Below are 56,290 nucleotides of genomic sequence, written 5' to 3'. Positions count from 1 at the left end.
CTGGCCCGTCTGCTTCACTGCCATCGCGATTCCCTCAGACCGTCCACCTCAGAGAATCACAATCAGCGAATTACGCAACAGGCCCCTTGTGGGAGAAGGTGGATCGGCGCGCAGCGCCGAGACGGTTGAGGGGTGTTGGAAGGAACTCCAACGCCTCATTCCGTCTAGCACCTCTCATCTGACCGAGCTTCGCTCGGCCACCTTCTCCCGCAAGGGGAGAAGGAAGAGGGGCGCTACTTCATCACCTTGCCATCCGCTCCAAACCGATAGGTCTTTACCGGATCCGGCGTCGCATAGAGCGTGGTGCCGGGTTCGGCATTGTAGACGCCAAAAATGCGCACGGTGATCAAGCCGGCCTTCTCGCAGTCGAGATAGAGGTTGGTGTCGGCGCCAAGATGTTCGGCATGCACGACCGTGCCTTTCCAGGCGCCGGATTTGGGATCGACGGTCAAATGTTCGGGCCGGACGCCGATGGTCTTTGCCGTTTCGCCAAGCCTGGCGCCGTCGACGAAATTCATCTTCGGTGAGCCGATGAAGCCGGCGACGAATTCGTTAGCCGGCGAATTGTAGAGCTCCATCGGGCCGCCGATCTGCTCGATCTTTCCCGCGTTGAGGACCACAATCTTGTCGGCCAGCGTCATCGCCTCGACCTGGTCGTGGGTGACATAGATCATCGTCGCCTTCAGCCGGCGGTGCAGCTGCGCGATCTCCAGCCTGGTGTTGACGCGCAGTGCGGCATCGAGGTTGGACAGCGGCTCGTCGAACAGAAAAAGCTTGGGTTCGCGCACCACGGCGCGGCCGATGGCGACGCGTTGACGCTGGCCGCCGGACAATTCGGCCGGGCGCCTTTCGAGGTAGGGCTCCAGCGACAGCATCGACGAGGCGATGCCGATGCGGCGGTCGATCTCGGCCGCCGGCGTGCCCGCCTGCTTGAGGCCGAGGCCCATATTGTTCTTCACCGTCAGATGCGGGTAGAGCGCGTAGGTCTGGAACACCATGGCGATGCCGCGCTTGGCCGGCGGCGTTGCGGAAACGTCCGCCCCGTCGATCACCACGCGGCCCGAGGTCGAGTCCTCCAGCCCGGCAATGACCCTGAGCAGCGTCGACTTTCCGCAGCCGGAGGGGCCGACGAAGACGACGAACTCGCCATCCGTCACCTCGAGGTTGATGCCCTTCAGCACCTCGACCGGCCCAAAGGCCTTTTTCACGTTCTCGATGTTCAGCGAGCCCACGGCTTAGTCCCTGTTCTAGAGTTTCACGGCGAGGCCGCTGCGCACGCTCTCGTCGGCGGCAAGGCAGACGGCGAGCGACTTCACCGCGTCCTCCATGTGGCGGCCAAGATCGAGATCCTCGCGGATCGCCTTCAGCACAAACGCCTGTTCGAGGTCGCAGAGGTCCTGATGGCCGGGCTCGCCTTCCATCGACAGCATCTCGTCCGGCTTGGCGAACTTGCCATCCGCGCCGGTTGCAGCACTGTGCAGGCGGATGGTCGAGGTCTTGGTGTGGGTGTCGATGTCGTCGGACCTGACGCCCTCCTTCATGACGATCGACACGCAGCCGTTGGGCGAGATCACGTCTTTGACGAAGAAAGCCGTCTCCGAAATCATCGGCCCCCAGCCGGCCTCGTACCAGCCGACCGAACCGTCGTCGAACAGCACCTGCAGGTGGCCGTAATTGTACATCGTGGGCGCAATCTCGTCGCTCAGCCGCAGCCCCATACCGCGCACCTCGACCGGCCTGGCGTCGGTGATCTGCAGCATCACGTCGAGATAATGCACGCCGCAGTCGACGATCGGCGACGTCGTTTGCATCAGCTGCTTGTGCGTCTCCCAGCTGTGTCCGGAGGATTGCTGGTTGAGATTCATGCGGAATACGTAAGGGCCGCCGAGCTTCCGCGCCTCGGCGATCAGCCTGATCCAGGACGGGTGGTGGCGCAGGATGTAGCCGATCACCAGTTTCTTGCCGTTGGCCTTGGCCGCGGCTACGACGCGTTCTGCGTCCGCGACCGTCGTTGCCAGCGGCTTTTCGACAAAGACGTGGCAGCCAGCCTCGAATGCCTTGACCGCATAATCGGCATGGCTGTCGGAATAGGTGGCGATGCAGGCGACGTCAGGCCGTTCGTCACGCAGCGCCTCGTCGAATGAACGCCGGATGCCATAGCTCGAAAGCCCTTCCGGCAGCGGCACATCCGAGCGGTTGACCAGTGCGGTAATCTGGAAGCCCGGGTTGGTGTGATAGGCCAGCGCATGGCTGCGCCCCATATTGCCGAGCCCGGCGACGACGACGCGAAGGGGTGTTTGCGAACTCACTTGACCGCTCCCGAAGTGATGCCGCGGATCAGCTGCCGCGAGAAGATGACGTAGAGGATCAGCACCGGCATGATCGCCAGCGACAGTGCGGCCAGAATGGCGTTCCAGTTGGTGACAAACTGGCCGAGGAACAGCTGCGCGCCGAGCGTCACCGTCTTGGTCTCCTCCGACGGCGCCAGGATCAGCGGGAACCACAGGTCGTTCCAGATCGGGATCATGGTGAAGACCGCGACCGTCGCCATCGATGGCCGCACAAGCGGCAGCACCAGCCGGAAGAAGATGGTGTATTCGGACAGGCCGTCGATCCTGCCGGCATTCTTCAGATCGTCGGAGACTTGCTTCATGAATTCCGACAGGATGAAGACGGCGAGCGGCAGGCCTTGCGCCGTGTAGACCAGGATCAGCGCCGTCAGCGTGTTGACCAGCCCGCTCGCCACCATCAGCTGCAGGATGGCGACGGTGCCGAGGCGGATCGGGATCATGATGCCGAGCGCCAGGTAAAGCCCCATCAGCGAATTGCCGCGGAAGCGGTATTCCGACAGCGCGAAAGCCGCCATGGCGCCGAACAGAAGCACGAAGAACAGCGAGGCGACGGTGACGACAAGGCTATTCTGGAAATAGTGGATGAAGTCGCCCTGGCCGATCACCGTGGTGTAGCCGATCAAGTCGAAGGTCCCTGGCGTCGGCGGCGTCAGCGGCGCGCCGAAGATACCGGCACGTGATTTGAACGAATTCATGATCACGAGGATCACCGGAAACAGCGCGATCGCGGTGTAGGTCAGAAGGATCGCATGCGCGCCGATGGTGCGGGGCAGCGAACGGGTTGCGGTGCTCATGGTCACGCTCCCCTAAAACTGGTAGCGACGCAAGCGCGTCTGCACGAGGAATAGGTAGACGCAGACGCCGCCGAGGATGATCAGGAACATCATCGTGGCGATCGCCGCGCCCATATTGGGGTCGCCGACCTGCAGCTGGAAACCGAAGAAGGCGCGGTAGAGGAAGGTGCCGAGGATATCGGTCGAATAGTTCGGCCCGGCCAAGGCGCCTTGCGCCGTGTAGATCAGGTCGAAAGCGTTGAAATTGCCGACAAAGGTCAGGATCGAGATAATGCCGATCGACGGCAGGATGAGCGGCAGCTTGATCTTCCAGAATTGCGCCATGCCGGTGATGCCGTCGCATTCGGCGGCCTCGATCACCTCTTCGGGGATGGACAGCAGTGCCGCATAGATCAGCGTCATCGGGATGCCGACGAACTGCCACACTGAGATCAGGCTGAGCGCGGTCAGTGCATATTGCGCCTTGCCGAGCCAGGGCGTGAACAGGCTTTTCAGGCCGACAAGGTCCATCATATGCGGCGCCACGCCCCATAGCGGCGACAGTATCAGCTTCCAGGCGAAGCCGACGATGACGAAGGACAGGATCGTCGGCACGAAGATTGCCGTGCGGTAGAAGGCGGAAAACCGCAATCGGGGGCTGGACAGAAGTGCTGCCAAAAGGACGCCGATCGGGTTCTGCACCAGCATGTGGATGATGAAGAACCAGACATTGTTCCGCAGCGCGTTCCAGAAATTGACCGACCAGTTGGGATCACCGAACAGCATGCGGAAATTTTCCAGTCCGACGAACACCTGCGACTGGTTGATGTTGCGGAACAGCGACAGCTGCAGCGTGCCGGCCAGCGGCAAGATCATGATCGCCGTGTAGACCAGCAACGCCGGTGCCAGGAAAACGCCGATATGCCAGCGGAACGGTCTTTTCGGTGCTGCGGCCATGCGTTCGGTCCCCGCCGATCAGGTCTTGCTATTGCCGTCAAAAGCCACGGCGCCTCCCTCCCCCTCGAGGGGAGGGTGCCTCGCGAAGCGAGGCGGGTGGGGTCGGCCGAGGCAGCGCGCCATCGTCGTTCGACCGCGCTTTCCAGCAACGATCAAGCTGCCGCCTGCCTCGACCGACCTCCTCTGTCGCCTTTGGCGACATCTCCCCTTCGAGGGGGGAGATATCGCTTCGCCGCGCCTTACTTCGCCGGCTTGTACCAGCTGTCGAGGCCGTCCTGCAGCTTCTTGGCGGCAGCTTCCGGCGTGTCGGTGCCGTTGATGACGTTGGCCGATTCAACCCACGTCTCGTTTTCGAGGTTCGGCGTGCCGCGCGACAGGATCTGGTAGGTCGAGCGGATCGTCGACTTGCACTTGCCGCGCCAAGAGACGAATTCCTGGGCCAGCGGGTCTTCCATCTTCACCGGCGTGTTGTTCAGGCTGAAGAAGCCGGGCAGCGCGTTGGCGTAGATGGTAGCGAAATCCGGCGAGGCCACCCAGGACAGGAAGGTCTTGGCCGCATCCGCGTTCTTCGAGGCCGCATTGAGGCCCATGCCGATATCGGTGTGGTCGGAGATGTAGCAGGTGTCGCCGGCCTTCTGCACCGGCGGCGGGAAGGCGCCCATCTTGAATTGCGCCTGCGTGTTGAACAGGCCAATTTCCCACGAGCCGGCCGGGTAGATGGCGGCGCGGCCGAGCGTGAACAGGTTCTGGCTGTCCGGATAGGTCTGCGCCTCGAAGCCGTCGCCGAGATAGTCCTTCCACTTGGCCAGTTCCTTGTAGGGCTCGACCCACTGCGGATCGGTCAGCTTCTGCTCGCCCTTGATCAGCGCCAGGCGGCCTTCCTCGCCCTTCCAGTAATTCGGGCCGATGTTCTGGTAGCCCATGGTCGCGGCTTCCCAGAGATCCTTGGTGCCCATCGCCATCGGGATGTAGGTGCCGTCGGCCTTGATCTTGTCGAGCGCAGCGTAGAACTCCTCATTGGTCGTCGGCACCTTGATGCCGAGCTTGTCGAAGGCGTCCTTGTTGTAGATGAAGCCATGGATGACCGAGGCCATCGGCACGCAGAAGCTCGACTTGCCGTCGTCGGTCTGCCAGGCGGCCTTGGCAACATCGGAGAAGTTCTCCATGCCGGGCAGCGTCGAGATATCGGCGAGATTGCCCTTCTTGAAGAGTTCCAGCGATTTGTCGAACGGGCGGCAGGTGATCAGGTCGCCGGCCGAGCCGGCGGCGAGCTTGGCGCCGAGGGCGGCGTCATATTCGGTCGGCGCCGACGGTGCGAACACCACCTTGATGCCGGGGTTCTTGGCCTCGAAAGCCGGGATCAGCTTGTCCTTCCAGATGGCAAGGTCGTCGCCGCGCCAGCTTTCGATGTTGAGCGTTACGTCGTCGGCATAAGCCACCCCGGCGGTGCCGAGAATGCTGGTGCCGAGAAGAAGTGCCGTCAGTAGCTTCGTTGTCATGCTCAGTCTCCCTGTTGACCTTTTTCAGGTTCGGTTTTGATGAGAACGGAGGCATTGCGCCCCTTGCTCCCCTCGATCGCGGAAAGGGCTGGCCGCAGCTTGTGGCCGGTCCCTTCCAGTATCTTCTCGGCCGCATCGGCGCTGGCGGCGCCGGCGGCGAGCAGAATAGCGGTCTTGACGACGCCGCCGCTCTTATCGAGCAGGCGCGCCGCCTCGTCCTTGTCGCGCCCGCTGACGGCGGCAACGATGCGTGCGGCGCGGTCGCGCAGCTTGATGTTGTCGGCCGTGAGGTTGACCATGTAGCCATCATGGACATGGCCGAGATGGATGGCTGCCAGCGTCGACAGCATGTTGAGTGCGATCTTCTGGGCGGTGCCGGCGCCCATGCGCGTCGAGCCGGCAATCAGCTCGGGCGGCGTTTCGAGCAGGATGGCGATGTCGGCCAGCCGCAGCAGCAGCGCATCCCCGTTGTTGGCGACAGCAATGGTCGCCGCGCCGCGGCGCCTGGCATCCTCGATCGCCCTGACAGCATAAGGCGTCGAGCCGCTGGCCGAGACGGCGATCAGGCAGTCGCCCTTGCCAACGCCGGCGGCGGCGACCGCTGCCGAAGCTTCGTCAGTGTCATCCTCCGGCCCGCCGGCCAGTGTCTTGAAAGCTTCGTCGCCGCCAGCGATCAGGATGGCGATACGGTCGCGCTGGATGCCGAAAGTGCCCGGCAGCTCCAGTGCATCGGCCAATGCCATCAGGCCCGAGCTGCCGGCGGCCGCATAGGCGAGCTTGCCGCCGCTTTTCAGTCTGCTTGCGATGATTTCGGCTGCCGCGGCAATGGCAGGAATGGCGCCGTGAACGGCCTTGGCGGCCTCGATCTGCGCGTTGGCCAAAGAGGAAAGGACGGCTTCCGGGGCCTGGATATCCAGTCCCTCGGCATTGTGGTGAAGCGCTTCGGTGCGCGTTTCGGCCATCCGCTTTCCTCCAATCGAGAAAACCATACCAAAAAAATACCACTTGTCCACACGCATTAATCAAATCCTTGCGGTGGCGCAGGCTTGCGGACGAAATCAGCTGATTTTCCAACAAACTACGCCTTAACTTTTTTGAAACGGAAATTAATCCTTGGCTATTGGTATTTTATTGGTATTATCCGTCTGGAGGAGAAATCGCGTGAAATTCGTGCTCGGCATCGATGGCGGCGGCACCAGCTGCAGGGCGGCCCTTGCGACGGCCGATGGCAGCGTCCTCGGCCGCGCCAAAAGCGGCGCCGCCAACATCCGAACCGATCTCACCGGCGCCAGGGCCAACATCGTCGACGCGGCGCAGCAGGCCTTTGTCGCCGCGGGCAGAGATCCCGGACTGATCCCGCAAACTCCGGCCATTCTCGGCCTAGCCGGCGCCAATGTCGGCACCTACAGGCAGCAGCTCGAAGCGATCTTGCCGTTCCGCATCAGCCGTGTCGAGACCGACGCCGAGATCGCGCTGGAAGGCGCGGTCGGCTCTGGTGACGGCGCCATGGCCATACTCGGCACCGGCACCGCCTATATGGCGCGCAAGAACGGCCGATCGCGTGCCATCGGCGGCTGGGGGTTCCAGGTCGGCGACCAGGGCAGCGGCGCCCGCATCGGCCGCGACCTGCTCGAGCAGACGCTGCTCGCCTATGACGGCATCCGCGAAGGATCGCCACTGACGCAGGCCATGCTCGCCATCTTCCGCAACAATCCCGAGGATGTGGTCGAATTCACCACCAATGCCAAGCCCGGCGATTTCGGCGGCTTCGCACCCAAGGTGTTCGAACATGCCGAAAAAGGCGACGTCGTCGCTATCTGGATCCTCGACAAGGCGGTGGCCGATGTCGAGGCAGCACTTGGCGTGCTCGACCTTGGTGGCGACGATCCGCTTTGCCTGCTCGGCGGCCTGGCGCCGCTTTACGCGCCGCGCCTGTCGGCGCGCTACCGGGCGCTGCTGAAGCCGCCGCTCGACGACGCGCTGGGCGGCGCGGTTCAGATGGCGGTTCGGATTTTTACGAAGGCGGCGGAGGCGGCGCGATGAGCGACGCCGCCGACCAGATTTTCGCGGCGCTGAGACAATCGTCGCAGAGTGGCGCGCCACTCTATCTGCAGCTGAGGAAAAGCATCGAGGACGCCGTCAAACGCGGGCTGATCGGACCGGGCGATGCGCTGCCTTCCGAGCGCGACATCGCCAGCAAGGCCGATATTTCGCGCGTCACCGTGCGCAAGGCGGTGCAGGACCTGGTCAAGGGCGGCATCCTCGTCCAGCGTCATGGTTCCGGCACCTTCGTTGCGCCGCGCATGGAGCGCGTCGAGCAGTCCCTGTCGATGCTGACCTCGTTTACCGAGGACATGGCACGGCGCGGCATGGCGGTGCGTTCGGCCTGGCTCGACCGCGGCCTCTATCCGCCATCGCCCGACGAGATGATGGTGCTCGGCCTGGCGTCGAACGAATTGGTGGCGCGCGTCGCGCGCCTGCGCATTGCCAACGACACGCCGCTGGCGATCGAGCGCGCCTCACTATCGACAAGCGTGCTGCCCGATCCGGCGGCGATCGGTTCGTCGCTCTACGCGGCGCTGGAAAAGACCGGCAACAGGCCGGTGCGGGCGGTGCAGCGCATTTCCGCCACCAATCTCGGCGATGGCGACGCGCATCTGCTGGAAGTGCCGCCGGGCATTGCCGGCCTGCACATCGAGCGTATCTCCTATCTGGCGAGCGGCAAGGTGATCGAGTTCACCCGCTCCATCTACAGGGGCGACGCTTATGATTTTGTCGCCGAACTCCGGCTGAGCGGGCCGGGCGAAGAGGGCAGGCCATGACCGCAACAATGACCCATATGCGGCGCGAGATCGAGGAGATCCCCGAGGCCACCGCCCGCCTGCTCGACGGCTCGGCCGCGGTGCTGACGGAAGCCGGGCGCGGCATTCGCGAGCGCGATCCGAATTTCATCGTCACAGTGGCGCGCGGCTCGTCCGACCATGCCGCGACCTTCATGAAATATGCCGTGGAGCTGACCGCCGGGCTGGCGGTCGCATCGGTCGGCCCGTCGATCGCCTCGATCTATGGCGCCAAGCTGAAGCTGGGCGGCTCGGCCTGCCTGGCGATCTCGCAGTCGGGCAAGAGCCCGGACATCGTTGCGATGGCGCGAGCGGCGCGGGCCGGCGGTTCGCTGACCGTCGCCATCACCAACACCGCCGATTCGCCGCTCGCGCGGGCTTCGGACTACGCGATCGACATCCTTGCCGGACCGGAGCGCAGCGTCGCAGCGACGAAGACCTTCGTCAATTCGGCGGTCGCAGGGCTCGCTCTGATGGCGCATTGCACCGGCGACGACAAACTTCTGGCAGCACTTGCCCGCTTGCCGGAGCATTTTCGGAAGGCGATCGCTTGCGACTGGATGGCGCTGGCCGGGGCACTCGAGACGCCGAACTCGCTGTTCATCCTTGGCCGGGGCCCGTCGGCGGCGATCGCCAACGAGGCGGCGCTGAAATTCAAGGAAACCTGCGCCATGCATGCGGAAGCCTATAGTGCCGCCGAAGTCATGCACGGCCCGCTGGCGCTAGTCGGTCCCGGCTTCCCAGTGCTGGCGCTGGCTGCCCGCGATGCGTCCGAACCATCCGTCGCCGAGGCCGCCGACAGCCTGGCCGGCAAGGGCGCCGCTGTCTTTGTGACTTCGGACAAGGCAAAGAAGGCGCAGCCTCTGCCGCATGTCGCCACCGGTCATCCGCTGACCGACCCGCTGACACTGATCGTGTCGTTCTATGGTTTCGTCGAGGCTTTTGCCCGCCATCGCGGCCTCGACCCAGACACGCCGCCCAATCTGCGCAAGGTGACGGAAACGCTATGAGCGATCGCTTTGCGCTGACCGGCGCCCGGATATTCGATGGCGATGACTGGCACGACAATGCGGCGCTTGTCGTGCGCGACGGCCTCGTCGAGGCCATCGTTGCCGCCGGCGCCGTCCCATCCGGTGTTGCGCCTATCGAGACCGGCGGCGGTATGCTGGTTCCGGGTTTCGTGGATTTGCAGGTCAATGGCGGTGGCGGCGTCATGCTCAACGACCATCCCGACGTCCCCTCGATCGAGACCATCTGCCGGGCGCACGCGCCCTTCGGCACGACGGCGCTATTGCCGACGCTGATCACCGACACGTCCGAGATCACCGCCGCGGCGGTTGCCGCCGGAGCAGAGGCCGCACAACGGAAGGTGCCGGGCTTCCTAGGCCTGCATCTCGAAGGCCCGCATCTGTCGATCGCCCGCAAGGGCGCACATGACCCGGCCTTGATCCGGCCGATGCTAGATCCCGACCAGGCGATGCTGATCGCGACGCGGAAAAACCTGCCGGTGCTGCTGACTACGGTGGCGCCCGAATCCGTCGAGCCCGACCAGGTATCGGCGCTCAGCAATGCCGGCGTCATCGTCAGCATCGGCCATTCCGATACCGACTATGCCACGGCCCGCACCTTTTCCGAGGCCGGCGCAACGGTGGTCACCCATCTTTTCAACGCGATGAGCCAGATCGGCAATCGCGAGCCGGGGCTGGCGGGCGCGGCAATCGATACCGGCACATTCTATGCCGGCATCATCGCCGACGGTATCCATGTCGATCCGGCCACCATGGCCATCGCCTTGCGCGCCAAGCAGGGGCCGGGCAAGATCCTGCTCGTCACCGACGCCATGGCGACGATCGGCACCGACATGACCTCGTTCACGCTGAACGGTCGCACCATCCACCGCAAGGATGGCAGGCTGACACTTGCCGACGGCACGCTGGCGGGCGCGGATCTCGACATGATTTCCGCGGTGCGCTTCGTGCATCGCGTGGTCGGTCTCGACCTCGACGAAGCCTTGCGCATGGCCTCGCTCTATCCGGCGCAGGCGATCGGCCAGTCGCACCGGCTCGGGCGCTTCGCCAGGGGAACCGCCGCCAACATCGTTTCGTTGTCGGACGATCTGGACATGAAAAGCGTCTGGATCGACGGCGCCAGGGTTTTTGCAGCCAGCCCTGCTTGTTAGGGTTAGCCGGCTTTGGACGTATAGAGGTCTTTGTAGGCTTCGCGCAGCAGGTTCTTCTGCACCTTGCCCATCGTGTTGCGCGGCAGTTCGTCGACGAAGATCACCTGTTTCGGATGCTTGTACCTGGCGAGGTGCCCAGCGATGGCCTCGATGATCGCGGCGGCGCTGATCGTCGAGCCCGGCGCCCTCACCACGATCGCCGTGACACCCTCGCCGAAATCCGGATGGACAACGCCGATGACAGCGCTTTCGGCAACACCGGCAAGAGCGTCGATCTCGCTCTCCACTTCCTTCGGGTAGATATTGTAGCCGCCGGAAATGATCAGGTCCTTGCCGCGGCCGACGATGTGGACATAGCCGTCGGCATCGATCAGCCCGAGATCGCCGGTGATGAAGTAGCCGTCGTCGCGGAATTCCGCCCTGGTCTTTTCCGGCATGCGCCAGTAGCCGCAAAAGACGTTCGGGCCCTTGACCTCGATCATGCCGACCTCGCCCCGGGCAAGTGTTTCGCCGCCATCGGGATCGGAGATGCGCAGGCAGACGCCGGGCAAAGGGAAGCCGACCGTGCCGGCACGCCGCTCGCCCTCGTACGGGTTCGACGTGTTCATGTTGGTCTCGGTCATGCCGTAGCGCTCGAGGATGGCGTGGCCGGTGCGCTCGCGCCACGCTCTGTGCGTCTCGGCCAAAAGCGGTGCCGAGCCGGAAATGAACACCCGGATGTTTTTCGCCGCTTGCCGGTTCAAACCGTCCTGCTGCAGCAGGCGGACGTAGAAGGTCGGCACGCCCATCAGCGCGGTGGCGCGCGGCAGTAGCGAGACGATGCGGGTCGGGTCGAATTTGGTTTCGAACAGCATCGAGGCGCCGGCCATCAGGACGACATTGGTGGCGACGAAAAGGCCATGCGTGTGGAAAACCGGCAGCGCGTGAATCAGCACGTCTGCGGCAGTGAAGCGCCAGAGGTCGACCAGCACCCGCGCATTCGAGGCGAGGTTTTCGTGGCTGAGCATGGCGCCTTTCGAACGGCCGGTGGTGCCGGACGTGTAGAGGATCGCGGCAAGGTCGTCCGGTCCGCGCGCCACATCGTGGAAGTCCACGGCCGCCTCAGAGGCTCGATCAGTCAACGAACCCTCGCCCTTGCTGCCGAGTGTCGCGACCGCAGCGCCCGAGGTCTGCGCCAAAGCGCCGATCTCGCCCGCTCGCGCCGGGTCGCAGACGACCAGTCGCGGCTCGGCATCCCTGAAGAAATAGTCGAGCTCGGTCAGCGTATAGGCGGTATTGAGCGGCAGGAAGATCGCGCCGGCACGCAGGCAGGCGAGATAAAGGAAAATGGCCTCCGGGCTCTTCTCGACCTGAACGGCGACGCGGTCGCCGGCTTCGACGCCCAGCTGCGACAGCGCATGCGCCAGTTGAGCGGAGCGCGCCAGCGTCTCGCCATAGCTGATCGAGCGCCCATCCTCTGTCTCCATCAAAAGGCGTTCGGGCGCGGGCATCCGGGCACGGAAAGCATCGAACAGATGGTTGCTCATATTTCCCCCCGAGCGGCTGGTCCGGCCGGACGGCAGCGGTCAGCCGGCCGCCTTGTCCGCCGCTGCCCTGATTGCCTCGATGTTTGCCCGGTAGGCGTCGACGCTGCCGCCCTTGAAGATAGCCGCGCCGGCGACCAGCACGCTGGCGCCGGCCGCGGTGACAAGGGGCGCAGTTTCAGGCGAAATGCCGCCGTCGATCTCGATCCGGATCGGCCGGTTGCCGATCAGCGCCTTCACCCGCTTCACCTTGTCGACGATCGCTGGAATGAAAGCCTGGCCGCCGAACCCCGGATTGACCGTCATGATCAGGACCAGATCAAGCCGGTCGAGCACGTATTCGATCATCGTTTCCGGTGTCGCCGGGTTGAGTGACACGCCGGCCTTCTTGCCAAGGTTTTTGATCGTCTGCAGCGAGCGGTCGAGATGTGGCCCGGCTTCGGCGTGCACCGTGATGCCGTCGCAGCCGGCCTCGGCGAAGGCGGCCAGATAGGGGTCGGCCGGCGCGATCATCAGATGGCAGTCGAAAAACGCCTCGGTGCGGTTGCGGATCGCCTTGATCACCGGTGGCCCAAACGTGATGTTCGGGACGAAATGCCCGTCCATGACGTCGAGGTGGATCCAGTCGGCGCCGGCGGCCGTCACCGCCTCGACCTCGTCGCCGAGCTTCGAGAAATCGGAAGCAAGCACCGATGGCGCGATCAGGGTTTTTTTGCTCATGATGCGGCCTTCCCGTACGCCCCGGTTTGCGGACCCTCTGTCTGTATCGACTGCCTAGACCATGAGTCCGGAAAGTGGAAGCCGGTTTGTCCTTCCGCCGATGCAGCGGCTTCAGGTTTGCGCTGCCTTCTCATCTGCCCGCTGAAGAAAAACCCCGCCGGATCGCTCCGGCGGGTATTGGGTGACGAGTACGGTCACTGTTTGAAGTTCTGGATTTCCCGCGCCGTATCCTATTGCTCCGGCTGCGGCTTGCGCCTTGGCACGACCTGCTGAGGAACATTCGGATTCAGCAGCAGGTTCGGCTCAAGCGTCGATTTCCTGCGGACCGGGACGCAGTCCGGATATCGTCCGACCGTTCCGATAGGGCAGCGCCGCTTGATGATCGGCTGGCACTGGCCATTGATCGGCCGCGCGCCCGGTGCGCATTCCAGCCGTGGTTTGCGGCAGGCGCCGTCGCGCAGCTCTGTCCCACGCGGACAGACGCAGGCGCCGCGCTTGTTGTGGATCTGGCCAGGTATCGGGCACTCCACCACAACCGGCTTCTTGCGCCTGCAGGCATTGCCCTGCAGTTCCGTGCCCCGGGGGCAGACGCAATCGCCGTTGGCGTCGTGGATCTGACCACGGATCGTGCACTGCTTGGGCTGCGGCCGAATTGGCCGGCAGGCATTGCCCCTGACTTCCGTGCCCCTCGGGCAGATGCAATCGCCAGCGGCGTTATGGATCTGGCCCCGAATGGTGCACTGTTCGGGCTTTGGCTGGATTGGCCGGCAGACATTACCCCTGACTTCCGTGCCCCGCGGGCAGACGCACTCGCCGTTGGCGTTGTGGATCTGACCACGAATGGTGCATTGCTCGGGCTGCGGCTTGTTGCCCACGCAAGCGCCGTTCTCCAGCTCGGTCCCGCGCGGGCAGACGCAGCGTCCGTCCTCGGTACGGATCTGGCCTTTGAGGAGAACGCAAGGTTTTGGCTTCGGCACGATGACCGTGCCGCCGCCGGATGAGCATTGGCCGTTACGGAAGGTCGTGCCTGGCGGGCAGACGCAGTTGCCGGCGTCGTTCATGACAAAGCCTTGCGAGCATTCCTTCTTCACCTCATGCGTGATGATGAAGGGATGGCAGGCATAGGCCTTGCCGCGATCGCCCTGCACATTGGCGGCACCACGAGACAACACGTCGCCACCGCCTTGCACCGACGTGTTCGGAGACAGCACGCCGACGCAGTTCTGGCCGTTGACAGTGCCCTGCAGATTGGTCAGACGGCCATCGTCGGGAATGATCACGGTCACATTGTGCACATGGCTTTCCCCGGCGCCGAGCGTCAGTTGGGCGATGCAGGACAGAGGCAAGGTTGCCGGCTCCGGCGAGCAGCCGAAGGGCGGATCGATCGAGGTGATCGCAACGCCTTCCAGCCGGCCGAGGCCTTCGACGCCGATCGCATCGCCGATGCGAACCGGACCGGAGAAGGCGCTCGTCCCATCGTTCGTGATGGTGATCTCGAACGAGCAGGGCTGGCCGGGCTTGCACTCGGCGTCGCCGGTCTTCTCGACCCGGATGGTCGAGGCACCGCCGCCCTTGGCGCAGGCCTGGCCGATCGGATAGACGATATCGTCTCCCGGAGCCGGGCCGTAGGAGCCGCGTGCGCAGTTCTCGAATTCGCCGTTCGCAGCAACCGTCACGTCGAAATGGCGGCTGGTTCCAGGCGTCATAACGGCGCCGGGAATCTGGCACGACAGCGCATTGGCCGGAACCGGTCCGCAAGCCCATTCCGCGCCGTCTGGGGTGACGCTCTGGATCTGGACCGGCGCTCCGCCGGCTATCAGCGTCGCGGCATCGTTGACCCGCACCGGACCGGTCGGGGCTGTGGCGCCGAGGCTGATGACGGTAATGCGGCAGGAAACGACCGCAGCACCGGCCAGCGAGCCATTGCACACCTTGGTGATGCGCATGGCCGGCTGCCCGCCATTCGGATGACGGATGCGTTCCTTGGCGCAGGCCCTGTTGTTGGTGATGTCGTTCTCACCGGGAATGGCCTTCACCTCGGCGCAGTTCTCGACACTATCGGGCCGGAAGTTGGCCGGCATCACCGCCCTGACGAAGATCGGCGTCGAGGCGCCCGGCATAAGCGCGATGCCGGGATTGTCGCAGCGGAACTTGCCGGAACCGTTCGGTCCGCACGTCCATGGCGGCGTCGGGCCGAAGGTCGAGGATGCCGGCGCGCCGCCCGGATAGCTATCGACGACCGTCAGCGGCCCATTGTAGGGGACGCTGCCATTGTTGATGATGTCGATCACGAAGGTGCAGACGCCATCGGCCGAACAGAATTCGGTGCGGGCGCGCTTCTTCAGGATCAGGTCGACCTTCTTCTCCACCGGTGGCCGGCAGTCGCGGTCACGATCGCCACGGCGGCAGACCGGGATCGACGCACAGCCGCGGTCGTTTAGCTGGCTGCCGAAAAGCGGCTTGCCGCTGGCGCCGTAATTGTAGGTGGCGCAGTTGCGCAAAACGCTGCCTTGCCAGCCTGCGGCCGGCTTGAAGCCAAGCTTGAGGTCGACTGAGGCGCCCGGATTGAGCGTGGTCACCGGATGAGTGCAAATCATCGGGGTGATTCCAGGCGCGCAGACCCAAGGCGGGTTCGGCCCTGAATCGAGGGTGGAGCCGGCCGGCAGGGTGACTTCGTCGAGCACGATCTTGCCGTGGTAGGGCGCATCGCCGACATTGGTGACCCTGATGGTGAAGTCGCAGCCGCCCGCCATCGTGCAACGTTGCACGTCGGCACGCTTTTCGACTTTCAGATCCGGTTCCTTGTCCTTCGGCGGGCACCTCTGGTCACGCGGGATGACGATGTCGACGGTCTGCGTGCAGCACAGGCCCCAGCCCTCCTTCGGGCCGGCATAGGTTTCGATACCGGTGACGATGATGTGGATAACGTCGCCGGGTGAAGCACCGACGATCTTCCAGTTGAGCACACCGCCGCCGGCCGGCACCAATTGGGTGTCGGGAATGATTGTGATGCCGGGTGTCGTCGTCGAAAGCTGCACCCATTTGCCAGCCATCTCTGGGCCGACCGGCATATGGTAGATGAAGGCGCCGCCGCCGGGCACGCAATCGACCGTGCCTCGCTCCACCTTGAAGCATTCACGATTGCCAGGAGGTGGAGGCGGTGGGTTGCACTCGGTGACGTCGATCTTGATCGACGTCTTTGCACCCGTGAGATAGTTGCCGTCGTCCGGCTTGCCCGGGTCCTGCGACGGAATTTCGACGCCAGCACCGCGGTCGCCGCGGCTCACCTTGATCAGCCCCTGGTTATCGACGATTGCCGGCGACGGAAACGCCGCATGGTCGATCTTGGCGGTGATCTGGAAGGTGATGGCGCGCTCGTTCGCAGCGCCGATGCCGTCGAGGTCGCTGGCGGAAATCCGGAAATCGGACACCGTCGCCGTATCGTCCGGGCCAGCCGAGCTGCTGATCGCAGCGCCGGGCAGCGGTCCGCCGGATGCGTCGGTGCCGTCGCCGGTCACATGCACGCCGACAATCCGCAGGCCGTGCGGGAGTTGGTCCCTGAAGTCGAGCCTGACCTTTTTCAGCATGGCCGCGAGGCCCGGGCCGGCAAAACCCTGCGGATTGCCGCGCAAGCCAAAGCTCAGCGAGTATACGACATAGTCGCAGCCTCTCTGGCCGCCTTTCTTGGTGAAGAAGGGCACGATCCGGCCCGGCTCCGGGTTGACGATGCGAGGATTGTCGAAATCGAGCTTGGGATCTGGAATGACAGTGCCTGCATCGGCAGGCTTGGCCTTGGCCGGAGCAAGGTCTTCAGCGAAGCCTTGCAGCGGGCTCAGCATGGCGACCGCGATACCGGCCGCCATCAGCCAGCGCGCGCCGCGCCTGGCGAGTGACAGGGGTTTCATGATGGTCTCCATGACGAATGATTGTTTGCCGGTTGATTGGCTGCTCGTCGCAAGCGGGGACTGTGCAAGATTGCTCATCTTCCCCTTCTCACGGTTCGCAGCTGACGGCTGGGGTTCTGAGCGGCAAGGTCATCTTGCAGCAAGGGTAGTAGCCACCCTTGTCGCGGTCGGACTGCCTGTAGAAGCAGAGCCCGACATCGACCCTGTCGCCAGGATAATGGCCGGTGATACCGATCGTGAATGGCGCGCCGGGCGCATGCGACAGGGGCGAAGTCACCCCGACGCCAGGCGTCCTGGACAGAGCCTTGATCGAATCGCCGCCGAAGCCGGTATGGTCATGAAGATAGAGATCGGCCTCGAGGCCGGCGGGCGTGCAGAAATACTCGACATCCTCGACATCAAGGCAAGGAGGCAGATTGCCGGGGGGCGGGAAGTCCGGCGGATAGAACGGTGGCAGATAGCCGCCCGGCACCTGCTCGTAATAGCCGGCACGGCCTTCGCAGGGGCGCCAGACCTCGACGTCGCCGACATGGCCTTCCACTTCCGGGTCTTCGAAATAAGTGTCGAAATCGACGAACCACGAGCCGAAAGGCGGCACGTTGGCCGGCCTGACCAGCGCCGTCGGCGTGATCTGCACGCCGTGCACGGCAAGCGGCCCCCCGGCTGCGAGCTGTTCGGCGAGCGCCGGGTTGTCGCGCAACTTGTCGCCGGTATCGACCAGCGTGTCGGTGCAGATGCCGGTATCGAGATTGCCTTCGGAATCGTAGCCATATTGCAGGTCGAGGCCGCCGGCCGACTGCCGGTTGTCTTGCGGGAAGCCGACCGCATATTCCTGCGGCACTTCCACCCAGACCGATTCCGTTGCCGGATCGTCCGGATTTTCGCGCCAGTAGCGGATGACCTCACCCTTGCCGGAATCGGCGAACTGGCTGTAGTCGTAGCGGTTTTCCACCGGGCCGCGCTGAGCCAGATACATGAAGCCCTTGTTGTCAAAGGCGATGTCGGTGACCGCGTAATCCTTGTCGGCCTTGACGGCCAGCTCCCAGCGCGGGTCGCCGAAGCTGCCGTCGCCGGCAATGCCCACCGACCAGATCTCCGCCTTTTCCCCGACCGAGTAATAGAGCCGGCCGCCACGATAGGCGACCGACCAGACGCGGCGCTCGTCCTGTGTGTAGCCCCAGCTATCGGGGTCCTCGCTGTCGAAGGCAGCACCCTGGATGTCCATCACCGAGCCGTCGTCGGCGACTGGGGGCAGCCCGTGCGCCGGGCGGCCGGCGACGCCGTGGTCGAACGTGTCGACTAGCGCGCCATTGGCGTCGATGCGGTGGATAAGGCCGGTGTCGAGATCGCTGGCGAAGAACTGGCGGTGGATATTGTCGAAAGTGACGTCGCCGATGCCGGGACCGCTATTGGCGTCGATATCGGCGAATTTCGAGACGGCGCCGGTGATGCCATCGATCTTCCAGATCGTTCCGGGGCCGCCGCCGTTTTCGGTGCCGAACTGGCCGTCCATGAAGACCGCGTCAGCCGTGCCGCGGCGCTGCCGCTCCGGCCGGCCGTCGGCATCGCCGTCTGGTGTGACGATGCGGATGCCGTGCAGCGAGGTGGCGCCGGCATAGAGGTTTGGAATGGCCGAGGGAACGCCGTCGCGCACGCCGTCGTCATAAGTGATGCCGAACACCTGGCCGATTTGCTCGGCCGTGACCTCGAAGGGTGGCGGGGTGAAGACCAATTGGCCAGACGCCGGCCCGCCCAGCCTTGAAACGTCGAAGACGCGCAAGGTTGCGCGCGCCGTGTCGATGAAGGTCTCGTCGACCGGATCGACGCCCGGCGGCAGGCCTTCCTCGAAATTGGGGATGATGGTGCCAGAGAATCCGGTCACTGCCATCGAGCCGGGATAGATGATCTGGGTTTCCTGGGCCTGTGCCGAGCCGCCGAGCCAGAGCCCAGCGGCGAGTGCCAAGGCCGATAATCCGCTGGCAGCCTGGATTGCGCGGCGCAAATGGCCGGCACGAGAGCGCACGGACGCGCCATGGTCGCAAGACATGGATCTCCCCCCACAGGTCATGGGAGAAACATCCGGTCTCGGCGCGCAAATCAGGGCAAGGCGCGGCGTTCCGGCACGTTCATCCCTGATCGAATTGTCTGCTTTCCTCACCGTCATGATACGCCGGCGTCCGCGCAGGGTCAACGGAACCAGCGGAAAGCCCAGCGCATCGACCCGGTCCCGAAGGCGACTGTCGCGCTGAGTTCCTGCTGTTCCCGGAGACCATCGAGCCTCTGGATCTGTGGTCATGGGGCTTTCCTTTCCGGGGCCGCACCACGCGGCACCTGAGCGTCAGTCGCGAGGTGAGGCGGAAAGGTTCATGGACCGGGGCCGGGCCGGCTGGATCACGGCCGGAAAATACGGGCCTGCCGGTCCCGAATCCGATCAACCGCGATGAATGGTGAACGCCTTGCGCAGAATGCTTGCGCGCCACGCAGCCTGTTCTTATATACGCGCCAAGCCGTCCAGCGCCGAATGCCGGTTGCCGGAGCGGAATTTCTTGTGAACAGGGGCTTTCGTCGGAACGCCTGTACGGGTCCTGAGAGCCTGCTTAGCGGAGAGATTAGAGAAATGGCAAAAGTAATCGGTATCGATCTGGGAACAACCAACTCCTGTGTCGCCATCATGGACGGCAAGGAATCCAAGGTCATCGAGAATGCGGAAGGCGCGCGCACGACCCCTTCGATCGTCGCCATCAACAGCGACGGCGAGCGCCTCGTCGGCCAGCCGGCCAAGCGCCAGGCGGTCACCAATCCTGAAAACACCATTTTCGCGGTCAAGCGCCTGATCGGCCGCCGCTATGACGATCCGGTGACGGAGAAGGACAAGAAGCTTGTCCCCTACAAGATCGTCAAGGGCGACAATGGCGATGCCTGGGTCGAGGCCGGCGGCAAGAACCAGTCGCCCAGCCAGATCTCGGCGATGATCCTGCAGAAGATGAAGGAAACGGCGGAAGCCTATCTCGGCGAAAAGGTCGAGAAGGCGGTCATTACCGTTCCGGCCTATTTCAACGACGCCCAGCGCCAAGCCACCAAGGATGCAGGCAAGATCGCCGGCCTGGAAGTGCTGCGCATCATCAACGAGCCGACGGCGGCAGCACTTGCCTATGGCTTGGACAAGAAGGAAGGCAAGACGATTGCCGTCTATGACCTTGGCGGCGGCACGTTCGACATTTCGGTGCTCGAAATCGGCGACGGCGTGTTCGAAGTGAAGTCGACCAATGGCGACACCTTCCTCGGCGGCGAGGATTTCGACATGCGTTTGGTCGAATATCTGGCGGCCGAGTTCAAGAAGGAACAGGGTATCGACCTGCGGAACGACAAGCTCGCCCTGCAGCGCCTCAAGGAAGCGGCTGAAAAGGCCAAGATCGAGCTGTCGTCCACCACGCAGACCGAGATCAACCTGCCCTTCATCACCGCCGATGCCAGCGGCCCTAAGCACCTGACGCTAAAGCTGACGCGTGCGAAGTTCGAGAGCCTTGTCGAAGATCTCGTCCAGCGCACCATCGAGCCCTGCAAGGCGGCGCTCAAGGATGCCGGCCTCAAGGCCGCTGAGATCGACGAGGTCGTTCTGGTCGGCGGCATGACCCGTATGCCCAAGATACAGGAGATCGTGAAGCAGTTCTTCGGCAAGGAACCGCACAAGGGCGTCAACCCGGATGAGGTCGTCGCACTTGGCGCTGCCATCCAGGCCGGCGTGCTGCAGGGCGACGTCAAGGACGTGCTGTTGCTCGACGTGACGCCGCTGTCGCTCGGCATCGAGACGCTGGGCGGCGTATTCACGCGGCTGATCGAGCGCAACACGACGATTCCGACGAAGAAGAGCCAGGTGTTCTCGACGGCTGAGGATTCGCAGTCGGCGGTGACCATCCGCGTCTTCCAGGGTGAGCGTGAAATGGCCGCCGACAACAAGGCGCTCGGCCAGTTCGACCTGGTCGGCATCCCGCCTGCGCCGCGTGGCGTGCCGCAGATCGAGGTCACGTTCGACATCGACGCGAACGGCATCGTCAACGTTTCGGCCAAGGATAAGGGCACCGGCAAGGAGCACCAGATCCGCATCCAGGCGTCTGGCGGCCTTTCGGACGCTGACATCGAGAAGATGGTCAAGGATGCCGAGGCCAATGCCGAAGTCGACAAGAAACGTCGCGCACTGGTCGAGGCCCGCAACCAGGCCGAGGCTCTGGTGCATTCCTCGGAGAAGTCGCTGAAGGACTATGGCGATAAGGTCTCGGAGACCGACCGCACGGCGATTGCCGATGCGATCGCGGCGTTGAAGACCGCTGCCGAAGGCGATGATGTGACCGAGATCGAGGCCAAGACGCAGACGCTCGCCGAAGTCTCGATGAAGCTCGGCCAGGCGATGTACGAGGCTTCGCAGAAGGAAGCCGCCGAGGCCGACGCCAAGGCTGATGCCGCCAAGGACAGCGATGTGGTCGATGCCGATTTCGAGGAAATCGACGAAGACGACGAGAAGAAGAAGTCGGCCTGAACCGCCTGACGGTACAGGTAAGCAAAAAGCCCGGCGCACAGCCGGGCTTTTTTGCAACCCTTTGCCGGAAAAACGCCGAGCTACCCGAAAAAATGCGGACAAAGCCTCGTAGACACTGGCATCCCGGCTCCATCACACCTAAATCGGAACAGCGTGCCGGCAAACGACGCAACGATACTTCAAGACGTTGACTATCCGGACTGCGGGAAAACATGAAAGCTGATTTTTACGAAACGCTGGGCGTGCAAAAAGGCGCCGACGAGAAGGAGCTCAAGAGCGCTTTCCGCAAGCTGGCCATGCAGTTCCATCCCGACCGCAACCCAGGCGACCATGCCTGCGAGCACAAATTCAAGGAAATCAACGAAGCCTACGAAACGCTGAAGGACCCGCAGAAGCGCGCCGCCTACGATCGCTTCGGCCACGCCGCCTTCGAGCACGGCGGCATGAATGGCGGGGCGCAAGGCTTTGGCGCCGGCGGCTTCGCCGACATTTTCGAGGACATTTTCGGCGACATGATGGGCGGGCGCCAGCGTCGCTCGTCCGGCGGTCGCGAGCGCGGCGCCGACCTGCGCTATAATATGGAAATCACGCTGGAAGAGGCATTTTCCGGCAAGACCGCGCAGATCCGCGTGCCGGCATCGATCTCCTGCTCGGAATGCTCGGGCAGCGGCGCCAAGCCCGGCACCCAGCCCGTCACCTGCTCGATGTGCAACGGCCACGGCAAGGTGCGCGCCACGCAAGGGTTCTTCTCGATCGAGCGCACCTGCCCGCAATGCCAGGGGCGCGGCCAGACCATCAAGGATCCATGTCCGAAATGCGCCGGCCAGGGCCGCGTCACCGAGGAGCGCTCGCTGTCGGTCAACATCCCTGCCGGGATCGAGGACGGCACCCGCATCCGGCTTGCCAATGAGGGCGAGGCCGGCCTGCGCGGCGGCCCATCGGGCGATCTCTACATCTTCCTCGCGGTCAAGCCGCACGAGTTCTTCCAGCGCGACGGCGCCGATCTTTATTGCAAGGTGCCGATCTCGATGACGACGGCAGCACTTGGCGGCTCGTTCGAGGTGACGACATTGGACGGCACCCAGACGAAGGTGAAGGTGCCGGAAGGCACCCAGAACGGCCGCCAGTTCCGCCTCAAGGGCAAGGGCATGCCGGTGCTGCGCCAGCCCAATATCGGCGACCTCTACATCCAGACCGTGGTCGAGACGCCGCAGAACCTTTCGCGCCGCCAGCGCGAATTGCTGGAGGAATTCGAGCAGCTTTCCTCAAAGGACAATTCGCCCCAGTCGAGCGGATTTTTCGCCCGCATGAAGGACTTTTTCGAAACGTTCGGCGAGCATTGAAGCTGATCCCTGGAAACGCTTCCCGAGCGTCATCAACACCTTATCCGGGGATTCGCCTTGTCTTGCACCTCGTAGCTGCTAAGTAGCATGCGAGGGAGCGTTGAGGAGGACTTTCGATGACGCGTAGTCCCGGACTGCGAAAGACGCTGGCGGAAAAGTTCGACGACGAACTGAAGTTCTTCAAGGGCTGGATCGACAAGCCGAAGGCGGTCGGTTCGATCGTCCCGACCAGTTCCATCACCGCGCGCAAGATGGCCTCGATCGTCAATCCGAAATCCGGCCTGCCGGTGCTCGAGGTCGGGCCTGGCACAGGCGTCATCACGCGCGCCATCCTCGCTCAGGGCATAAAGCCTGAAAATCTCTACGCGGTCGAATATTCCACTGATTTCGTGCGCCATCTGCGCCAGCTTTATCCAGGCGTCAACGTCATCGAGGGCGACGCCTTCAATCTCGACGCGACGCTCGGTGACAAGCGCGATCTGGTCTTCGATTCGGTGATATCGGGCGTGCCGCTGCTCAACTTCCCGGTCGCCCAGCGCATCGCCTATGTCGAGAGCCTGCTCGACCGCATCCCGGCGGGCCGGCCGATCGTGCAGCTGACTTACGGGCCGCTGTCGCCGATCCCGCCGGGCCGCGGCGACTATACGGTCGAGCATTTCCATTTCGTCATCCGCAACATTCCGCCGACGCAGCTTTGGATCTACCGACGCGGGGCCGCCTGAATTGCAGCGTTGGGTTTTGAATAGCACTTGTCTTATACCCATCGGGTGACAAGGCAGACCCCATGGCTGTGATCCCGAAAATTCTCGTCGTCGCCGGTTCGGTGCGCAGCGGCGCCTATAGCGCCAGGACCGCCGACGTTGCGCAGAAGGAACTTGCCATGCAGGGCGCGGAGGTGACCCGCATCTCGCTCGCCGACTATCCGTTGCCGATCCTCGACCAGGATCTGGAAAAGGAAGAAGGCATTCCCGAAGACGCCGTCAAGCTCGGCCGGATGATCGCCGCCCATGACGGGCTGCTGATCGCGACGCCCGAATATAACGGCTCCATTCCACCGCTGCTCAAGAACACCATCGACTGGGTAAGCCAGCTGCGCAAGGATGGCGGCCGGACGTTCAGGCCGCTTGCCGGCAAGGTTGCCGGCCTCTGCTCGTCTTCCAACGGACCCTTCGGCGGGATACGCTGCATCAACCATCTGCGCGCCGTTCTGGTGCGCTGCCGGATGGAGGTGGTGACACCGGAATGCTCGGTGCCGGAGGGCGGCAACGCCTTCGACGACGAGGGCAACTTCAGGGACGAGAGACTACGCCAATCGATGGAGCACCTATGCCGAACGCTGATCGAAACCTCGCGCATGCTGTCGACGCGGATCGAGGCATGATCCCGGACGCCGCGCATGCCGACACGATGCAGGAAAGGCTGATCGTCGGCCTCGACCTGCCGACGCTGAAGGAAGCCGAGAAAGCGGTGCGCGAGCTCGACGGGATCGTCTCCTTCTACAAGATCGGTTACCAGCTCGCCTTTGCCGGCGGGCTCGACTTCGCCCGCGAGCTGGCCAGCGGCGGCACCAGGATCTTTCTCGACATGAAGCTGCTCGACATCGATAACACGGTGGCCAAGGGGGTCGACAACATCGTCAGGATGGGCATGAGCATGCTGACCATCCATGCCTATCCGAAGACGATGAAGGCGGCGGTCGAGGCTGCGAAGGGCAGCGACCTTTGCCTGCTCGGGGTCACCGTGCTGACCTCGATGGACGAGCAGGACGTGATCGACGCCGGCTATGAATATGATCCGCATACGCTGGTGCTGAGGCGCTCCGAGCAGGCGCTACATGCCGGCATGGGCGGCATCGTCTGCTCGGCCGAGGAAGCGGAGGCGGTGCGCCGCATCGTCGGCCCCGACCTGGCCGTCGTGACGCCGGGGATCCGGCCCACGGGCAGCGACCATGGCGACCAGAAGCGGGTGGTGACGCCGGCGCAGGCGATCCGCAACGGCTCCAGCCACCTCGTGGTCGGCCGGCCGATCGTCGGCGCGGCCGACCGGCGGGCGGCAGCTGAAGCCATCCTCGATGAAATGCGCTCGGCATAAGGACCAAAAACCAGGAGAAACCGATGCCCAAGGGATACTGGATCGCTCGCGTCGACGTGCGCGATGCGGAAGGCTACAAGGACTATGTCGCAGCCGCCAAGCTGGCCTTCGACCGCTTCGGCGCCAAGTTCCTGGCGCGCGGCGGCGCGCATGAGAAGGCCGAGGGGCCGGGCCGCGACCGCAATGTGATCATCGAGTTTCCGTCGCTTGCGGCGGCGCATGACTGCTACCACTCGCCCGAATACCAGCGCGCGGTCGCGATCCGCCAGAAGGTGGCTGATGGTGAAATCGTGCTGGTCGAGGGGATTTAGGCGCGAAGTCGGTTCATCGCGGTCTCGGCCATCGCATTGGCGAGGCTCAGGCCCCATTGCTGGCGACAGTAATCGCGGAAATCGAAGCAGGGCAGGCCGGGGCAGACCTCGAACTCGATGAGGTGCACGCTGTCGTCGGCTTCGACCCGGAAGTCGATGGAAAACACATCCCGCAGGCCAAGCCCGACCATCAGGCTTTCGGCGATGCGACGAATTCTTGCATCGGCTCGAGGCTGGCTGGCGCCAACGGGAAGCAGCAACGGCTCAGCGTAATTTCCCGCGGCTTTCGCCGCTACACCGGTATCGCCGTAAAGCGCCAGGCTGTCCTGCATGGTCTGGAAATCGCTGCCCGAATCGACAAGGGCGATGCCGATCGCCTCGGCGCCGGTATCCGGCTTCAATCCGAGAAAACTGGCGCGCGCGTTGCGGCCGGCGACATAGGGCTGGACCACGACATCGTCGCGATAGGCGGCGAAGACGCGCCGGCTAAGCTCCAGCGCGTGGCCGAGATCGTGGCAGCGCGAATCCGGCCAGATGCCGATCTTGGCGCCGAGCCGGTTCGGCTTGACGAACCAGCCGGCGGGCGAGTCCGGCGGCGCGACCAGCCAGGCTCCGTCACGGGCAAGGCCCGCCCGCGGCACCGGCAAGCCAAGCGCGCCGAGCACGGCGCCGGAACGGAACTTATCCTGACAGAGCGCAAAAAGCGCATCGTCGGCGCCGATCGCCTTCAGGCCGTTCAGCCGTGCCAGAGCTGGTGCCGCGCCGCCGCGGAAATAGGCGATGCCGTCGGTCAGTGTCCAGACGAGCGTGGTCTTCGGGTCCTCGCCGGCGAGAACGCTTGCGGCGGCGTCGAGTGTCACCGGCGCAAACGACAAGCCGCGCTTCTGGCAAGCGGCGGCAAGTGCGTCGAATTCAGCAGCGATGTCGGTCGATTGCGCCAGATAGGAGGCGATTTCGACGGCACGCTCCGGCACGTGGTTATCGGCGACCAGCCGATCGAAGCAGGCCTTTTCCGGCTCGTAGACAAGGATCAGCTTCGGCTTGCGGCTTGACATGGGTGGAACGGCTCCTGGCAGCACGATTGCCTACCATCGCACGGGGAACGCATTCGGCTTGCGCGGAACCGACGTTGATCGGACGCCTGCACGACAGCAAGCGCACCATCTTCTTGTTTGACCATGATCTTTTCCGAACCAAAGGTTCGGGACCATGGTCTAGCCAATCAGCACGCGCGGCTCGAAGCGACCATTGACTGGAATGTCGAGCATAAACGTCATGCCGGCTTGCGGGTCGAGCAGGCGCTGCTTCTCGCTCTTGCCGGACCAGGCGGAGGTGACCGCGATCCGGTCGGCATTCCTGCCGACAAAAGCCGGACAGGACGGCTGCGTCGCCGGCATCGCCACCGAACGGACAAGCTTGCCGTCGGGTCCATAGGCTTCGACGACGCTGCCGCCCCAGCAAGCGTTCCACAATATGCCGTCGCGGTCGAGCACCGAACCATCGATATAGCCCTTGGCCGAACGGTGATCGACGAAGACCTTCGGTTCGCCAACCGGCAGGCCGGTCGCAGGATCGCAGCCGACGCGCATCAACAGCCCGGTGCTGGTGTCGGTATAATGGGCGATGGTCCCATCTTCGGAAAAGCAGATCGAATTGGGCACCGTGAGATCCGCATAGAGCCGGCGCAGCTCGCCCTTGAAGAACCAGTAGATAGAACCGGCGGCCTTCTCCTCGCCCTTACCCATGGTGCCGACCCAGAGGGCGCCGCAAGGGTGAACGCGGGAATCGTTCGAGCGGGTGACCGTATTATCGGCCTCGATCGGCGTGTGCAGCGTCAGCTTGCCGGTCGCGACATCGCGGACATGCAGGCCGGTCTCGGTGGCGATCAGCTGGCGTTGGTCGTCGACGATGGCGATGGCGCTGGCCATCTGACCGAGCTCGTGGATTTTGACCGCACCGCCGGACAAGCGCTGTTCCAGGAGCTGGCCGTTGACGATGTCGAACCAATAGAGCGTGTCCGTGGCAGGGTCATAGCTTGGCCCCTCGCCGAGTTGGCAGACATGGTCGGAAAAAACCGAAACGATGGTCTCGCTCATCATGCCGCTCCAAACGCCGCGTCCCAGGCCACGACCGCAGCCTTCGCCCGTGCTGCCACTTCGTCGATGCTCATGCCCGGCTTGAACAGGCTGGAGCCAAGACCGAAGACGGTGACGCCGGCCGCTTTGTAGCCGGCAAAGTCCTTGTCCGAAACGCCGCCGACGGCGCCGACCAGCACACTGGCTGGCAGCACCGCGCGCATCGCCGAAATGCCCGCCGCGCCAAGCACGCTCGCCGGGAAGAATTTCAATGCCGAGGCGCCGAGCCGGATTGCTTGAAATGCCTCGGTCGGCGTGAACACGCCGGGCATCGTCACCATGCCGTACTGCATGGCACGGCCCATGACCTCGGCATCGATATTGGGGCTGACCAGCAGCCGCCCGCCGGCCTTGTGCAGACCGTCGACATCGGCGGCGGTGAGCACCGTGCCGGCGCCGACCAGCGCCGTCGGAGGAAGCGCTTCGACAATACTGGCGATGGAAACAAAAGGCTCGGGCGAGTTGAGCGGCACCTCGATTGCTTCGATGCCGGCGCCGAAGATCGCCTGGCCGATCGCCACCGCCTCGCTTGGCTTGAGGCCACGCAGGATCGCGACCAGACCCCGCTTGAGCTTTGGAAAAGGTGCGGTTTCGGTCATGCGGCAACTCCATTTTTGGCGATCATGCCATTTTCGCGCGCGGCTTCGGCAAGGCCGGCACGCACCGCCTCATCGGCGTCGACCGCCCTGAAAGCGAGCCCGGCAAGGCCGAGCGCCTCGGCATAGAGCCTGCCGAGTGCGCCCGATGCGATCAGCACGACGGGCACGGCGCTTGCCCCATAGCGGCTATTTGCCGAAGCGATCTCGCCGCCGATCAGCAGGCCGGACAGAGAGGCTGCGGCATCTTCGGGCTTCAGGTCCTGCAACAGGCTGGCGGCGCGGATCGAGAACAGTCTTGAAACGATGTCACCGCCCTCGGCCAACGCCTTCAGGCACCAGTCCCGGAAAAACGGACTTTCGGCGACAACCGGCTGCGGCGGCTCGCCCAGCGAATGGCGCAGGATCGAGTGCGCAGCCAGCACCGAAAACAGCTCGCCGGTCGGCCAGGTGCCGAAGCCGGCAATGGAACCGTCCTCGACCAGCACCCATTTCGAATGGGTGCCGGGCATGCAGACGAGGTGGCGTCCCTGTGCCGGCAAACCGGCGCCGGCAAGCTGCGTTTCCTCGCCGCGCATGACGTCAGGTGCATCGGCAAGGCGTTGGGCAAGGCCGGGCACGATGCGGATGTCGCGGCGCTGGCCGGGGATGCGGGCAGCGCCGGCGAGGATAGCGCCGATCGGCGCCGGCACGCTGACATAGGGCGCCTCCAGCCAGCCCTGGCGCGAACCGGCCATCCCGCAAATGATGACCGGCAGCGCCTCGGGGGCACCCATGGCAGCCAGATGCCCTTCGAGAACGGACGAAAATCCTTTAGCCTGGGCGGTGATCAGCCCGTCATCGCCGCGCCGCTCGGCGAGAACCTTGCCGGCGCCGTCGAGCAGCCACACCCTCATCCGGGTGGTGCCCCAGTCGACGGCCGCGACAGAAGGGGCCTTGCTCGATGAGATCACAGGAACCCCCCGTCGACGATCAGCATCTGCGCGGTCAGCATGCGTGAAGCATCCGACGCCAGGAACAGCACGGTGCCGACAACGTCTTCCGGCTGCATCACCTCTTTGATGCACTGCTTGGCGACGTGGGCGGCGAGCGCCTGTTCGGTGACCCAGAGCTTTCTCTGTCGCTCGGTGATCACCCAGCCGGGCGCGATTGCGTTGACGCGAATGCCGTCGACGCCGAGCTTGCCGGCAAGACCCTTGGTGAGGCCGACGATGCCGGCCTTGGCGGCGGTATAGGCCGGCATATCGGGATGGTTGATGAGAAACGAGGTCGAGGTGAAATTGATGATCGAGCCGCCACCGGCCCGCTTCATGCCCGGCGCCACCGCCTGTGCGCTGAAGAAATGCGGGCGCAGGTTGATGGCATGATTGTTGTCCCAGAACTCGACCGTGACGTCTTCGACGGCATGACGGTCATCCTGCGCGGCATTGTTGACCAGCACGGTCACGTCGCCATGCGCCTCGGCGGCTTTGGCAACTGATAACCGCAATGCCTCGATATCGCGTATATCGGTCTTGAGATAGAGCGGCCGCCGGCCGAGCTCCTTGTCTAACCGATCGGCCAGCGCCAGGCTCGGACGGTCGGCGATATCGATAAAGGCGACCTTTGCCCCCTGGCGGATAAATCCCTCGGTCAAGGCGGCTCCAATGCCGGAGCCGCCACCGGTGATCAGCACCGAAGCGCCTTCGAGGTCGGCAAAGCGTGCCGATGGCATCATGAATTCTCTCCCGGTCCAACGATCTCGGTCTGACCGGCGCGCATCCTATCCAGCCATGTCGGGCGGGCAAGGGCGAAAGAGTGGATAGTCGGGACTTATGTCCGACAAAAGGCCGCACGCGCCCCCGATCGATCAGCCGCCCAGCCGGACGTGGTACAATTCGACGGCGGCTCCGCTGGTCCTGGCAACCGGCTCAAGCCATTCCGGTACGCTGCCGCGCATCAACCCGGCGAGAAAACCTGCCGGCGCCTTGGCGGCGAGGAGCTTGCTTTCGGGGCTGCCGGGGCACAATGCGACGAGGCCGACGTGATGATCCGCCAGGATTGTCCTGGCATCGGCATCGGACCCAAGGAAGGCATCGAGCGCCAGCAGGTTGCCGGCGACGTTGCGATGATAAGGCCCGGCGAAGACGCGGTGTCCGGAATAGGCCAGGATCGGCGATCCGAGATTGGAAATTGCCAGCACCGTGGTGCCGGGCAGGCGGCCAAGCGCCGCAAAGGAGGCCATGCGCTGGCAAGCGACATCGGCGCCGTCGCCATTATCGGCGGCGGTATTGCTGTCCTCGAAGGCGACCGAGGTCGCCGCGGCAGCCCCAGTCCAGACGGCATTCACCGAAACCAGCCAGACGGCGGCCATGCGCAGCGCCACGCCGCGCGACGGGCTGGCCTCGGCCCGTTGACGCCATTTGGCAATCCAGGCAGCAAGCGGGATGACGGCGAAGGCGATCGAGAATGTCGAACCGCGCACCTGCCAGGCACTGACGATGAAGGCCACGACAAGCAGCGTGCCGACAAGGCTGTCCTGCCGCCGCCAGCCGCCACGGCCAAGGCGAAGCGCCATCAGCACGAGCGCGATGAGCGGCGTAGCATAGCGCGCCACCACCCCGGCCGGATCTTCAGCGAGAAGCTTGAACAGCGATTGCGCCTCGTCGATGTGATCAAGCCATAGCTCCTTGAGGCGCGGATCGAGGTTGGCATAGGGCGCTGCCAGGCATTGCGGGAACAAAAAGACGACGACTGCGGCCAATATCAGGGCAAGCAGGCCAAGCGAGGCGATGCGCCGTTGGCGCGTGCGGCCAGCGGGCTCGACCGACGCTATCGCCGCAAGGCCGGTTCCGGCAATCGCTGCGACGACGAACTGCACGGTCGAGAAGGCGTCGCATTGCGCCTGACCCCAGGCGGACGGTGCGATGGTGGCGACAAAGACGAGAGCGGACACGCCGGCAAAGCCGAGGCCGAAATCCCTGGCAATCGGCCTCTCGCCATCGGCGTCGAGGGCAAACAGCGTGGCGACAGAGGCGCCGATGGTGGCGACATAAGGCGCGGTTTCCATGCCGACGGCCAGCATCAATCCGGCGCACAGGCCGGAGAGTAGTGCCGCCGGCCTGCGCAACGGCGCTTCAAGCAGAAGGCTCAGGCTGGCCATGCTCAGCATCAGCTGGACATTGTGGTGATCGAGCGCGCCAGGCGAAAAAATGCCGAGGAAGTGCAGTGCGGCGGCGCCGACGACGACAGCGGGCAGCACGGCGCCGTCACCGGCAAAGCTGCGCGCGGTGCGAGCGGTGAAAAACACGGTCAGGCAAAAGAGCAGCGCCGGCCACAGCACTTGCGCAAAATTCTCGGCAAAGACCGTGCTCCCGGTCAGGGCCGACACGGCCGTGATGGCGGCGATCGGCGCATCGACCAGCCGCGACCAGTGCATGACGAAGCCGCCTTCCAGGCCCATCCTGTACTGGTGCAGATCGAACCAGCTTTGGCCGGCCAGCATGTCGCGAACTTCGACAAGGCGCAGCAGATTGTCGTTGTCGCCGCCGGCATTGGTCAGTTCCGGGAAACCGGCAAAGGCATTGACGGCAAGCGCCAGCAGCGTGGCAAGCAGCGCCAGCGCGATATCGGACCTCCAAATGGAGGCGCCATCGTCGGCTGTGCTCATATCAGGACCTTTGGAAGGAATACGGGGCGGTTTAAACCTAGCCTTAACAGCTTCAATAAATAGTAAAGCCGCCCCGAGCGAGGCCGGCGTTTGAGCGGTCAGGGACCTCACAGGGCATCCGGAGACGAAAATGCCACAAGAAGTGCGCCATGAGCCGAGCATCGCCGTGCTCCTGCCTTGCTACAATGAGGAGCTGACGATCGGCGAAGTGGTGCGGCGCTTTCGCGAGACGCTGCCTGCCGCCGCGATATATGTCTACGACAACAATTCGCGCGATCTGACGGCGCTCCGAGCCCGCGCCGCCGGCGCCATCGTGGTGCGCGAGCCGCGCCAGGGCAAAGGCAATGTCGTGCGCCGCATGTTCGCCGACATCGAGGCCGACATCTACCTGATGGCCGACGGCGACGGCACCTATGCGCCGGAGGACGCGCCGCAACTGATCAACACGCTGCTGACCGAGCGCTCCGACATGGTGGTGGGCACCAGGCGCGGCGTCGCCGACGATGCCGGCAGGACTGGCCATGCCTTCGGCAACCGCATCTTCAACAGCCTCTACAAGCGGCTGTTCAGCTCGGACTTTACCGATATCTTCTCGGGGTACCGCGCCTTCACCAGGCGCTTCGTCAAGAGCTTTCCCGCCGTTTCCGGCGGTTTCGAGATCGAGACCGAAATGTCGGTGCACGCCTCGCAGCTCAAATTGCCGGTCAGCGAGATCGGGCTCGACTATGGCCGCCGGCCGGAAGGCTCCTCGTCGAAGCTGTCGACCTTTCGCGACGGCGCGAAGATCCTGTGGATGTTCGCCATGCTGATGAAGGAGACACAGCCGCTGCGTTTCTTCGGCGCTTTTTCGGTGTTCTTCCTGGCATCGAGCCTGTTCCTGATGGCGCCGGTGCTGATCGAGTTCGCCGAAACCGGGCTTGTGCCGCGCATGCCGACCTGGGTGCTGTCGGTCGGGCTGCTGCTGCTGTCGATGCTGGCGGCGGTGACCGGGGTAATCCTCGATTCGGTGTCGCGCGGCCGGGCCGAGCAGAAGCGCATCTTCTATCTGTCGATGCCTTCCGGTCGCGTCGAACGTGAACGTGCAAGCGCCCTCGCGACTTTGAAGGCCGGACCGGGCAAGACCCCGCGCGCGGCCTAGAGCCTGAATGGGACGCCTCGCCCGCTTCATTTTCGCCGGCGGCATCGGCTTCGTCGCCGACGCGGCGGCGCTTTGGCTGGTGCTGGCGATAACACCGCTCGGACCATTCGCGGCTCGCATCATTTCGATCGGTTTTGCCCTGTCCGTCACCTGGTTGATCAACCGCCATCTGACGTTTTCGCCTTCCAGCCGCGGCATCGCGCAGGAGGGCGCACGCTATGGCGGCGTCGGCATTGCCACCAGCGTCGTCAATTATCTCGTCTATTGCGCCACGCTGTTCGCGCTGCCGATGGTGTCGCCGCTCATCGCCCTTGCGGTCGCCTCGCTGATTGCCATGGCGCTGTCCTTCCTCGGCTATTCCAAGCTGGTCTTCGATCGCTGACGGCGCATCGCATTGGGATCTGCGCCAAACGAAGCGCAGCCTCATCATGACCTTGGCCGATTGGCAGAAGCCGCCGATTTCCTTATATCGCTGTCGTCGATGCATCGGCGCGAAAATCGGAATCGATTTTCGGACAGCACGATGCATGGATTCAAAAGTGTTGGAGCGTACTTTGTGCATCCAAGTGGATCGCTCCAAGTGCGCCGGAGAGCCGCAATGCCCCTGAAAGTCGCCGTCCAGATGGACCACATCTCCACCGTGTCGATTGCCGGCGACACGTCGTTTGCGCTGTCGCTGGAAGCGCAGCGGCGCGGCCACCAACTGTTCCACTACACGCCCGACCGGCTGTCGCTGCGCGACGGCAAGGTGTTTGCCCGCATCGAGGCGATGCAGGTCCGCGACGAGAAGGGCAATCATTATTCGCTGGGCGAGAAGGTGCGCACCGACCTTTCGGAAATGGACGTCATCCTTTTGCGGCAGGATCCGCCGTTCGACATGAACTACATCACCACCACGCATATCCTCGAGTGCATCCATCCGAAGACGCTGGTGGTCAACGATCCGGCCTGGGTGCGCAACAGCCCGGAAAAGATCTTCGTCACCGAATTTCCCGACCTGATGCCGGACACGCTGATCACCAAGGACCCGCTCGAGGTCGCAGCCTTCCGCAAGGAGTTCGGCGATATCATCGTCAAGCCGCTCTACGGCAATGGCGGCGCCGGCATCTTCCATCTGCATGAGGCCGACCGCAACCTAGCCTCGCTGCTCGAAATGTTCGGCCAGATGTTCCGCGAACCGTACATCGTGCAGCGCTACCTGAAGGAGGTGCGCGCCGGCGACAAACGCATCATCCTGATTGACGGCGAGCCGGTCGGCGCCATCAACCGCGTGCCGGCCGAGCACGATTCGCGCTCCAACATGCATGTCGGCGGCCGTGCCGAAAAGACCGAGCTGACGGAGCGCGAACGCGAGATCTGTGCCCGCATCGGCCCCTCGCTGAAGGAGCGCGGCTTCATCCTCGTCGGCATCGACGTCATCGGCGACTACATGACCGAGATCAACGTGACCTCACCGACCGGCATACGCGAAGTGCAGCGCTTCGGCGGCGCCGACATCGCCAGCCTGTTCTGGGATGCCGTGGAGGAGAAGCGCACCTAGCCTCGCTTCGCGAGCGGCCGCGTTGCAAACCATTGCAGCCGTTGCGCTCAGCTGTTCCCCAAATGTTCTTGCCTTCGCCGGAAATCTGTGGTTGTCTCGGGTGACGCCGTTCGCGGCATGATCGCAAAGGCTTGGGGCAAAGCCTGCATCCGGGGTGAAGACATGGTGGCGCGGGTTCGCACGGTTGCTTTCCAGGGCATCGAGGCCGTGCCGGTCGACGTGCAGGTGATGATCGCGCCGGGCAAGGTCAACATGCACATCGTCGGCCTGGCCGACAAGGCGGTGGCCGAAAGCCGCGAGCGGGTGCAGGCGGCGCTGCATGCATCCGGCCTGTCGATGCCATCGAAGAAGGTCACCGTCAATCTGGCGCCGGCCGACCTGCCCAAGGAGGGCAGCCATTACGATCTGCCGATCGCGCTCGGTTTGATGGCGGCACTGGGCGCCATTCCGGGCGACATGCTGGCCGGCTATGTCGTGCTTGGCGAATTGTCGCTCGACGGCACTATTGCCGCGGTGGCCGGCGCGCTGCCGGCGGCGATCGGCGCCAATGCCGAAGGCAAGGGCCTGATCTGCCCGTTCGCCTGTGGCCCGGAAGCCGCCTGGGCCGGCAAGGATTTCGACATATTGGCGCCGCGCAGCCTGATTGCCATCGCCAATCATTTTCGCGGCACGCAGGTTCTGTCGCGGCCGGAAGCCGGCATCCATACTTCGGCGCGCGACTTGCCCGACCTTGCCGACATCAAGGGCCAGGAGACCGCCAAGCGGGCGCTGGAGGTGGCGGCCGCCGGCGGTCACAACCTCTTGATGGTCGGGCCGCCGGGGTCGGGAAAATCGATGCTGGCGCAGCGGCTGCCGTCGATCCTGCCGCCGCTGGCGCCGAGGGAATTGCTCGAAGTCTCGATGATCGCCTCGGTGGCCGGCGAGCTCGGCGAAGGCAAACTCACCGACCGGAGGCCGTTCCGGGCACCACACCATTCGGCCTCGATGGCGGCGATGGTCGGTGGCGGCCTGCGCGTGCGGCCGGGCGAGGCCTCGCTTGCCCATCACGGCGTGCTGTTCCTCGACGAGTTTCCCGAATTCTCGCCGCAGGCGCTCGATGCGCTGCGCCAGCCGCTGGAGACCGGCGACTGCATGATCGCGCGCGCCAATCATCGCGTCACCTATCCGGCGCGTATCCAACTGGTCGCGGCGATGAACCCGTGCCGCTGCGGCATGGCCGGCGAGCCGGGCTATCGATGCCTACGCGGCGACCGCTGCCGCACCGACTACCAGGCGCGCATTTCCGGCCCGCTGCTCGATCGCATCGATCTCAGGATCGAGGTGCCGGCGGTCTCGGCCAGCGATTTGATCCGGCCGGACCGGGCGGAGAAGAGTGCAGCCGTGGCACTTCGCGTGGCGCGGGCGCGGACGATCCAGCGTGAGCGTTTCGAACGGCTCGGCGCGACCTCCGCCACCACCAACGCGCATTGCTCGCCGTCGGTCATCGAGGAGATCGCCATGCCCGATGCCGCCGGCCTGTCGCTGCTGAGGGACGCCAGCGAAAAGCTCGGCTTTTCCGCCCGCGCCTATCATCGGGTGCTGAAGGTGGCGCGGACGCTAGCCGATCTCGAGGCCAGCGAGACGGTCGGCCGCGTCCATCTGGCCGAAGCAATTTCCTACCGCATGAGCTCGGAGCGGATGGCGCAGGCGGCGTAGTGCTTCTGCTGCTCGCTGGAAGTACGGTTGCGGGTTCGCGCCCGATGATCGCATATGTTACGGTCATGCACCTAACCGGGGCTGAGGCGGGGATGATTTCTGTTTCGCCGGCACGCAGTGCCGAAGACTTCGAGACCATGGCCGGGCTTTGCCGCAAGCTTGCACAATGGGATGTCGACGCCGTGCAGCCTTACGGCGTCTCGGAGGAGGACGTGAGGACCATCTTCCACCCCGAAAGGAGCGGCAGTTCGCTGGCAGCGAAGTTCGGCGCGCCAGATGCCATGGCGTTTATCGCGCGATCGGAGAACCTACCGGCGGGCTGCCTCGCCTTTGACCAGTTCGACGACCATACGGCGGAGATTCACAAGTTTTTTGTCGACGCGTCGTTTCGCGGAAAAGGAATCGGCCGTGCGCTGATGGGGGCCGCGCTGGCGGAGATCCGGAAAGGCCGAATCCGGACGGTATTGATCCACACGACGTTCTACATGAAAAACGCCATTGCCGTGTATGAGTCGTTCGGCTTCAGGCCCTGCCCGCCCTTCCGTGAAACCCCGGAGCCGGTCAGACATACCGATATTTTCATGTCGTGCTCGATCTCGCCCGCGTGAGGTTAGAGGCAGCCGCGGTGTGGAGGACGCGGCGTCCCTCGACTTGCCCTATTTTTGGAAATCGAACCTAGGCCCCGATGATCCTCTTCCTGAGGCGCATCGTCAGAATGGGCGTTGGCGCACTTCATGCAGGACCCCTCCCGGCCCTTCGGGTCACCCTGCCCTCAAGGGGAGGGGGACGCCGGCTCCCGCGCCTTCGCTTCAGGCGCCTTGCTTCGCCTTCAGTTCCAGCCGCCGCGCGTGAAGGACCGGCTCGGTGTAGCCGTTGGGCTGGATGCGGCCTTTGAAGACGAGGTCGCAGGCGGCGAGGAAGGCGATGGACTTGTCGAAATCCGGTGCCATCGACCGGTAGAGCGGATCGCCTTGGTTCTGGCGGTCGACAATCGCCGCCATGCGCTTCATCGTTTCCATGACCTGCTCGGGCGTGCAGACGCCGTGGTGCAGCCAGTTGGCGATGTGCTGCGAGGAAATGCGCAGCGTGGCACGGTCCTCCATCAGGCCGACGTCGTTTATATCTGGCACTTTCGAGCAGCCGACGCCCTGGTCGATCCAGCGCACGACGTAGCCCAGAATTCCCTGCGCGTTGTTGTCGAGCTCCTTCTGGATGTCTTCGGGCGACCAGTTCGGCCGCACCGCGACCGGCACCGACAAGATGTCGTCGAGCCTGGCCTTGGGCCGGCTCTTCAGCGCCTGCTGCACGGCGTGGAGGTCGACCTTGTGGTAGTGCGTGGCGTGCAGGGTTGCCGCCGTCGGCGACGGCACCCAGGCGGTGTTGGCGCCGGCCTTGGGATGCGCGATCTTTTCCTTGAGCATCGCCGCCATCAGGTCGGGCATCGCCCACATGCCCTTGCCGATCTGGGCGTGGCCGGCCAACCCGCATTCCAGGCCGGTATCGACGTTCCAGGCTTCATAGGCGGCAATCCAGGCGGCCTGCTTCATGTCGCCCTTGCGGATCATCGGGCCGGCTTCCATCGAGGTGTGGATCTCGTCGCCGGTGCGATCGAGGAAGCCGGTGTTGATAAAGACGACGCGGTCCCTGGCGGCGCGGATCGCCTCCTTGAGGTTGACGGTGGTGCGCCGCTCCTCGTCCATGATGCCCATCTTGATGGTGTTTTTCGCCATGCCGAGCAGCGCCTCGACGCGGTCGAAAATCTCGACGGCGAAGGCGACTTCGTCGGGGCCATGCATCTTGGGCTTCACGATGTACATCGAGCCGGCGCGAGAATTGGCGCGGCGCCCGTTGGGGCCAACATCGTGCAGCGCGATCAGCGCCGTCATCGCCGCATCCATGATGCCTTCCGGCACCTCGTTGCCGTCGCGGTCCGATATCGCCGGATTGGTCATGAGGTGGCCGACATTCCTGACCAGCATCAGCGAGCGGCCGGGCACGGTCAGCGTGCCGCCATCGGGCGCGGTATAGGCGCGGTCGGGGTTGAGCCTCCGGACAAAGCTCTTGCCGGCCTTGGTGATCTCTTCCGCCAGGTCGCCCTTCATCAGGCCGAGCCAGTTGCGGTAGACCAGCACCTTATCCTCGGCATCGACGGCGGCCACCGAATCCTCGCAGTCCTGGATGGTGGTCAGCGCCGATTCCAGCACGACATCGGCAATGCCGGCCGGATCGGTGCGGCCGATCTGGTTGTTGCGGTCGACGACGATTTCGATGTGCAGGCCATTCCTGGTCAGCAGGACGGCATCGGGGTCGGCTGCATCGCCGCGATAGCCGGCAAACTGCTTGGGGTCGGCAAGCGTGGTGGCGCCGCCGCCCTCGCCCAGCCGCAACATGCCGTTGGCCACCGAAAGCCCGTTCACGCCAGCCCATTTGCCTGTCGTGAGCGGCACCGCCTCGTCGAAGAAGCTTTTCGCCCAGGCGACGACCTTGGCGCCGCGCGCCGGATTGAATTTGTTGCCTCGCTCGGCGCCGTCCGTCTCCGGGATGGCGTCGGTGCCGTAGAGCGCATCATACAGTGAGCCCCAGCGCGCATTGGCGGCATTCAGCGCATAACGCGCATTCATCACCGGCACCACCAACTGCGGCCCGGCGACCAGCGCGATTTCCGGGTCGACATTTTCGGTCGTCACGCTGAAGGCCGGCCCCTCGGGCAGGAGATAGCCGATCTCGCGGAGGAAGCTCTTGTAGGCCTCCATGTCGACGGGCGCGCCATTGTCGCGGTACCAGCGGTCGAGCTTGTCCTGCATGGCATCGCGTTTTTCGAGCAGCGCCCGGTTTTTTGGCGAGAGATCATGGACGATCGCCGAAAAACCGCTCCAGAATGCCTCCGCTTCAATGCCGGTGCCCGGCAACGCCTCGTTCACGACAAAATCATGAAGCTGGCGGGCAATCCGCAATCCGGCGATCTCGACGCGATCGGTCATCAGGGCTTCTCCAGGCGAAGGGCTAGGCCGGGCCTTTGGCATGTCGCGGTTGCAGGGTCAATTCGGCATAGGTGAAGGTAGGGCGTTTTCGCCGTTGCAGGAGCTGCCAATCTCCCCACTTGTGGGGGAGATGCCCGGCAGGGCAGAGGGGGGCGTGAAGGATCGCCGACCTTGCCATTTACGACCAGCCGCAAGTCTGAGGTGTTACCGCGAAAGACTGAGACGTTGGCGGGACAGCGCCCCCCTCTGTCCTGCCGGACATCTCCCCCTCGAGGGGGGAGATCGGCTAATCACACCGCAATCCTTGGCCTGCCCGACGCGACCGCCACGACATGCGCCTCGATGAACATGCGCTGGCCCTCGACGGTGGAGACGCGGAACTCGCTGGCGATTTCGATCTCGGCGCTGTCGGTGCCGGCGTCCTTCGCCCGCCCGGCGGCAATAGCGCGCACATCTCTCTCCGCCGCGGCGATCGCCGCCGCCTCGTCGTTGAAATCGCGCACGCTTTCGCCTGAGGCGACACGGAACAGCCCTTCCTTGGGCTGGCTGACCCGCGCCTCAGCCGAAACCCGGACCTGGCCGACGACGGCGCCGAGCGCATTGGCCACATCGGTATCCTCAGGCACCACGCAGTCATTGCCGACCAGCTCGGCCAGGCCGGCATAGTGCAACGGCGCCGAGGCGCCGAGGCCGATGACCGGACGGTCGAGCGCGACGCTGAGCCGGGCGATGCCGGGATGGGCGTCGACGGCGCGCTGGACCAGCGCGTGGGCGACGGTCGCCGCGCCATCCAGCCCATCCTCGGCGAAGGCGGTCTCGAGGATGACTTCCGCCGACAGGCGGGTCAGCGTGGTCAGCACCCGTTCCGAGATCGCCTCCGGCGAGGCGGCGATGAACTGGCCGCGGCCGTCACGCCTGCGCGCGAACAGCTCGGCACCCAGACGCGCCGCGGCCGGATCCCAATTGGCCTGCCTGCCCAGCACATGCGCGGCATCCGACGGCGTGAAGCCGGCGACATGCACCAGCCCGCGCGACACCAGCCGGTTCAAGGTGGCGTTCTGGGCATTCGAAGTCAGCAATCTGTCGAGAGCCTGCGGCACGGCACCGATCAGCTCGTAAAGCTTGGCTTCGGCACCGGTCAGTCCGGCCGCGAGCCGCTCCGGCACGCCGGTGCGCACCGCGAGGCGGCCATCCATGCGGCCGGGATTAGGTGCGCGCAGCTGGCGTTCCAGTTCTGATGTGACGGCGTCGCCATGCACCATGCCGGCCAGCGCCAGCGGCACCAGGCGGCGCGGCCCGAGCAGGATTTTCGGGCTGAGCGCGCCGTCCTCCAGTGCCACTTCGGAATCGCCGCCGAGGCCAAAAGTGCGCATGGCGACGGCCTCGACCATGGTGCGGAAGCCGCCGACGGTCGCGCCTTCCGGATCGAGCCGCGGCCGGCCCTTGTCGAGCACGGCGACGTCGGTGGTGGTGCCGCCGATGTCGGAGACCACCGCATCGTCGAGTCCGGTCATGTGGCGGGCGCCGACAAGACTGGCGGCCGGGCCGGACAGGATCGTCTCGATCGGCCGCTGGCGGGCAAAGGCGGCCGAGACCAGCGCGCCGTCGCCGCGCACCACCATCAGGGGGGCGGCGATGTTGCGCGCGGCCAAAAAACCTTCGGTTGCCGCGACCAGCCGGTCGATCATCGAGATCAGCCTGGCGTTGAGCAAGGTCGTCAGTGCCCGGCGCGGGCCGCCGAGCTTGGCCGACAGCTCGTGGCTGGCGGTGACCGGCAGGCCGGTCCTGTCGCGGATCAGGTCGCGGGCGGCAAGCTCATGCGCCGGATTGCGCGTGGCGAAGTAGGCGCAGACGGCAAAGCCGGACACCGACTTTTCCAATTCCGGCAAAGCTGCCTCCAGCCCGGACAGATCGAGTTTTGCCGCGTTGCCATGGACATCGTGGCCCCCGGCGCCGAACACCACGGGATCGGTGCCGAGCGCCGCCTTCAGCCCGTCGCGGGCAAGGTCGCCTTCGGCAAAGCCGATCATCACCAACGCGACGCGGCCGCCTTGGCCCTCGACCAGCGCATTGGTGGCGAGCGTCGTTGACATCGACACCAGTTTTATCGCTGCAGGGTCGGTGCCGGCTTTTTGCAGCACCGCATCGACCGCGCCCGATATGCCGACCGCCAGGTCATGGCGCGTTGTCAGCGCCTTGGCCTTGGCCAGCACTTTTCCGCCGGGGCCGCCGGCCTCCGACCACAGCACCGCGTCGGTGTAGGTGCCGCCGGTGTCTATGCCGAGGAACAGGGGGGAGGGTTTGAGCTTGGCGGTCATTGGCGGGTCCGGAGAATTCGTCTCCGCCCCTTAGCGGATACCGGCCGATCGATAAAGCCGCGATGGCTGGGCCACGGGCGAACACGCTGCAGGCTCGCCCAATGCCGGCGGGACAGCACCCCCTCTGTCCTGCCGGACATCTCCCTCTCAAGGGGGGAGATTGGGTGTCACCCACGCTCTCGCAAATTTTCAACGCTGCAAACAGGGTGGCCGCCGGCGAAGCTGCCAATCTCCCCCCTTGAGGGGGAGATGTCCGGCAGGACAGAGGGGGGTGTGACGGATCGCAACCTTGGCAATTACCCGACAAACCCCACGCGCTTGTGGCTGCCATCGCAGAACGGCTTGTTGGCGGAGTGGCCGCAGCGGCAGAGGAAGGTGCGTTGTGTGCGGTCGACCGTGTGGCCGGTGCCGGTGACGATTTCGACATTGCCCTCCAGCTTGAGCGGGCCATTGGTGGTCGGCGTGACGGTCAGCGGGCCATCCCGCGCTTCCAGCGCCGGCGTATCCTTCAACGGCGGCTCGCCGGTGGCGGTGAAGCCTGCCTTGGCGTGGCTGCCGTCGCAGAACGGCTTGTTTTCCGAGGCGCCGCAGCGGCAGAGCGTGGCGCGGTAAAATGTTTCGCCGCCCAGCACGATCTCGGCATGCACGGCCAGCGGGCCGTTTTCCCTTATGCGCACAATGTTGACCACCGGCGGCTGTTCCTGCGGCCCGCCATCCTTGCGGACATAGGTGATGGCGCCGGACGGGCAGCCTTCGGCGAGCGCCACGATCTTCTCGACGCTGGCCGCCTCGGGGTGGATCCACTGGTCGGGCGCATTGGGCACGAAGACACGCGGATCGCCAAGCACGCAGTTGCGCGAATGGATGCAACGTTTTCCCGAAAAGCCGATCTCTATGTTTTCGCCTTCGACCACTGCCATGGGTGGGATCTCCTCTCGGACTACGCTATGGCGACGGCCAGGACGACGTCAAGGCAGCATTCTCCACCTCGTGAGGGCCGACCTCGGGCGCGGCGGGAAGGGACTTCGCATTTTTTGCTCGCAGCACTACATTTTGTTCTTGCTTTGTGCCGGCAGCTATGCTACTAATTAGACTATGGTGCCAATTGGCTCCAACGACCCGCCCCACCGAGGCGGGTTTTTTGTTTCAGCTTTGAATTCCGGCGTTGCCGGCCGACGCTGGTGGGACAGCGCTCCGCTGCTATGGCCTCTGTACGACCACCTGGCCCACAAGGGTGAGGCAATCGCATACAGGAGTCCCCCTCATCCGGCCGCTTCGCGGCCACCTTCTCCCCGAGGGGAGAAGAGGCTGGCGCCAGTGCAGGCGACTCCTCTCCCCTCGGGGAGAGGTCGGATTGCCCCGAATTCCCCTTCGCAATTCGGTTGGCAATCCGGGTGAGGGGGCGCTTGCCGATGTGCAATAGCCCTCGAACAAAAGGGAGACAGTTCACGGAACCAGATCGATTTCCTCGGTCTCGCCGCCACTGCAGGTGTAGCAGCAATCGTCGCATTTTTCCGCGTTGGCCGGGCCGACACCCCAATAGGTATTCTCGTCACCATCGACCCAGGCGCCGTAGCAGATCGATTCGCCGTCATTGCAGGACAGCGGGATCGACTTGGTCTCGCCGTCGTTGAGATAATAATCCTGATTGTTGCCCGGCCAGACGTGGTCGCGGTCCTGGCTGTACAGTTCGACGCGCATGGCGTTGGGATGGCTGTTCTTGATCTCGAACGTGACATCGCCGGCATGCGCGACGGGCGCAAACAATCCGACGATGAACAGCGCAGCGGCAACGCGGCGCGCGAAAGCGTAAGACAACATGATGATTCCCCCCGGAATGAAACGGCCTGCTCGGCCGCGCGGGGGAACATGGCATGGCGGGTTGAACGGTGGAAGAGGTGATTGCGGCATTTGCGTCGCAAGACGCGCGAGGCTGCCAAGGAAGAACCCTCTCCGGTTTGCTTCGCAAACCACCTCTCCCCACTTCGTGGGGCGAGGAAACCGCCAATCGCCGAAGCCTCACAAGACCTGGGTTCCTCGCCCCCACATGGTGGGGGAGAGGTGGCCGCGAAGCTGCCGGAGAGGGGCGGTCCGACGGGCTCAACGATCGGGCTTCAGCAGGGTCCATATCCAGCCGATGAATGTGAGCACCAGGAAGGGATATCCGGCAGCGGGCAGCGGCGCCGAGGTCGGCAGCAAAGGGGTGCCCCAGAGGATCAGGCCCACTGAGACGACGAACAGCACAGCCGCCACGACAGCGGTGAGCCGCATCCACAGGGCGAAGGTTTTCGGCGCGCTGACCATGACCAGCGCCGCCGCCCAGAGCGAGATACCGCCGACATAGGAGGGCACGCTGGCCTCAAGCCCCGCCGCATTGCCGGCGAGCAGCAGGCTCTCGCCGGCGAGAAAGGTCAGAAATCCGGCCGCCACGCAGTCATTGCCCAGCCGCTGATATTTCATCGTCAGCAGCGCGGTTGCTACCACCAGTGCGACGCCGTCGATCGTCCAGAGTGTTTCGCGAAGGGACGCGCTTTCGACGAAGGTGCCGACGAGGCCCATCGCGCCGCCGATGGCAAGGCCGATCGCGGCGATCGTGTCGGAGATAGCAGGGCTGGCGGGACGCATCGGGACCTCCCTTCCAAGCTCAAGGATACTTCAAGACGGGACCTTCTCCAATGGCGGCCCGCTGCCTAAAGCGAAGGGCATTGGCCGGCGCATATTTAATCGCATCGGGAGGCGGTTCGGTCAGCTCGAAATTGGGAACAGCCCGGCCACGGGGGAAATGGGCGTAACCCCGTTCAATCGCCCATCTTCAGCGCCTGGATAAACGCCTCCTGCGGGATATCCACCTTGCCGAACTGGCGCATCCGCTTCTTGCCCTCTTTCTGCTTGTCGAGCAGCTTGCGCTTGCGCGAGACGTCGCCGCCGTAGCATTTGGCGGTGACGTCCTTGCGCAGCGCCGAGATCGTTTCGCGGGCGATGACCTTGCCGCCGATCGCCGCCTGGATCGGGATTTTGAACAGATGGTGCGGGATCAGCTCCTTCAGCTTCTCGCACATCTGGCGGCCGCGCTTTTCCGCCGCCGTGCGGTGGACCAGCATCGACAGCGCGTCGACCGGCTCCTCATTGACCAGGATCGACATTTTCACCAGGTCGCCTTCCTTGTAGTCGGTCAAATGATAGTCGAAGGAGGCGTAGCCCTTGGAGATCGACTTCAGACGATCGTAGAAGTCGAAGACCACCTCGTTGAGCGGCAAATCGTATATCAGCATGGCGCGCTTGCCGACATAGGACAGGTCGGCCTGGATGCCGCGCCGGTCCTGGCATAGCTTCAGGATGCCGCCGAGATAGTCGTCGGGGGTGAGGATGGTGGCGCGGATCCATGGCTCCTCGATGGCGGAGATCTTGACCACGTCGGGCATGTCGGCCGGGTTGTGGAGTTCCTTGACCGTGCCGTCGTTCAACAGCAGGCGGTAGACGACGCTGGGCGCGGTGGCGATGAGGTCGAGGTTGAACTCGCGCTCCAGCCGCTCCTGGATGATTTCGAGATGCAAGAGGCCGAGGAAGCCGCAGCGATACCCGAAGCCGAGCGCGGCGCTGGTTTCCATTTCAAAGGAGAAGGACGCGTCGTTGAGGCGCAGTTTGCCGACGGCGGCGCGCAGGTCTTCGAAATCGGCGGCGTCGACGGGGAACAGGCCGCAGAACACCACCGGCTGCGCCGGCTTGAAGCCGGGCAGGGCTTGTGCCGTCGGGCGCTTGTCTTCGGTGATGGTGTCGCCGACGCGGGTATCGGCAACCTCCTTGATCGAGCCGGTGAAGAAACCGAACTCGCCGGGGCCGAGCTCGTCGACATTGATGCGGGCGGGCGTGAAGACGCCGGTGCGCTCGACCAGGTATCTGGCGCCGGTGCCCATCATGCGGATGGTCTGGCCCTTCTTCAGCACGCCGTCGATGATGCGGACCAGCACGATGACGCCGAGATAGGCGTCGTACCAGGAGTCGACCAGCATCGCCTTCAATGGAGCCGTGATGTCGCCCTCGCGCGGCGGCGGCAGATCGTTGACGATCGCCTCGAGCACATCGGGAATGCCTAGCCCGGTCTTGGCCGAGATCAGCACGGCGTTGGAGGCGTCGATACCGATCACCTCCTCGACCTGCTCGCGGATGCGCTCGGGCTCGGCGGCGGGCAGGTCGACCTTGTTCAGCACCACGACGATCTCGTGGTTGTTGTCGATGGCCTGGTAGACATTGGCCAGCGTCTGCGCCTCGACCCCTTGCGAGGCATCGACGACCAGCAGCGAGCCCTCGCAGGCGGCAAGCGAGCGCGACACTTCATAAGCGAAGTCGACATGACCGGGCGTGTCGATCAGGTTGAGGATATAATCCTCGCCATTGTTGGCGCGGTATTTCAGCCGCACCGTCTGCGCCTTGATGGTGATGCCGCGCTCGCGCTCGATGTCCATCGAGTCCAGCACCTGCTCCTTCATGTCGCGCAGCTCCAGCCCGCCGGTCGACTGGATCAGCCGGTCGGCAAGCGTGGATTTGCCGTGGTCGATATGGGCAACGATGGAGAAATTGCGGATGTTTTTGATCGGCGTGGTCATGCGGCGCGCTTTAGCAGGGGCACGCTGCATGGGCAAGCGGCGGGGCGCGGGAGCGGCGGCGGGGGCCAAAGTCGTTAAACTTTGATCCATGAGATTAGAGCATAGTTTGCGCCCGGCGTGATAGCCCACCGGTCTATCGCCGTTTCGGGGGATCGGAATGCCGCTGTCCGCACGCAAATTTCTCAACTCGGTGAGCGGCTCGTTCGCGCCAATGCTCGCCATCTTGCTTATGCCGATGGTTGCCGCATTGGGTTTTTCCATCGACTATACCTCGGCGGTTTCAACCAGGGCCTCGATGCAGAACGCGCTCGATGCCGCGTCGCTGTCGATCACGACGCTGGAGACGACCACGACGTTGGCGGACCGCCAGGTGAAGCTGCAGGAGTCATACCTGGCCAATGGCGGGCAAGGCACGGCCAAGCTCGACAGCTTCGTCGTCGCCACCGACGGCACTGCCAGCATCAAGGCTTCGGCTGGCTTCGCCATGCCGACGAGTTTCATGCAGATCGCCAAGATCAACACGGTGCAGGTCGGCGTCGCGTCGGCCGTAACAAAGCGGCCGGCATTGGTGGAGGCCACGTTCAAGGTCGACAATATCTCGGGCTATTGGAACAAGACGATGACGCTCTATGGCACCAAATTCGCTGAGACGACTGCCAACAAGCTGATGAAGATCGACTACACATACAACGGTTATGGCGATCCTAAGGGCTACGGCACGGCCAGCGTGTATACGGTCAACGGAACGACGACCACGCTCGTCCAGCAGCAAGTATGCGCGACCACCACAGTGCTCAGCTTCTACGGCTTACCCAGAACCACGATCACTCAGACCGACTCATACGGCAGGAAATACGCAACCACCTGCGTCAGCACGATGTATCCCGCGACGAGTGCCGGTGCGGTGATCGACGTCAGCCAGATGGACCAGCTGTACCTGCGGATGGATGTGCCGTCCGGCAATCCATCCGTGCTCAAATCGAACGATCCGGCGACATCGAACCGGCTTTACGCCGACGGCGTCGAAATTGCGAACGGAGAAACCGTCGATATCTTCACGCTTGTGCCATGCGGCCAGAGCAGCAAACAGGCTTGGGAAGATGGCGGCAATCCCGTACCGGCAGCCATTTCGAATGCCGACTTCTTCTACACGGTGACCGGCAAGTGCGCCTTCAACAAGCGGCCTTCGGAAACTGTGCTTACACAATAGCCGGGCCGCGTGCCGATCTCCCCCCGTGTGGGGGAGATGGCCGGCAGGCCAGAGGGGGGCGCTGTCCCGCGGCTCTCGTAATTTGCAAATCTGGCAATCTCCAATCCGCTTGGCCCATCCTAGCATCGAGTTGGCGTCGCTCGGCGTCCAAGAGTTGCACCTAAGCTGATGCTCTATGGCGCCCCCCTCTGTCCTGCCCTCTTTGCCACCACTTGACATCTCCCCCACAAGGGGGAGATCGGATGTCGCCTCGGCTCTCGCCAATCCCTAAGACGAAAAAACTTGGACTTCTCCTCAATCACGAAGCGGTGATGCTGTAACGAACCGTGCGTCGGCGGCGAAGTTTGGACATGGAACCGCACATGAGGACAGCGATGACCGGATCGAAACGCAGCACGGCCCTTGTCGGGCTTTCCCTGGCACTGTTTTCGGCAATCGGGTTTTCGGCAACCAGCGCGGCTGCCGGCCAGACGCTGACCGTCGTCGAGCTGTTCACCAGCCAGGGCTGCTCGTCCTGCCCGCCGGCCAACGCCAATCTGATCAAGGTCAAGGACCGGCCCGGCGTGCTGGCGCTGTCCTTCAACGTCACCTACTGGGATTATCTCGGTTGGAAGGACACATTCGGCAAAGAAGAATTCACGCAGCGCCAGGTCCGCTATGAACCGGCGCTCGGCCGTTCCGGCCCGTTCACGCCGCAAGTGGTGGTCAACGGCAAGGCCGATGCGGTCGGCGCCAGGCCGGGCGAGATCGAGCAGCTGATTTCGAGCGGCGGCCACGCCGATGGACCTTCGCTGTCGCTCGCCGGTGGAAAGGTCAGCATCGGCGCCGGTCCGGTGCCCGGCGGCAAGGCCGATGTCTGGCTGGTGCGTTACGGCAAGGGCGTCATCGAGGTGCCGGTGGCGCGCGGCGAAAACACCGGCCGCACGCTGCCGCACGCCAATGTCGTGCATTCGCTGACCAGGCTGGGCAGTTGGACCGGCGACGCCACCGCGCTGCCGCTGCCGGCGACGACGGGCGGCCTCAGCACCGCGGTGCTGGTCCAGGTGCCGGGCGGCGGGCCGATCCTCGGTGCCGCTGCGAATTAGAACCCGTTCCGAAATTTGCGCAATGCCGCAGCGGCGCCGCCGCATGCGATCAACCCTGCCATAACCCAAGGAGACCACCATGACCAATCACCTGACCCTGGCGGCACTCGCCCTCGCACTTTGCTCGACGGCGCTGTTCGCCGGAGGCGCGGCGCGGGCCGAAGATGCGATGAAGCCGGCGAACGCCATGGCGACAAACGCCATGAAGCCGGCAACCGATGCCATGAAGCCGGCCGGCGCCATGGCGCCTGATGCAATGGCCACAACTGCGATGAAGGCGGGCGATCCGATGAGGGCCGACTGCATGGACAAGGCCGCCGCCGAGACGGACGCCATGAAGAAGGCAGAGGCGACCAAGGCCTGCGATGCCATGGCTCCGGCCAAATAGGCGATGCGCACAGCAATGTGAGAGCCCGGCGGATCTATCCGTCGTATAATCCACACCAGCATCATGGGAGATCAGACATGACCGGAGCCCTGAAACGATCGTCGATTTTCGCAAAAACAGCACTTGCCGCGCTCATTCTCACGGCCGCCGCTGCCGTGTTCTGGCAGACGCCGGCAGTCTCGGCCGAAGACGCGGTGGTGATCCCGCCGCCGGCAATGGACGAGAAGGCCACCGCCGGGACCGAAAAGGCGGTCTTCGCCGGCGGCTGCTTCTGGGGCGTCCAAGGCGTGTTCCAGCACGTCAACGGCGTAACCAGCGCGGTCTCCGGCTATGCCGGCGGCGACAAGGACACGGCCGTCTATGAAATGGTCGGTACCAGCCGGACGGGCCACGCCGAATCCGTCGAGATCACCTATCAGCCGTCCAAAGTCACCTATGGCCAGCTGCTGCAAGTGTATTTCTCGGTCGCGCACAATCCGACGCAACTGAACTACCAGGGGCCGGACAGCGGCACCCAGTACCGCTCGACGATTTTTGCCGAAAACGACACGCAGAAAAAGATCGCCGAAAGCTACATCGCCCAGCTCGACAGGGCCAAGGTGTTTGCAAAGCCGATCGTGACGACGCTGGAGACCGGCAAGACCTTCTATCCGGCCGAGGACTATCACCAGGACTTCCTGACGCTCAACCCGACCTATCCCTATATCGTCTACAATGATCTGCCCAAGGTCGAGAATCTGAAGCGGCTGTTCCCCAATCTCTACAGCGAAAAGCCGGTGCTGGTGCTGGCCGCCAACAAGAGCTGATTTTTTGCGCCGGCGGGCGCGACGGAGAATAAGCGTCGGCGATCCTTCGCACCCCCCTCTGTCCTGCCGGACATCTCCCCCGCAAGGGGGAGATCGGCTATCACCTCGACCTTCGCCAAATCTCCAACGTTCAGGACGAGCGGAGCGCTGAAACTGCTAATCTCCCCCCTTGCGGGGGAGATGGCCGGCAGGCCAGAGGGGGGTGCTGTCCCGCCAACGTCTCGAAACTACCTCCCCTTTTTCCAGGGCAGGCTCCAACGCACTTTCTCCAGTGTCGCCTTTGCCTCGGCCGAGTCCGGGTCGGGCTCTGTCTCACGATAATGCGCCGAGCCCCGAGGCGGGTAGGCAAGCGTGTTGTTGAGGGCAAATTTGTCGATCTGGCTGAACTCGGGGAAAGGCAGGTTTTCCGCCTCGCGCCAATCGCTGACCCTTTTCTCCGCGGCGATGCGTTTTTCGTCGTCGACCGCAAGATCGGTGGCTCTGTATTCCAGTGACGAAGGGAAGGCGAACTGCGCGCCGGCATCATCCATGATGTTGATCATGGACAACAGGATGTCCTCGCGGATGGCTTGGAATTCGGCCACGTCGGCGGTTTTGACGTAGGTGAACACGTCGATGTCGAGCGAATAGGCGCCGAAGCCGGCAAAGCGCACGCGGCATGGCTCGTCGATGACGCGCGGATGGGCGATCAGCAGCTTGCGCAGCTCGGCCAGGACGTAACGCAGCTGATCGGGCGTCGTCTCGTAGCGCAGCTGCAGCGTCGTCGCGAACCGGGTGCGGTCGCGATGCGCGTAGTTCTCGATCTGCATGCCGGCGAAATCCGAGTTCGGCACCGAGATGATGGTGCGGTCGAGCGACCGGATGCGCGTCGAGCGCATGCCGATATGCTCGATCGTGCCGGACTGCTCGCCGAACTTGCAGAAGTCGCCGACACTGACCGGCCGGTCGGCATAGAGCGTCAGGCCGGAGAGGAAGTTTTGCAGCGTCGGCTGCGCCGCCAGCGCCACCGCCAGACCACCGATGCCGAGACCGGCAATGACGCCTTCGTAAGGGATGGCGAGCACTTCGGCCAACAGCAGGAAGGCGACGACCAGCACGGCGACGCGCGCGACGCCGGTGGACAGCGAAATTAGCGTGTCGTGATAGCCGGGCACCTGCCACAGTCCGCGATAGTGTTCGGCGACCTTGCCGATCAGGTGCCAGACCACCGGCACGGCACCGATCACGATCAGGCTCCAGGCGATTGCCTTGACCGGGGCGGCGACCACTTGCGGCAGACCGAGCGGGCGCAGCGTCAACAGCAGGAAGAACCCAAGCACGATCGAACGCACCGCCCATTCGACGATGCGGAAGAAGGCCGAGCTGTCCGTCCTTCGCACAATCAAGGAAATCAGCGCATTGGCGATGAAGCCGAAAACGATGCCGGCCACTGCGGCAAGGCCGAGCATCCACCACTGCCAGTGCTCCATCGGTCCGGCGCGGGTGAGCAGGCCGGGGCTGATCTCGCGGGCGAGGCCACGGGCGATGAAGAACGGGTCGGTGCTGGCGAAGGCAGCGAACTCCGGCGCCACCGGCACGTCTTCCACGTCGGCGTAGAGCGCGCGGATGTGGGCGAGCGTCTCGGGCGTGAACTGCCAGATCTTGCCCTTCTCGGTCTCGACCGGGCCGATGACGATGTTGCCGGCGGGATGCTCGAAATAGATGAAGGGGGTGTTGCTCTTCGGGTCGTCGGGGATCTCCTGCCAGTAGACATAGCCGATGCGGTCGATGACCTTTTTGAGATAGCGCTCGAGCAGGAACGCCTCGTCGCCGCGCACCGCCTGACTGTAGTTGCGCAGGTCGAGCGCCGCCTGTGCCGGATCGCCGGCCTCGGTGAGGCCGCTCAACAGTACCTTGAACGTATCGCGTGGCGAGGCGAGCCTGCTCGGATCGTCCACCATGTCGACGGCTTCGCCACGCGCTTCCTGGAATTCGGCGAGCTTGGCCTGAAGCTGGCCAAGTGGCGGCCCGACGATAGACCACTCGCCATTCTTGCGGCGAAAGGTGAGATCGAAGGAAACCCTGGTGCCATATTGCGGGAGCGTCGCCGTCACCTCGTCGCCGGCAATCGTATCATGCGGCAGGCTCCACAGGCGGAACGTCGCGTTGTCGATGACGGTGAACAGGAGCTTGGTGTAATCGGGCATGTTGAGGCCGCCGCGGTCGGCCTCGGTGACGTCGACGAGGCCCGCTGCCAGACCGGCAAGACCCATGCCGCCGCCGGTCGCGCGCGGCACGTTGTCGGCGCCGCTCTCGTTCATCGTCTGCAGGAACGAGCGCATGGTGCTCATCGGGCTCGACTGGTCGACACGGACGTCCTCGACGGCGCTGACGCGCACGCCTGTCCACCATTCGGCGGTGGCGGCATCGAAACGGCCCATGAAGCTTTCGCCGTCAGGCGACTGGACGAAGGTGAAGGCGCCCTGGCGGTCGCCTTCGAACCAGTGGCCGACAAGCTTGTCGCCTTCGGCCTTCGCCTCGATACGGCCGCTGTAAAGCGGGTAGACGCCCTTTACGTCGGCGCCGGTCTGCTCGAACTTGATCTGGGCGCCGCCGCCGCGCCATTTCGTGTCCCACACGCCGGTCCAGCTGGCCGCGTCCTGCGCATGCGCCTGCGGCATGGCCGGCAGCAGGCCTGCAAGCGCGAGTGCGCCGACCAGCGCGACCGTCCGGATCAGCATCAGCAACAGCCGATCCTGTCTCGCCGCAAAAAAGGGGGTCATTCTGTTGCCCTTCTTCTGCCGGCGATTCTGCTGGGCCGGCCAGAGAAGGTTATTCCGCTTGAAGATGAATATTCTGTTTCGGCCGGCGCCGGCGAAGCCGGTCAGTCATAGGTCAGATCCGTCGCCTTGCCGCCGAACACGCGGTAGGCAAAGAACGAATAGAAGATGATGATCGGCAGCACGACGACTGTCCCGACCAGGATGACGGCCAGGCTTTCGGGTGCCGAAGCAGCCTGCCAGATGGTCAGCCGGTCGGGCACGACGAAGGGGTAGAACGACCAGGCGAGCCCGGCAAAGCCAAGCGTGAAGATCGCGGCCAATGTCAGGAACGGGAGCAGCGCGTGGCGATCGTCGGGCTTCGGCAGATGAAAGGTCTGGCGCCACAGCCACAGGAACAGCACTGCCGACAGGATCGGCAACGGCGACAAATAGAGCATGGCCGGCCAGACGAACCATTTGTCGAAGATGCGCGCGCTGGCAAAGGGCGTGGCCAGTGATACTGCAACCATGCCGAGCGCGGTCAGCACCAGTGCCGTGCGCAGCCACAGCACCGCTTTCTTCTGCAAGTCGCCTTCCGTCTTGTAGATGACCCAGGCCGCGCCCATCGCCGCGTAGGCGGCGGCAAGGCAGAGCGCCACCAGCGCCCCGAAAGCCATGCCGCCAGGGCCGACGTCGAGGCCGAGCACATAGACGCCGAGCATATAGCCCTGCGCCAGCGACGCGATGACCGAACCGAGGAAGAAGATGCGGTTCCAGCGGTGCTTCCTGCCGGCCGGCACTTTGGCGCGGAAATCGAAGGCGACGCCGCGCAGGATCAAGCCGACCAGCAGCACGAAAACCGGAATGTAGAGCGCGGTCAGGATGGTGCCGTGCGCCAATGGGAAGGCGACCAGCAGCAGGCCGACCGCCAGCACCAGCCAGGTCTCGTTGGCGTCCCAGAACGGGCCGATGGCGGCGATCATCGTATCCTGTTCGGTGTCTTCGGCTGCGGCGAACAGGATGCCGATGCCGAGATCGAAGCCGTCGAGGATGACGTAGATCAGGATGGCTAGGCCCATCAGGCCGGCGAAGATCAGAGGCAACAGGGTCGGCCAGTCGAAGCTCATGATGTTTCTCCCGGTTGCGCAACCGGCTGCGACAGCGGCCTGTTCATGACGCCCGGCAGCGGCGAGGTGTCACCATCCTTCGCCGCCTTCAATGCCAGATGCACCAACACGCCGAGATAGGCGATCAGCAGCAGCACGTAGAGGATGAGATAGACCGCGAGCGACAGCGCGACATGGCTGCCGGCGACCGGGCCGACAGCATCGGCGGTACGCAGCACGCCGGTGACCAGCCAGGGCTGGCGGCCGATCTCGGTGGTGTACCAGCCGGCCAGCGTCGCCAGCCAGCCGGACAGCGCCATCGGCACCATGACCAGCGCCAGCGGCTTAGGCAGGCTGTGGCAGCGCTTGAGGAAGAAGGCCGCCGACCAGGAGACGGCGAGCATCAACAGGCCGGTGCCGACCATGATGCGAAAGCCCCAGAACACCGGAAACACCGGAGGATGGTTGCCGGCATAATCGTTCAGCCCCGGTACGATGCCGCCGGCGCTGTGCCTGAGGATGAGGCTGGCGCCGTCGGGAATGGTGAGCTCGAACCTGTTCTCCTTGGCCGCTTCGTCGGGAAGCGCAAACAGCACCAGCGGCACGTTGGGACCGGTGTTCCAGTTGGCCTCCATGGCGGCGATCTTCTGCGGCTGATGTTCAAGCGTGTTGAGGCCGTGCTGGTCGCCGGCAAAGATCTGGATCGGGATCAGGATCGCGGCGGCGAAGACACCGGTGCGCAGCGCCTTCCACATCGATTCCGAGCGATCGCCGTAGAGATAGCGCAGCGCCGACAGGCCAGCGATCAGGAACGAGACGGTCAGCCCCGAAGCAAGCAGCATATGAACGAGCCGGTAGGGCATGGACGGATTGAAGACAACGGCCCACCAGTCGGTGGCGTGCGCAACACCATCGCGAATTTCGAAGCCGGCCGGCGTCTGCATCCACGAATTGAGGGCGATGATCCAGAAGGCGGACAGAGTGGTGCCGCCGGCTACCAGCACCGTCGCCAGCGTGTGGACGCGGTTTGAGACGCGGCGGAAGCCGAACAGCATGATGCCGAGGAACGCCGCCTCGAGGAAAAAGGCCGTCAGGATCTCGTAAGCCAGCAGCGGGCCGGCGATGTTGCCGACCGTCTCCATATAGCCCGGCCAGTTGGTGCCGAACTGAAAACTCATGGTGACGCCGGAAACCACGCCCATGGCGAAGGACAGCGCGAATACCTTAACCCAGGTGAAATAAGCGCGCATCCAGGCGGAGTCGCCTGTCGCGTTGTAGCGGAGCTTGAAGAACAGCAGCACCCAGCCGAGCGCGATGGTGATCGCCGGGAACAGGATGTGGAACGAGATGTTCGCGCCGAACTGTATGCGCGACAGGATGAGCGGGTCCATGGCGGCTCCAGCTGCTGCTTGTTTGTACAAGGATAGGCTTCATGCGCCGGGCGGTCAAAGCGGCGTCCCGCCGCGAGGCGGAACGCCGCAGTGCCGGTTAATCTGCTTTTGCGTGGAATTTTGCTGGACGACCAGGCGGGTGTTGCCTATTCCGGCGAACCTCGATGTCCAGAACTGTCAGGAGCGCCATTGACATCCGGATTTGCGCACCGACATTCAGCGGATTAAATCAACAACTCTGTTTCAAGCAGCCGTTTTCAGCCATGCAGCCGATCATCTCGATTTCCGGGGTCACGAAGACCTACGCCACCGGCTTCAAGGCGTTGAAGGAGATCAATCTCGATATCGTGCGCGGCGAGATATTTGCGCTGCTGGGGCCGAACGGCGCCGGCAAGACGACGCTGATCTCGATCGTCTGCGGCATCGTCAACCGCTCGTCGGGCACCGTCACGGTCGACGGCCATGACATCAACCGCGACTACCGCGCTGCGCGCGGCCTGATCGGGCTGGTGCCGCAGGAACTGACCATCGATGCCTTCGAGAGCGTGTGGGCGACGGTCAATTACAGCCGCGGCCTGTTCGGCAAGCCGGCGGACAAGGCGTTCGTCGAAAAAGTGCTGCGCGACCTGTCGCTCTGGGACAAGAAGGACGCCAAAGCGATCACGCTGTCCGGCGGCATGAAACGCCGGCTGATGATCGCCAAGGCGTTGTCGCACGAGCCGCGAATCCTGTTCCTCGACGAACCGACCGCCGGCGTCGATGTCGAGCTGCGCCAGGACATGTGGGCGATGGTGCGCCGGCTGCGCGAAGACGGCGTCACCATCATCCTGACCACGCACTACATCGAAGAAGCCGAGGCGATGGCCGATCGCGTCGGCGTCATCAACCGCGGCGAGATCGTGCTGGTCGAGGACAAGGCCGAGCTGATGCGCAAGCTTGGCCGCAAACGGCTTGTGCTGGAACTGCGCAGCCCGTTGGCCACCGTTCCCGATGCTTTTTCGCACTACGCGCTGGAGCTTTCGCCCGATGGCGGGCAGCTGACCTATACCTATGACAACCAGAGCGAACGGCCGGGCGTCGCCTCGCTGATCCGCGAGCTCGAGGCGGCCGGCATCCAGTTCCGCGACATCGATACGGAAAACAGCTCGCTCGAGGAGATCTTCGTCAATCTGGTGAGGAAACAGGCATGAACCCGCGCGCGGCCATGAACCTTCATGCGGTATGGGCGATTTATCGGGTGGAGATGGCGCGCGCCCTTCGCACTGTGCTGCAGAGCATCGTTTCGCCGGTCATTTCGACGTCGCTCTATTTCGTCGTCTTCGGCTCGGCCATCGGCTCGCGCATCACCGAGATCGACGGCATCAGCTACGGCGCCTTCATCGTGCCGGGGCTGATCATGCTGTCGCTGCTGACGCAGTCGATCTCCAACGCCTCCTTCGCCATCTACTTTCCGAAATTCGTCGGCTCGATCTACGAATTGCTGTCGGCGCCGGTGTCCTATCTGGAGATCGTCATCGCCTATGTCGGAGGTGCGGCGACAAAGTCGATCGTGCTTGGCCTGATCATTTTGGCGACGGCCTCGCTGTTCGTGCCGCTGACGATCGAGCATCCGTTCTGGATGCTCGCTTTCCTGGTGCTGACGGCCGTGACCTTCAGCCTGTTCGGCTTCATCATCGGCATCTGGGCAAGAAGCTTCGAGCAGCTGCAGCTGGTGCCGCTGCTGATCATCACACCGCTGACCTTCCTCGGCGGCAGCTTCTATTCGATCAACATGCTGCCCGGCATCTGGCGCACGGTGACGCTGTTCAACCCGGTGGTCTACCTGGTTAGCGGCTTCCGCTGGAGCTTCTACGGCAAATCCGACGTTTCGGTCGGCGTCAG

Annotated in this window: 46 protein-coding genes (1 of these 46 running past the window's edge); 21 read left to right on the top strand and 25 right to left on the bottom strand. The window is 64.1% G+C overall.

The window, feature by feature from the left end; translation table 11 throughout:
• Positions 1-233 precede the first annotated feature (233 nt).
• The 6 genes from NKH29_RS10665 to NKH29_RS10640 all read right to left on the bottom strand — a co-directional run bounded on the left by NKH29_RS10665 (position 234) and on the right by NKH29_RS10640 (position 6,542).
• Positions 234-1,232 (bottom strand): ABC transporter ATP-binding protein, encoded by a 999-nt coding sequence (locus tag NKH29_RS10665; protein WP_352481413.1) that lies wholly within the window; start codon positions 1,230-1,232, stop codon positions 234-236.
• A 15-nt stretch (positions 1,233-1,247) separates the two neighbouring features.
• A complete protein-coding gene (locus NKH29_RS10660) occupies positions 1,248-2,309 on the bottom strand; it encodes a Gfo/Idh/MocA family protein (protein WP_352481412.1) in 1,062 nt (353 codons plus the stop codon).
• The gene (locus NKH29_RS10655) at positions 2,306-3,145 is read right to left on the bottom strand and encodes a carbohydrate ABC transporter permease (protein WP_023718923.1); all 840 of its coding nucleotides are present in this window, start codon (positions 3,143-3,145) and stop codon (positions 2,306-2,308) included. Before NKH29_RS10655 ends, NKH29_RS10660 begins: the two co-directional genes overlap by 4 nt.
• A 12-nt stretch (positions 3,146-3,157) precedes the next feature.
• On the bottom strand, positions 3,158-4,081 hold the full coding sequence (locus NKH29_RS10650; RefSeq protein WP_352999541.1) for a carbohydrate ABC transporter permease: 924 nt from the start codon (positions 4,079-4,081) through the stop codon (positions 3,158-3,160).
• 239 nt (positions 4,082-4,320) lie between these two features.
• Positions 4,321-5,580: an ABC transporter substrate-binding protein gene (locus NKH29_RS10645; protein ID WP_023718921.1), complete on the bottom strand. Its 1,260-nt coding sequence runs from the start codon at positions 5,578-5,580 to the stop codon at positions 4,321-4,323.
• A 2-nt stretch (positions 5,581-5,582) separates the two neighbouring features.
• The gene (locus NKH29_RS10640; protein WP_023718920.1) at positions 5,583-6,542 is read right to left on the bottom strand and encodes an N-acetylmuramic acid 6-phosphate etherase; all 960 of its coding nucleotides are present in this window, start codon (positions 6,540-6,542) and stop codon (positions 5,583-5,585) included.
• Positions 6,543-6,741: 199 nt separating this feature from the next.
• Here NKH29_RS10640 and NKH29_RS10635 point away from each other — a divergent pair, with 199 nt between their 5' ends.
• The 4 genes from NKH29_RS10635 to nagA are packed head-to-tail and all read left to right on the top strand — an operon-like array spanning position 6,742 to position 10,599.
• Positions 6,742-7,623 carry a glucosamine kinase nucleotide-binding domain-containing protein gene (locus tag NKH29_RS10635; RefSeq protein ID WP_023718919.1) on the top strand — a complete coding sequence of 294 codons (882 nt, stop codon included), beginning with the start codon at positions 6,742-6,744 and terminating at the stop codon, positions 7,621-7,623.
• The gene (locus NKH29_RS10630) at positions 7,620-8,402 is read left to right on the top strand and encodes a GntR family transcriptional regulator (protein ID WP_023718918.1); all 783 of its coding nucleotides are present in this window, start codon (positions 7,620-7,622) and stop codon (positions 8,400-8,402) included. The genes NKH29_RS10635 and NKH29_RS10630 overlap by 4 nt, the downstream gene beginning before the upstream one ends.
• Complete coding sequence (locus NKH29_RS10625) at positions 8,399-9,430, top strand: SIS domain-containing protein (RefSeq protein WP_352495468.1); 1,032 nt, start codon at positions 8,399-8,401, stop codon at positions 9,428-9,430. Before NKH29_RS10630 ends, NKH29_RS10625 begins: the two co-directional genes overlap by 4 nt.
• The gene (gene nagA / locus NKH29_RS10620; protein ID WP_023718916.1) at positions 9,427-10,599 is read left to right on the top strand and encodes an N-acetylglucosamine-6-phosphate deacetylase; all 1,173 of its coding nucleotides are present in this window, start codon (positions 9,427-9,429) and stop codon (positions 10,597-10,599) included. The genes NKH29_RS10625 and nagA overlap by 4 nt, the downstream gene beginning before the upstream one ends.
• Positions 10,600-10,601: 2 nt before the next feature.
• Here the strand turns inward: nagA and NKH29_RS10615 are convergent, their stop codons facing one another.
• From NKH29_RS10615 to NKH29_RS10600, 4 genes are all read right to left on the bottom strand, one after another.
• A complete protein-coding gene (locus NKH29_RS10615) occupies positions 10,602-12,125 on the bottom strand; it encodes a malonate--CoA ligase (RefSeq protein ID WP_352549622.1) in 1,524 nt (507 codons plus the stop codon).
• Between the two features lie 39 nt (positions 12,126-12,164).
• On the bottom strand, positions 12,165-12,842 hold the full coding sequence (rpe, locus tag NKH29_RS10610; protein ID WP_023718915.1) for a ribulose-phosphate 3-epimerase: 678 nt from the start codon (positions 12,840-12,842) through the stop codon (positions 12,165-12,167).
• A gap of 230 nt (positions 12,843-13,072) precedes the next feature.
• Entirely contained in the window at positions 13,073-16,825 is a 3,753-nt protein-coding gene (locus NKH29_RS10605; RefSeq protein ID WP_352999540.1) for a DUF7929 domain-containing protein, read from the bottom strand.
• A 10-nt stretch (positions 16,826-16,835) separates the two neighbouring features.
• Positions 16,836-19,043, bottom strand: a complete 2,208-nt coding sequence (locus tag NKH29_RS10600; protein WP_502911236.1) for a hypothetical protein — start codon at positions 19,041-19,043, stop codon at positions 16,836-16,838.
• Positions 19,044-19,364: 321 nt separating this feature from the next.
• Here NKH29_RS10600 and dnaK point away from each other — a divergent pair, with 321 nt between their 5' ends.
• From dnaK to NKH29_RS10570, 6 genes are all read left to right on the top strand, one after another.
• Positions 19,365-21,281, top strand: a complete 1,917-nt coding sequence (gene dnaK / locus NKH29_RS10595) for a molecular chaperone DnaK (RefSeq protein WP_023718912.1) — start codon at positions 19,365-19,367, stop codon at positions 21,279-21,281.
• 212 nt (positions 21,282-21,493) lie between these two features.
• Positions 21,494-22,624: a molecular chaperone DnaJ gene (gene dnaJ, locus NKH29_RS10590; RefSeq protein WP_023679852.1), complete on the top strand. Its 1,131-nt coding sequence runs from the start codon at positions 21,494-21,496 to the stop codon at positions 22,622-22,624.
• 116 nt (positions 22,625-22,740) lie between these two features.
• Entirely contained in the window at positions 22,741-23,346 is a 606-nt protein-coding gene (gene pmtA / locus NKH29_RS10585; RefSeq protein WP_352481404.1) for a phospholipid N-methyltransferase PmtA, read from the top strand.
• Between the two features lie 62 nt (positions 23,347-23,408).
• Positions 23,409-24,005 carry an NADPH-dependent FMN reductase gene (locus tag NKH29_RS10580; RefSeq protein ID WP_352495461.1) on the top strand — a complete coding sequence of 199 codons (597 nt, stop codon included), beginning with the start codon at positions 23,409-23,411 and terminating at the stop codon, positions 24,003-24,005.
• The gene (gene pyrF, locus NKH29_RS10575; RefSeq protein WP_023718909.1) at positions 24,002-24,715 is read left to right on the top strand and encodes an orotidine-5'-phosphate decarboxylase; all 714 of its coding nucleotides are present in this window, start codon (positions 24,002-24,004) and stop codon (positions 24,713-24,715) included. The genes NKH29_RS10580 and pyrF overlap by 4 nt, the downstream gene beginning before the upstream one ends.
• 23 nt (positions 24,716-24,738) lie before the next feature.
• The gene (locus tag NKH29_RS10570; protein WP_023718908.1) at positions 24,739-25,026 is read left to right on the top strand and encodes a DUF1330 domain-containing protein; all 288 of its coding nucleotides are present in this window, start codon (positions 24,739-24,741) and stop codon (positions 25,024-25,026) included.
• On the opposite strand, the gene NKH29_RS10565 is transcribed toward NKH29_RS10570, so the two are convergent.
• The 6 genes from NKH29_RS10565 to NKH29_RS10540 form a co-directional block, all read right to left on the bottom strand.
• Positions 25,023-26,081 carry a D-alanine--D-alanine ligase family protein gene (locus tag NKH29_RS10565; protein ID WP_352481402.1) on the bottom strand — a complete coding sequence of 353 codons (1,059 nt, stop codon included), beginning with the start codon at positions 26,079-26,081 and terminating at the stop codon, positions 25,023-25,025. The two genes, NKH29_RS10570 and NKH29_RS10565, sit on opposite strands and share 4 nt — an antisense overlap.
• A gap of 159 nt (positions 26,082-26,240) precedes the next feature.
• Positions 26,241-27,122, bottom strand: coding sequence for an SMP-30/gluconolactonase/LRE family protein (locus NKH29_RS10560; RefSeq protein ID WP_352481401.1), 882 nt, complete (start codon positions 27,120-27,122; stop codon positions 26,241-26,243).
• A complete protein-coding gene (locus NKH29_RS10555) occupies positions 27,122-27,760 on the bottom strand; it encodes a 2-dehydro-3-deoxy-6-phosphogalactonate aldolase (protein ID WP_023718905.1) in 639 nt (212 codons plus the stop codon). The genes NKH29_RS10560 and NKH29_RS10555 overlap by 1 nt, the downstream gene beginning before the upstream one ends.
• Positions 27,757-28,707, bottom strand: coding sequence for a 2-dehydro-3-deoxygalactonokinase (locus tag NKH29_RS10550; protein ID WP_352999554.1), 951 nt, complete (start codon positions 28,705-28,707; stop codon positions 27,757-27,759). Before NKH29_RS10550 ends, NKH29_RS10555 begins: the two co-directional genes overlap by 4 nt.
• Positions 28,707-29,474, bottom strand: a complete 768-nt coding sequence (locus NKH29_RS10545; protein WP_352848319.1) for an SDR family NAD(P)-dependent oxidoreductase — start codon at positions 29,472-29,474, stop codon at positions 28,707-28,709. The genes NKH29_RS10550 and NKH29_RS10545 overlap by 1 nt, the downstream gene beginning before the upstream one ends.
• 132 nt (positions 29,475-29,606) lie before the next feature.
• Positions 29,607-31,406 (bottom strand): GtrA family protein, encoded by a 1,800-nt coding sequence (locus NKH29_RS10540; RefSeq protein ID WP_352999536.1) that lies wholly within the window; start codon positions 31,404-31,406, stop codon positions 29,607-29,609.
• A gap of 130 nt (positions 31,407-31,536) precedes the next feature.
• Here NKH29_RS10540 and NKH29_RS10535 point away from each other — a divergent pair, with 130 nt between their 5' ends.
• The 5 genes from NKH29_RS10535 (at position 31,537) to NKH29_RS10515 (ending at position 36,387) form a co-directional block, all read left to right on the top strand.
• Positions 31,537-32,544: a glycosyltransferase gene (locus tag NKH29_RS10535; protein WP_352999534.1), complete on the top strand. Its 1,008-nt coding sequence runs from the start codon at positions 31,537-31,539 to the stop codon at positions 32,542-32,544.
• Positions 32,545-32,551: 7 nt separating this feature from the next.
• Positions 32,552-32,926 (top strand): GtrA family protein, encoded by a 375-nt coding sequence (locus NKH29_RS10530; RefSeq protein ID WP_352481398.1) that lies wholly within the window; start codon positions 32,552-32,554, stop codon positions 32,924-32,926.
• A gap of 216 nt (positions 32,927-33,142) precedes the next feature.
• The gene (gshB, locus tag NKH29_RS10525) at positions 33,143-34,084 is read left to right on the top strand and encodes a glutathione synthase (RefSeq protein ID WP_352481397.1); all 942 of its coding nucleotides are present in this window, start codon (positions 33,143-33,145) and stop codon (positions 34,082-34,084) included.
• Between the two features lie 162 nt (positions 34,085-34,246).
• Complete coding sequence (locus NKH29_RS10520; protein ID WP_352999552.1) at positions 34,247-35,779, top strand: YifB family Mg chelatase-like AAA ATPase; 1,533 nt, start codon at positions 34,247-34,249, stop codon at positions 35,777-35,779.
• Positions 35,779-36,387 carry a GNAT family N-acetyltransferase gene (locus tag NKH29_RS10515; RefSeq protein WP_352965328.1) on the top strand — a complete coding sequence of 203 codons (609 nt, stop codon included), beginning with the start codon at positions 35,779-35,781 and terminating at the stop codon, positions 36,385-36,387. Before NKH29_RS10520 ends, NKH29_RS10515 begins: the two co-directional genes overlap by 1 nt.
• Before the next feature lie 201 nt (positions 36,388-36,588).
• Here NKH29_RS10515 and NKH29_RS10510 read toward each other — a convergent pair whose 3' ends face one another.
• From NKH29_RS10510 to lepA, 6 genes are all read right to left on the bottom strand, one after another.
• Positions 36,589-38,760, bottom strand: a complete 2,172-nt coding sequence (locus NKH29_RS10510) for a malate synthase G (RefSeq protein ID WP_352999532.1) — start codon at positions 38,758-38,760, stop codon at positions 36,589-36,591.
• A 290-nt stretch (positions 38,761-39,050) separates the two neighbouring features.
• A complete protein-coding gene (locus tag NKH29_RS10505) occupies positions 39,051-41,078 on the bottom strand; it encodes a hydantoinase/oxoprolinase N-terminal domain-containing protein (protein WP_352999530.1) in 2,028 nt (675 codons plus the stop codon).
• Positions 41,079-41,374: 296 nt separating this feature from the next.
• The gene (locus NKH29_RS10500) at positions 41,375-41,998 is read right to left on the bottom strand and encodes a CDGSH iron-sulfur domain-containing protein (protein ID WP_352999528.1); all 624 of its coding nucleotides are present in this window, start codon (positions 41,996-41,998) and stop codon (positions 41,375-41,377) included.
• A gap of 526 nt (positions 41,999-42,524) precedes the next feature.
• Positions 42,525-42,899, bottom strand: a complete 375-nt coding sequence (locus NKH29_RS10495) for a hypothetical protein (protein WP_502896353.1) — start codon at positions 42,897-42,899, stop codon at positions 42,525-42,527.
• A 279-nt stretch (positions 42,900-43,178) separates the two neighbouring features.
• The gene (locus NKH29_RS10490) at positions 43,179-43,703 is read right to left on the bottom strand and encodes a hypothetical protein (protein WP_352481393.1); all 525 of its coding nucleotides are present in this window, start codon (positions 43,701-43,703) and stop codon (positions 43,179-43,181) included.
• Positions 43,704-43,876: 173 nt separating this feature from the next.
• The gene (gene lepA / locus NKH29_RS10485) at positions 43,877-45,682 is read right to left on the bottom strand and encodes a translation elongation factor 4 (RefSeq protein ID WP_352640357.1); all 1,806 of its coding nucleotides are present in this window, start codon (positions 45,680-45,682) and stop codon (positions 43,877-43,879) included.
• A 157-nt stretch (positions 45,683-45,839) separates the two neighbouring features.
• Between lepA and NKH29_RS10480 the strand changes: the two genes are divergently transcribed.
• The 4 genes from NKH29_RS10480 (at position 45,840) to msrA (ending at position 49,171) form a co-directional block, all read left to right on the top strand.
• Positions 45,840-46,892: a TadE/TadG family type IV pilus assembly protein gene (locus NKH29_RS10480; protein ID WP_352999526.1), complete on the top strand. Its 1,053-nt coding sequence runs from the start codon at positions 45,840-45,842 to the stop codon at positions 46,890-46,892.
• Positions 46,893-47,266: 374 nt separating this feature from the next.
• The gene (locus NKH29_RS10475) at positions 47,267-47,977 is read left to right on the top strand and encodes a DUF1223 domain-containing protein (RefSeq protein WP_352999525.1); all 711 of its coding nucleotides are present in this window, start codon (positions 47,267-47,269) and stop codon (positions 47,975-47,977) included.
• A 79-nt stretch (positions 47,978-48,056) separates the two neighbouring features.
• The gene (locus NKH29_RS10470) at positions 48,057-48,365 is read left to right on the top strand and encodes a hypothetical protein (protein ID WP_352640359.1); all 309 of its coding nucleotides are present in this window, start codon (positions 48,057-48,059) and stop codon (positions 48,363-48,365) included.
• Between the two features lie 77 nt (positions 48,366-48,442).
• Positions 48,443-49,171 (top strand): peptide-methionine (S)-S-oxide reductase MsrA, encoded by a 729-nt coding sequence (gene msrA, locus NKH29_RS10465; RefSeq protein WP_352481388.1) that lies wholly within the window; start codon positions 48,443-48,445, stop codon positions 49,169-49,171.
• Between the two features lie 227 nt (positions 49,172-49,398).
• On the opposite strand, the gene NKH29_RS10460 is transcribed toward msrA, so the two are convergent.
• From NKH29_RS10460 to NKH29_RS10450, 3 genes are all read right to left on the bottom strand, one after another.
• Entirely contained in the window at positions 49,399-51,933 is a 2,535-nt protein-coding gene (locus NKH29_RS10460) for a mechanosensitive ion channel family protein (protein ID WP_352999524.1), read from the bottom strand.
• 101 nt (positions 51,934-52,034) lie between these two features.
• Positions 52,035-53,039: a cytochrome d ubiquinol oxidase subunit II gene (locus NKH29_RS10455; protein ID WP_352481386.1), complete on the bottom strand. Its 1,005-nt coding sequence runs from the start codon at positions 53,037-53,039 to the stop codon at positions 52,035-52,037.
• Positions 53,036-54,409 (bottom strand): cytochrome ubiquinol oxidase subunit I, encoded by a 1,374-nt coding sequence (locus NKH29_RS10450; RefSeq protein ID WP_352895372.1) that lies wholly within the window; start codon positions 54,407-54,409, stop codon positions 53,036-53,038. The genes NKH29_RS10455 and NKH29_RS10450 overlap by 4 nt, the downstream gene beginning before the upstream one ends.
• A 263-nt stretch (positions 54,410-54,672) precedes the next feature.
• On the opposite strand from NKH29_RS10450, the gene NKH29_RS10445 reads away from it, so the two are divergent.
• Both NKH29_RS10445 and NKH29_RS10440 read left to right on the top strand, forming a co-directional pair.
• Complete coding sequence (locus tag NKH29_RS10445; protein ID WP_023718883.1) at positions 54,673-55,599, top strand: ABC transporter ATP-binding protein; 927 nt, start codon at positions 54,673-54,675, stop codon at positions 55,597-55,599.
• Between the two features lie 14 nt (positions 55,600-55,613).
• Positions 55,614-56,290 carry the 5' portion of an ABC transporter permease gene (locus NKH29_RS10440; protein WP_023718882.1) on the top strand. Its footprint extends 85 nt past the window's final position, so the window shows 677 of its 762 coding nt (coding positions 1-677); it begins with the start codon at positions 55,614-55,616; its stop codon lies off the right edge, out of view.

This window comes from Mesorhizobium sp. M1295 (assembly GCF_040318135.1).
Taxonomy (GTDB): domain Bacteria; phylum Pseudomonadota; class Alphaproteobacteria; order Rhizobiales; family Rhizobiaceae; genus Mesorhizobium.
This window is presented reverse-complemented; position numbering and strand designations above follow the sequence as displayed.

Coding starts and splice junctions, on each gene's coding strand:
- NKH29_RS10555 (WP_023718905.1), bottom strand. CDS start 27,760: ATGACCGAAACCGCACCTTTTCCAAAGCTCAAGCGGGGTCTGGTCGCG.
- rpe (WP_023718915.1), bottom strand. CDS start 12,842: ATGAGCAAAAAAACCCTGATCGCGCCATCGGTGCTTGCTTCCGATTTC.
- NKH29_RS10540 (WP_352999536.1), bottom strand. CDS start 31,406: ATGAGCACAGCCGACGATGGCGCCTCCATTTGGAGGTCCGATATCGCG.
- NKH29_RS10460 (WP_352999524.1), bottom strand. CDS start 51,933: ATGACCCCCTTTTTTGCGGCGAGACAGGATCGGCTGTTGCTGATGCTG.
- pmtA (WP_352481404.1), top strand. CDS start 22,741: ATGACGCGTAGTCCCGGACTGCGAAAGACGCTGGCGGAAAAGTTCGAC.
- msrA (WP_352481388.1), top strand. CDS start 48,443: ATGACCGGAGCCCTGAAACGATCGTCGATTTTCGCAAAAACAGCACTT.
- NKH29_RS10650 (WP_352999541.1), bottom strand. CDS start 4,081: ATGGCCGCAGCACCGAAAAGACCGTTCCGCTGGCATATCGGCGTTTTC.
- NKH29_RS10490 (WP_352481393.1), bottom strand. CDS start 43,703: ATGCGTCCCGCCAGCCCTGCTATCTCCGACACGATCGCCGCGATCGGC.
- NKH29_RS10560 (WP_352481401.1), bottom strand. CDS start 27,122: ATGAGCGAGACCATCGTTTCGGTTTTTTCCGACCATGTCTGCCAACTC.
- NKH29_RS10445 (WP_023718883.1), top strand. CDS start 54,673: ATGCAGCCGATCATCTCGATTTCCGGGGTCACGAAGACCTACGCCACC.
- gshB (WP_352481397.1), top strand. CDS start 33,143: ATGCCCCTGAAAGTCGCCGTCCAGATGGACCACATCTCCACCGTGTCG.
- NKH29_RS10495 (WP_502896353.1), bottom strand. CDS start 42,899: ATGTTGTCTTACGCTTTCGCGCGCCGCGTTGCCGCTGCGCTGTTCATC.
- NKH29_RS10500 (WP_352999528.1), bottom strand. CDS start 41,998: ATGGCAGTGGTCGAAGGCGAAAACATAGAGATCGGCTTTTCGGGAAAA.
- NKH29_RS10510 (WP_352999532.1), bottom strand. CDS start 38,760: ATGACCGATCGCGTCGAGATCGCCGGATTGCGGATTGCCCGCCAGCTT.
- NKH29_RS10605 (WP_352999540.1), bottom strand. CDS start 16,825: ATGAGCAATCTTGCACAGTCCCCGCTTGCGACGAGCAGCCAATCAACC.
- NKH29_RS10600 (WP_502911236.1), bottom strand. CDS start 19,043: ATGACCACAGATCCAGAGGCTCGATGGTCTCCGGGAACAGCAGGAACT.
- NKH29_RS10530 (WP_352481398.1), top strand. CDS start 32,552: ATGGGACGCCTCGCCCGCTTCATTTTCGCCGGCGGCATCGGCTTCGTC.
- NKH29_RS10505 (WP_352999530.1), bottom strand. CDS start 41,078: ATGACCGCCAAGCTCAAACCCTCCCCCCTGTTCCTCGGCATAGACACC.
- NKH29_RS10520 (WP_352999552.1), top strand. CDS start 34,247: ATGGTGGCGCGGGTTCGCACGGTTGCTTTCCAGGGCATCGAGGCCGTG.
- dnaJ (WP_023679852.1), top strand. CDS start 21,494: ATGAAAGCTGATTTTTACGAAACGCTGGGCGTGCAAAAAGGCGCCGAC.
- NKH29_RS10645 (WP_023718921.1), bottom strand. CDS start 5,580: ATGACAACGAAGCTACTGACGGCACTTCTTCTCGGCACCAGCATTCTC.
- NKH29_RS10655 (WP_023718923.1), bottom strand. CDS start 3,145: ATGAGCACCGCAACCCGTTCGCTGCCCCGCACCATCGGCGCGCATGCG.
- NKH29_RS10470 (WP_352640359.1), top strand. CDS start 48,057: ATGACCAATCACCTGACCCTGGCGGCACTCGCCCTCGCACTTTGCTCG.
- nagA (WP_023718916.1), top strand. CDS start 9,427: ATGAGCGATCGCTTTGCGCTGACCGGCGCCCGGATATTCGATGGCGAT.
- NKH29_RS10580 (WP_352495461.1), top strand. CDS start 23,409: ATGGCTGTGATCCCGAAAATTCTCGTCGTCGCCGGTTCGGTGCGCAGC.
- NKH29_RS10455 (WP_352481386.1), bottom strand. CDS start 53,039: ATGAGCTTCGACTGGCCGACCCTGTTGCCTCTGATCTTCGCCGGCCTG.
- NKH29_RS10630 (WP_023718918.1), top strand. CDS start 7,620: ATGAGCGACGCCGCCGACCAGATTTTCGCGGCGCTGAGACAATCGTCG.
- NKH29_RS10450 (WP_352895372.1), bottom strand. CDS start 54,409: ATGGACCCGCTCATCCTGTCGCGCATACAGTTCGGCGCGAACATCTCG.
- dnaK (WP_023718912.1), top strand. CDS start 19,365: ATGGCAAAAGTAATCGGTATCGATCTGGGAACAACCAACTCCTGTGTC.
- NKH29_RS10535 (WP_352999534.1), top strand. CDS start 31,537: ATGCCACAAGAAGTGCGCCATGAGCCGAGCATCGCCGTGCTCCTGCCT.
- NKH29_RS10625 (WP_352495468.1), top strand. CDS start 8,399: ATGACCGCAACAATGACCCATATGCGGCGCGAGATCGAGGAGATCCCC.
- NKH29_RS10615 (WP_352549622.1), bottom strand. CDS start 12,125: ATGAGCAACCATCTGTTCGATGCTTTCCGTGCCCGGATGCCCGCGCCC.
- NKH29_RS10480 (WP_352999526.1), top strand. CDS start 45,840: ATGCCGCTGTCCGCACGCAAATTTCTCAACTCGGTGAGCGGCTCGTTC.
- pyrF (WP_023718909.1), top strand. CDS start 24,002: ATGATCCCGGACGCCGCGCATGCCGACACGATGCAGGAAAGGCTGATC.
- NKH29_RS10545 (WP_352848319.1), bottom strand. CDS start 29,474: ATGATGCCATCGGCACGCTTTGCCGACCTCGAAGGCGCTTCGGTGCTG.
- NKH29_RS10475 (WP_352999525.1), top strand. CDS start 47,267: ATGACCGGATCGAAACGCAGCACGGCCCTTGTCGGGCTTTCCCTGGCA.
- NKH29_RS10565 (WP_352481402.1), bottom strand. CDS start 26,081: ATGTCAAGCCGCAAGCCGAAGCTGATCCTTGTCTACGAGCCGGAAAAG.
- NKH29_RS10640 (WP_023718920.1), bottom strand. CDS start 6,542: ATGGCCGAAACGCGCACCGAAGCGCTTCACCACAATGCCGAGGGACTG.
- lepA (WP_352640357.1), bottom strand. CDS start 45,682: ATGACCACGCCGATCAAAAACATCCGCAATTTCTCCATCGTTGCCCAT.
- NKH29_RS10570 (WP_023718908.1), top strand. CDS start 24,739: ATGCCCAAGGGATACTGGATCGCTCGCGTCGACGTGCGCGATGCGGAA.